At 43.6% G+C, this 47981-nt stretch carries 42 protein-coding genes and 1 pseudogene; 19 read left to right on the top strand and 24 right to left on the bottom strand.

Translation table 11 applies throughout. From position 1 onward, the window contains the following. The first annotated feature begins 131 nt into the window (after positions 1 to 131). From I2I11_RS20905 to I2I11_RS20895, 3 genes are all read left to right on the top strand, one after another. Complete coding sequence (locus I2I11_RS20905; RefSeq protein ID WP_196269707.1) at positions 132 to 755, top strand: hypothetical protein; 624 nt, start codon at positions 132 to 134, stop codon at positions 753 to 755. A 108-nt stretch (positions 756 to 863) separates the two neighbouring features. After that, positions 864 to 1418: a dihydrofolate reductase family protein gene (locus I2I11_RS20900; protein ID WP_196269706.1), complete on the top strand. Its 555-nt coding sequence runs from the start codon at positions 864 to 866 to the stop codon at positions 1416 to 1418. Between the two features lie 119 nt (positions 1419 to 1537). Continuing rightward, on the top strand, positions 1538 to 1876 hold the full coding sequence (locus I2I11_RS20895; RefSeq protein ID WP_196269705.1) for a hypothetical protein: 339 nt from the start codon (positions 1538 to 1540) through the stop codon (positions 1874 to 1876). Positions 1877 to 2044: 168 nt separating this feature from the next. On the opposite strand, the gene I2I11_RS20890 is transcribed toward I2I11_RS20895, so the two are convergent. From I2I11_RS20890 to I2I11_RS20880, 3 genes are all read right to left on the bottom strand, one after another. After that, positions 2045 to 2260, bottom strand: coding sequence for an integrase core domain-containing protein (locus tag I2I11_RS20890; protein ID WP_370583033.1), 216 nt, complete (start codon positions 2258 to 2260; stop codon positions 2045 to 2047). 24 nt (positions 2261 to 2284) lie between these two features. Further along, complete coding sequence (locus tag I2I11_RS20885; protein WP_370583032.1) at positions 2285 to 2506, bottom strand: DDE-type integrase/transposase/recombinase; 222 nt, start codon at positions 2504 to 2506, stop codon at positions 2285 to 2287. A gap of 197 nt (positions 2507 to 2703) precedes the next feature. Further along, positions 2704 to 3669: an NHL repeat-containing protein gene (locus I2I11_RS20880; protein ID WP_196269702.1), complete on the bottom strand. Its 966-nt coding sequence runs from the start codon at positions 3667 to 3669 to the stop codon at positions 2704 to 2706. A 617-nt stretch (positions 3670 to 4286) separates the two neighbouring features. Here I2I11_RS20880 and I2I11_RS20875 point away from each other — a divergent pair. Together I2I11_RS20875 and I2I11_RS20870 are read left to right on the top strand one after the other, a co-directional pair. Beyond that, a complete protein-coding gene (locus tag I2I11_RS20875; RefSeq protein ID WP_196269701.1) occupies positions 4287 to 5642 on the top strand; it encodes an IS110 family RNA-guided transposase in 1356 nt (451 codons plus the stop codon). A gap of 36 nt (positions 5643 to 5678) precedes the next feature. Next, positions 5679 to 5951 (top strand): hypothetical protein, encoded by a 273-nt coding sequence (locus I2I11_RS20870; protein ID WP_196269700.1) that lies wholly within the window; start codon positions 5679 to 5681, stop codon positions 5949 to 5951. A 286-nt stretch (positions 5952 to 6237) separates the two neighbouring features. Here the strand turns inward: I2I11_RS20870 and I2I11_RS20865 are convergent, their stop codons facing one another. Together I2I11_RS20865 and I2I11_RS20860 are read right to left on the bottom strand one after the other, a co-directional pair. Next, positions 6238 to 6648 (bottom strand): hypothetical protein, encoded by a 411-nt coding sequence (locus I2I11_RS20865; protein WP_196269699.1) that lies wholly within the window; start codon positions 6646 to 6648, stop codon positions 6238 to 6240. A gap of 618 nt (positions 6649 to 7266) precedes the next feature. Further along, a complete protein-coding gene (locus I2I11_RS20860; protein WP_196269698.1) occupies positions 7267 to 8379 on the bottom strand; it encodes an acyltransferase family protein in 1113 nt (370 codons plus the stop codon). A 397-nt stretch (positions 8380 to 8776) separates the two neighbouring features. On the opposite strand from I2I11_RS20860, the pseudogene I2I11_RS21640 reads away from it, so the two are divergent. Then, a pseudogene (locus tag I2I11_RS21640) lies at positions 8777 to 8941 on the top strand (serine hydrolase); the annotation flags it as partial. Between the two features lie 379 nt (positions 8942 to 9320). On the opposite strand, the gene I2I11_RS20850 reads toward I2I11_RS21640, so the two are convergent. Then, the gene (locus I2I11_RS20850) at positions 9321 to 10325 is read right to left on the bottom strand and encodes a ScyD/ScyE family protein (RefSeq protein WP_196269696.1); all 1005 of its coding nucleotides are present in this window, start codon (positions 10323 to 10325) and stop codon (positions 9321 to 9323) included. A gap of 561 nt (positions 10326 to 10886) precedes the next feature. Between I2I11_RS20850 and I2I11_RS21635 the strand changes: the two genes are divergently transcribed. Continuing rightward, on the top strand, positions 10887 to 11213 hold the full coding sequence (locus I2I11_RS21635; RefSeq protein WP_196269695.1) for a hypothetical protein: 327 nt from the start codon (positions 10887 to 10889) through the stop codon (positions 11211 to 11213). 279 nt (positions 11214 to 11492) lie between these two features. Then, positions 11493 to 11897, top strand: a complete 405-nt coding sequence (locus I2I11_RS20840; RefSeq protein ID WP_196269694.1) for a hypothetical protein — start codon at positions 11493 to 11495, stop codon at positions 11895 to 11897. A gap of 1017 nt (positions 11898 to 12914) precedes the next feature. Here I2I11_RS20840 and I2I11_RS20835 read toward each other — a convergent pair. The 5 genes from I2I11_RS20835 to I2I11_RS20815 all read right to left on the bottom strand — a co-directional run bounded on the left by I2I11_RS20835 (position 12915) and on the right by I2I11_RS20815 (position 19280). Continuing rightward, positions 12915 to 14126: an alpha/beta hydrolase family protein gene (locus I2I11_RS20835; protein ID WP_196269693.1), complete on the bottom strand. Its 1212-nt coding sequence runs from the start codon at positions 14124 to 14126 to the stop codon at positions 12915 to 12917. A gap of 580 nt (positions 14127 to 14706) precedes the next feature. Further along, on the bottom strand, positions 14707 to 15921 hold the full coding sequence (locus I2I11_RS20830; protein WP_196269692.1) for a hypothetical protein: 1215 nt from the start codon (positions 15919 to 15921) through the stop codon (positions 14707 to 14709). 240 nt (positions 15922 to 16161) lie between these two features. Further along, positions 16162 to 17265, bottom strand: a complete 1104-nt coding sequence (locus I2I11_RS20825; protein ID WP_370583031.1) for a serine hydrolase domain-containing protein — start codon at positions 17263 to 17265, stop codon at positions 16162 to 16164. Positions 17266 to 17483: 218 nt separating this feature from the next. Further along, entirely contained in the window at positions 17484 to 18740 is a 1257-nt protein-coding gene (locus I2I11_RS20820) for a serine hydrolase domain-containing protein (protein ID WP_196269690.1), read from the bottom strand. 159 nt (positions 18741 to 18899) lie between these two features. Then, positions 18900 to 19280: a hypothetical protein gene (locus I2I11_RS20815; protein ID WP_196269689.1), complete on the bottom strand. Its 381-nt coding sequence runs from the start codon at positions 19278 to 19280 to the stop codon at positions 18900 to 18902. A gap of 344 nt (positions 19281 to 19624) precedes the next feature. Between I2I11_RS20815 and I2I11_RS20810 the strand changes: the two genes are divergently transcribed. After that, entirely contained in the window at positions 19625 to 21379 is a 1755-nt protein-coding gene (locus I2I11_RS20810) for a tetratricopeptide repeat protein (protein WP_196269688.1), read from the top strand. A gap of 262 nt (positions 21380 to 21641) precedes the next feature. Here the strand turns inward: I2I11_RS20810 and I2I11_RS20805 are convergent, their stop codons facing one another. The 4 genes from I2I11_RS20805 to I2I11_RS20790 form a co-directional block, all read right to left on the bottom strand. Next, positions 21642 to 21827 (bottom strand): hypothetical protein, encoded by a 186-nt coding sequence (locus I2I11_RS20805; protein WP_196269687.1) that lies wholly within the window; start codon positions 21825 to 21827, stop codon positions 21642 to 21644. Positions 21828 to 21870: 43 nt separating this feature from the next. Further along, positions 21871 to 22032, bottom strand: coding sequence for a transposase (locus tag I2I11_RS21630; protein WP_196269686.1), 162 nt, complete (start codon positions 22030 to 22032; stop codon positions 21871 to 21873). Between the two features lie 92 nt (positions 22033 to 22124). Next, entirely contained in the window at positions 22125 to 23621 is a 1497-nt protein-coding gene (locus I2I11_RS20795; protein WP_196269685.1) for an IPT/TIG domain-containing protein, read from the bottom strand. Positions 23622 to 23623: 2 nt separating this feature from the next. Beyond that, positions 23624 to 24736 carry an outer membrane beta-barrel protein gene (locus I2I11_RS20790; protein ID WP_196269684.1) on the bottom strand — a complete coding sequence of 371 codons (1113 nt, stop codon included), beginning with the start codon at positions 24734 to 24736 and terminating at the stop codon, positions 23624 to 23626. A 1225-nt stretch (positions 24737 to 25961) separates the two neighbouring features. Between I2I11_RS20790 and I2I11_RS20785 the strand changes: the two genes are divergently transcribed. Continuing rightward, positions 25962 to 26267, top strand: coding sequence for a hypothetical protein (locus I2I11_RS20785; protein WP_196269683.1), 306 nt, complete (start codon positions 25962 to 25964; stop codon positions 26265 to 26267). A gap of 90 nt (positions 26268 to 26357) precedes the next feature. Here I2I11_RS20785 and I2I11_RS20780 read toward each other — a convergent pair whose 3' ends face one another. The 3 genes from I2I11_RS20780 to I2I11_RS20770 form a co-directional block, all read right to left on the bottom strand. Beyond that, the gene (locus tag I2I11_RS20780; protein WP_196269682.1) at positions 26358 to 26852 is read right to left on the bottom strand and encodes a DinB family protein; all 495 of its coding nucleotides are present in this window, start codon (positions 26850 to 26852) and stop codon (positions 26358 to 26360) included. 607 nt (positions 26853 to 27459) lie between these two features. Then, positions 27460 to 28323 (bottom strand): ImmA/IrrE family metallo-endopeptidase, encoded by an 864-nt coding sequence (locus tag I2I11_RS20775; protein WP_196269681.1) that lies wholly within the window; start codon positions 28321 to 28323, stop codon positions 27460 to 27462. After that, positions 28323 to 28661, bottom strand: a complete 339-nt coding sequence (locus tag I2I11_RS20770; RefSeq protein ID WP_196269680.1) for a helix-turn-helix domain-containing protein — start codon at positions 28659 to 28661, stop codon at positions 28323 to 28325. Before I2I11_RS20770 ends, I2I11_RS20775 begins: the two co-directional genes overlap by 1 nt. A gap of 149 nt (positions 28662 to 28810) precedes the next feature. Here I2I11_RS20770 and mblB point away from each other — a divergent pair, with 149 nt between their 5' ends. From mblB to I2I11_RS20755, 3 genes are all read left to right on the top strand, one after another. Further along, positions 28811 to 29980, top strand: coding sequence for an anti-phage 6A-MBL system MBL-fold protein (mblB, locus tag I2I11_RS20765; protein WP_196269679.1), 1170 nt, complete (start codon positions 28811 to 28813; stop codon positions 29978 to 29980). A gap of 8 nt (positions 29981 to 29988) precedes the next feature. After that, positions 29989 to 32250: an anti-phage 6A-MBL system cap2_3 protein gene (gene cap2-3 / locus I2I11_RS20760; protein ID WP_196269678.1), complete on the top strand. Its 2262-nt coding sequence runs from the start codon at positions 29989 to 29991 to the stop codon at positions 32248 to 32250. A gap of 70 nt (positions 32251 to 32320) precedes the next feature. Further along, positions 32321 to 32899 carry a hypothetical protein gene (locus I2I11_RS20755; protein ID WP_196269677.1) on the top strand — a complete coding sequence of 193 codons (579 nt, stop codon included), beginning with the start codon at positions 32321 to 32323 and terminating at the stop codon, positions 32897 to 32899. 294 nt (positions 32900 to 33193) lie between these two features. Here the strand turns inward: I2I11_RS20755 and I2I11_RS20750 are convergent, their stop codons facing one another. The 6 genes from I2I11_RS20750 to I2I11_RS20725 all read right to left on the bottom strand — a co-directional run bounded on the left by I2I11_RS20750 (position 33194) and on the right by I2I11_RS20725 (position 41854). Then, the gene (locus tag I2I11_RS20750; RefSeq protein WP_196269676.1) at positions 33194 to 34405 is read right to left on the bottom strand and encodes a GIY-YIG nuclease family protein; all 1212 of its coding nucleotides are present in this window, start codon (positions 34403 to 34405) and stop codon (positions 33194 to 33196) included. Continuing rightward, a complete protein-coding gene (locus I2I11_RS20745; protein ID WP_196269675.1) occupies positions 34398 to 36449 on the bottom strand; it encodes a DEAD/DEAH box helicase in 2052 nt (683 codons plus the stop codon). Before I2I11_RS20745 ends, I2I11_RS20750 begins: the two co-directional genes overlap by 8 nt. Continuing rightward, positions 36446 to 39202 carry a class I SAM-dependent DNA methyltransferase gene (locus tag I2I11_RS20740; RefSeq protein ID WP_196269674.1) on the bottom strand — a complete coding sequence of 919 codons (2757 nt, stop codon included), beginning with the start codon at positions 39200 to 39202 and terminating at the stop codon, positions 36446 to 36448. The genes I2I11_RS20745 and I2I11_RS20740 overlap by 4 nt, the downstream gene beginning before the upstream one ends. 335 nt (positions 39203 to 39537) lie before the next feature. Beyond that, positions 39538 to 40512 (bottom strand): nucleotidyl transferase AbiEii/AbiGii toxin family protein, encoded by a 975-nt coding sequence (locus I2I11_RS20735; protein ID WP_196269673.1) that lies wholly within the window; start codon positions 40510 to 40512, stop codon positions 39538 to 39540. Then, entirely contained in the window at positions 40509 to 41234 is a 726-nt protein-coding gene (locus tag I2I11_RS20730) for a type IV toxin-antitoxin system AbiEi family antitoxin domain-containing protein (protein WP_196269672.1), read from the bottom strand. Before I2I11_RS20730 ends, I2I11_RS20735 begins: the two co-directional genes overlap by 4 nt. 302 nt (positions 41235 to 41536) lie before the next feature. Then, positions 41537 to 41854 carry a transposase gene (locus I2I11_RS20725; RefSeq protein ID WP_196269671.1) on the bottom strand — a complete coding sequence of 106 codons (318 nt, stop codon included), beginning with the start codon at positions 41852 to 41854 and terminating at the stop codon, positions 41537 to 41539. A 124-nt stretch (positions 41855 to 41978) separates the two neighbouring features. Here I2I11_RS20725 and I2I11_RS20720 point away from each other — a divergent pair, with 124 nt between their 5' ends. The 6 genes from I2I11_RS20720 to I2I11_RS20695 form a co-directional block, all read left to right on the top strand. Beyond that, positions 41979 to 42281: a HigA family addiction module antitoxin gene (locus I2I11_RS20720; RefSeq protein ID WP_196269670.1), complete on the top strand. Its 303-nt coding sequence runs from the start codon at positions 41979 to 41981 to the stop codon at positions 42279 to 42281. A 91-nt stretch (positions 42282 to 42372) separates the two neighbouring features. Continuing rightward, entirely contained in the window at positions 42373 to 43083 is a 711-nt protein-coding gene (locus tag I2I11_RS20715; protein WP_196269669.1) for a hypothetical protein, read from the top strand. Then, positions 43083 to 44762, top strand: coding sequence for a hypothetical protein (locus tag I2I11_RS20710; protein ID WP_196269668.1), 1680 nt, complete (start codon positions 43083 to 43085; stop codon positions 44760 to 44762). The genes I2I11_RS20715 and I2I11_RS20710 overlap by 1 nt, the downstream gene beginning before the upstream one ends. Then, entirely contained in the window at positions 44759 to 45127 is a 369-nt protein-coding gene (locus tag I2I11_RS20705) for a response regulator (RefSeq protein ID WP_196269667.1), read from the top strand. The genes I2I11_RS20710 and I2I11_RS20705 overlap by 4 nt, the downstream gene beginning before the upstream one ends. A 98-nt stretch (positions 45128 to 45225) precedes the next feature. Then, positions 45226 to 46410 (top strand): hypothetical protein, encoded by a 1185-nt coding sequence (locus I2I11_RS20700; RefSeq protein WP_196269666.1) that lies wholly within the window; start codon positions 45226 to 45228, stop codon positions 46408 to 46410. Continuing rightward, a partial coding sequence (locus I2I11_RS20695) for a hypothetical protein (RefSeq protein ID WP_196269665.1) occupies positions 46407 to 47981 on the top strand: 1575 nt, incomplete at its 3' end. The genes I2I11_RS20700 and I2I11_RS20695, both read left to right, overlap by 4 nt.

The following is a 47981-nucleotide window of genomic DNA, read 5'->3' as shown; positions in this document are numbered from 1 at the left end:
TGGCAGCGCTTTAGCCAAAGAATAAAAATTATCCCCACTAGTGTAGTATATTTTCAAATTGCTATCTTTAGCTAAGAGACGAGCAGAGGTTTTTAGACAAACTGCCGTTAGGTGTAAAATGAACTATAAATATGATGACAACTTTTCAACTCATTCTTATTGCTGTTGCATTGAGCTCATGCTATGCTGACGTAAAAACAGAAATTTTTAGTAATGGCATTGGTCAAACAAGAGTTGATAAGTCAGACGCTCAATCTGCCCAATTCTCTCAGACAATGGCAGAAAGCGAGTCTACACAACAAAAGAGTAGCAGCTTGATAGGTAAAACTACTACTGAAATAGAAAACATGGGGTGGTTTAGTTGCGCTGGCACTTTAATAGCTTCTGAACAAAGCGAGAGTAAGTACGCTGTCTCCCAACTTGCTAAATCACAAAATAAATGCAACAACGGAGAAGGGAAGATTCTGCTTGAAAGGTTTGTTAGGAGAAATGGTGATAAAGCTGTGTTTGAAGTCATAGATGAAATCAACATACTGTCAAATTATCCTGAAAAAGAATATAACTGGACGACCTGTGAAGTAAAAGGGGCTGAAGGTGAGCAATTTTACGTGATACATTTTAAAGACCGACGACAGGCTGAGCTTACAGAAATCCATGACTTGTGGACAGTAGACCTTATAGCTGGTAAGTTTGTAAAGGTGAAGAATGCGGAGGGTGTCACCTGCGTTAATCCTGACTACTCTGATGGATTATAAATTCTTATGCTAGCCACACCTTTACCATAGCTGCGTCATGGCAAAGCCCAGCATTACCGGTCATTATAATAAACCATATACTTTAATGGATAACATTTACTTTAAAATATGAGAAAAGTAATTGCAGCATTAAACATGACGCTTGACGGAATTTGCGACCATACAGCAGGTATCCCCGATGAGGATTTACATCAACATTATGCCGGAATTTTGGACAATGCGGGAGTTCTACTATATGGACGGACAACCTACCAACTTATGCAATTTTGGCAAACATTGTTAAAAAAACCTTCAGGTCAAAAATCAATGGACGACTTCGCTTTAGCAATAGACAAAATACCAAAAATCGTTTTTTCACATACCTTGAAAAATACCGAATGGAATAGTGCAAGACTTGCAACAAAAGAAATTGAAAAGGAAGTTTTAGAACTCAAACAACAATCTGAATCAAGCAAAGATATTTTGGTAGGCAGTCGGAGTTTAATTATTCAGCTTATAAACCTTGATTTGATTGATGAGTTTCAAATTTGTATTTACCCAATGATAGAAGGAAAAGGTCTGCCGTTGTTTGACAAAATTAAAGGCAGGACAACTTTTAGACTTTTAAAGACAAAAACCTTTGATTCAGGTGCGATCGTCCTTTATTACAAGCCGACACGATAGTAAACAACGAACCGCTAATATATGTCAACATCATGCCCCGGCCGACGGCCTCGCACGCTGTTAGCAGGGGCCGCTGGGCAACATAGATAAATTAAATAGTTTTTCATCAAATGACTTCAATGGATAAAAACAAAAGTATAATCTTGGTCTTGGCTCTAGCTGTTACAGCCTTGTTCAGCTTTAAACAGTATGAGCAGGCTGCTCCAAAAGAAACCATGACACTCATAGTCTCAAACAGGAACAATAATATGCTTGTAAACATTTCGACCACAGGAAGTAGCAGCCGCTTTGAACAGAGACGAGTAAAGGCTGAAAGTGATCATGATTACTCTGGTGCATTACAAATAATAAAAGAGCAACAAGCGAAGGGGTGGCAAATCAAGAGCAGCAACTACGCTACAAGCCTTGCGGCTGACTCTGACCAGGATTACTATTTGTATTTCCTTTTAGAGAAATAGCTATAGCAGCAGTTTAGCTATGCCACCATTTAGCCTAGCCTGTTGCCTCTCTAGTTAGCTTATCATGACTTAGCTTATGGGCTTTCTCATAAGACAACTTATGTTGAGAAAAAACGATAGTACCCATTGTAAGCTTCCCCAGATTTTGGGCCAAAGTAAAGTTGTTTTTCAAGTTACAATTTCTTCCAATAATTCTGCGGGTGCTCTGAAATTTAACGCCTGATGTGGGCGGTGGTGATTGTAATCCTGCATCCACTCCTGAGCCTTCTGGCGCACCTCGTCAAGGGTTCTGAACACGTAAGCGTTTAGCAGTTCCCTTCTGACGCTGCCATTGCAGCGTTCAATATAAGCGTTCTGCATCGGCTTACCGGGTTGAATAAACACAAGCCTCACCTTATTTTCCTTGCATCAGTCCTCCAACTTGTGGGAGATGAACTCCGGCCCGTTGTCAACACGTATCATTTCTGGCAACCCCCTGAACTCCCGCAGGTATTTCAGCACTCTTATCAGCCGCAGGGCCGGAATTGAGAGATCCGCTTCCATGGTTAGCATTTCCCGGTTGTGGTCATCCACAATATTGAGGAGCCTGAACTTTCTGCCGTCCCAGAGGCTGTCACTCATGAAGTCCACTGACCATAGTTAAGCGTGTCTTTTTCATTCCATTTAAAGTTAAACATTCTTTCAACTTTTAAATGGCCGACTTTCTGGGAAGTCTACACCATAAGGTTGTAATCTGGGTTTAGTGGAGCATTGTCTTTAAACATTATGGAGTTCTTTTAAAGTCTCCTGGTAGTTAGAGACACGAATTAGCCCTTAATATTTGCTACCTATTTCACCCACTTCAAAACACGATAGTTGTTGCTATCTGTTATGTAGATGTTTCCAACAGCGTCCAGCTGAAGGCCGGTTGGCTGATATAACTGATCACTGCCGTATGCATTGTTCCCCGCCACTGTGCCGCCGCTTGTTGCACCCGGTGCCCACTTCCGAACGCGTGATCTGTTAAGTTCTGTCACATAAATGTTGCCCTTTGCGTCTACCTGAACATCTGTAGGGCTGTCTAACTGATGAGCAGCTATGCCCTGACCGTTACCCCCTGCCACTGTGACGCCGCTTGTTGCCCCTGGTGCCCACTTCTGGATGCGGTGGTTATATTCATCTGCCACATAGATGTTCCCAGTAGCGTCTACATATAAACCCGCTGAACTGTTCAACTGATTAGCAGCTTGACCGATTCCGTTTCCTCCAGCTACTGTGATGCCGCTTGTTGCTCCCGGTGCCCACTTCTGAATGCGGTGATTACCACGGTCAGCCACATAAACGTTACCCGTTGCGTCTACATATAGGCCATTTGGGGAAAAGAGTTGGTTAGCAGCTTCGCCAAACGAATGCCCTTCCGCCACTGTGACGCCGCTGGCTGCTCCTGGTGCCCATTTCTGAACACGGTGATTATCGAAGTCAGCCACATATACATTGCCAGCTGCATCCACATGTATACCAGCTGGGTAGTGAAGCTGGTTATCAGCTTGCCCATATCCATTGCCACCTGCCACGGTGATACCGCTGCTTGCCACCGGTACCCATTTCTGAATACGGTGATTATTTTGATCGGCCACATAAATGTTTCCAGCAGCGTCTATCTGAACATCCGCCAGACCGTCTAATTGATTAGCGGCTCCGCCCTGACCGTTACCCCCTGCCACTGTGAAAGTTTCGATAACTGGCTCTGGATCTGACTTGTCACATGCTACTATAAAAATCAAGAGGAGGCTAAGGAGATAAATTATCTCCATTGATTTCAGTTCTAGGGTTCTGTTCTAAATATAAGTTTATAATCAATCATTACAAGATAGCGATATAATATATATCAACTGCTATGAACTCAGTTTAAGCCCTAAAGCTTGCCATGCTAATGTACCCGAAGCGGCTGCTCCTCCAGGATGCTGTAGGGGCTGTTTCTGACTTCTGTTATGTTTTGGACAGCGAAGGGGGTGCCCTCAGGGACTAATTACCGGGATAGACGAGGAGCTCCTGTCAACTGGCTGGAAGTTAGAAAAGAATTCTATAAATTGGCCAAGGAAGGAGAGTAAACAGCTTCAAAACTTCCACTCAAAGGGGTAATAACCGGAATGAACTCCGTTTAGCCAGTAATTGTGGTGCATTCCCCCTATATTAACTATTGATTTCTCTCGCTAACGCTTTTGCGTATTTACTCTGTATCCCTTGCAAGACCGGATTTTAATTGACGCTTCTAAGCTCGCGGTGCATTCTGGTTGGAATGTAGAAAGCCTTCTTTGCAAGAGGCTTTGAGGTGATTTCAGTGGTGGCTCTACGGAGACCCCGATCAGGATACTTTCAATACCGATAAGTACATTCCCCTGGGATATTTTTTCACTTCATTAAGCATGTTATGAAAAAGAAAAGTACGCTCATGGAGATTGTCAACCCGCATGCCGCCGGCATTGACGTGGGCAGCCGCTCCCACTATGTGGCCGTTGGCCAGGGAGCAGACCAGGTGCGGGAGTTCGGCGTCTACGAGGTAGACCTGCGGGAACTTACCAGGTGGCTGCTAGATCAACGCATCACCACGGTGGCCATGGAAAGCACGGGCGCTTATTGGCAGAACCTGTTTGCCACCCTACAAGGCGCTGGCCTGCAGGTGCTGCTTTGCAACGGCAAGTTCACCAAGAACATCAAGGGTCGCAAAACAGACGTGCAGGACTGCCAGTGGATACAGCGCCTGCATTCTTTGGGACTTTTGACGGGCAGCTTTCTACCTGACAAGTCCACAGAGGAGCTGCGCACCTACTGTCGCCACCGCACCTCATTGCTGGAGACAGCTGCCGTTACGACTCAGAAGATGCACAAGTACCTGCGCCTGCTGAACCTGCGCCTGGACGTGGTGGTGCGGAAGGTGACTGGCCAGACGGGTATGGCCATTATCGAAGCTATCTGCCGGGGGGAGACGGACCCCGAGAAGCTGGCCTGTTTCCGCCACGGTAACTGCCGCAAATCAAAAGAAGAGATAGCCCGCGCCTTGCATGGCAACGGCCGTAGGGACCTGCTCTTCGCGCTATCCCAGGAGTTGGAGATCTACAAGGTGCTGCAGGAAAAGATAGCTGCCTGCGATGAGGCCATCGAGAAGTTGCTGCTCGAGCAAATAGAGGCACATGAAGAAAAGCGGGAGTTGAAGGCAGAGGCTAAGCCTTATAAGCGGGTGAACAAAAACGCCCCGCAGCAGATGGACCTCAACCAGCTGGCCTTCCAGTACTTCAACGGGGTGGACCTGCTTAAAATCGAGGGGGTGAGCCACTCGACGGTGATCGCGCTAATGAGCGAAGTGGGGCCAGAAGGCATCCGAAAGTTTGGATCGGCCAAGCAGTTCTCCAACTGGCTGCGCCTCTGCCCCAACACTAAAGTGAGCGGAGGCAGGGTGCTGAGCAGCCATATTCCCAAAGGTAGCAACCGACTCAAAATTGCTTTGAGAAACGCTGCCAATGCAATAGGAAATCTGCGCGACACGCACCTTTCGGATTTCTTCAGGCGGGTGGCCTTCCGCAAGGGAAGGCAGGCTGCGGTGAGTGCTACGGCCCGCAAGCTGGCAGTGATCATCTGGAACATGCTCAGCAAAGGAGTGCAGTATCAGCCGCCTACGCAGTACCTGTTCCTGGATGAGAAAAGAAAGCTCAAGCTGGTACAGCGGATAAAGAAAAACATCGCTAAATTAGACCTCAAACCTGAAGATGTGGGCTTCGAAACAGCCTGAGAAATAAACGTTAGTCAGGATTTAAAGAACAATAGTATGCCGATAAATATCTACCTCCAAGGAACATTTGAAAAGGTGGAATGGCTATGTGATGAAATTTGGGACCTGCCGACTCAAATTGATGCGCTTGAAACTTGGTTGGAAAAAAAGGGGAAGAATTTAGAGCCGAATAAATATGTTGCTGACATTGGTTTTAACATAAGAAAAGATGCATCAGGCGGGGGAGGTATTCTAAACTCCAAATCAATGGCTATGATGGGAGCAATAGAAATGGACGTATACTTCTCAGAATATCCATCAGCGAAATAATCTTTTACAGAAATACCTAAAATGAAAATAAGTATCGAGCTGACAAAGGAAGAAGCAATCGTATTTTATGAACCTGTAAGCATCCCAAAAATCGAGACAGTTTAAAAGTAGACAAAAGGTCATACATTTAAACTGATAAGATGAAGAAGACACGAATCACAGAAGCCAAATCACACAGCAGCCCCGCCCTTAGCTGCGGAGGCTTTGCGGCGGCCGGTAGCGCTCCTTGGCCGGGGAAGATGGCATCAGGATGCATTGACCTCAACACCAGGCGAGTCCCTGTGCTTTATACCGTTATGCCATGCAGAAGGGAAACCAGGTAAGGAGAAGGCTTCAGCGGAATGCCACACATCATAGCACCAACTGCAAAGTCATACACGCTGGTCTTCCCTGCGCGCGTGGCAGCGCTCTCCTGATGCTGCATCTCAAAGCCGCCATCGACAAAGTATAGGCTGTAGGACCTTTGCCTGAGCCCTTCCACGTAGATCTTGCAGGGGACTCTGGTGCCGCAGCGACTCACAGTCAGGTTACTGAACAGCGCCTTTGCATTCTCCCTCTCGGCTTTTTCCAGTGCATCCATAATGCTCCTGTTTTTCTGAATCTTAACCGGTTTCAAGCCGACGTGCTCATCAAAGGGAAGCGATTGCAGCAGCTCTCTGTGCTGGTGAATACTGGCAAGGGTAAAGTTTTCTGTCATATGCTTGATTTTAGTCAGTTACATTTGATTTATCCTTAAGCCGGCGCCCTGGCTAAAAGTTAAGAGGCAGACACAGGCGCGACCACATTAATTCCCGCTTTAGCAGAATAATGCAGCTATTTTTTAATAATCCACCAGTTTTATTAGTATAGTACAATCCTTGACCTTGACAGAGGCTTTGCCTATGCCCTTTAAATTATGGAATGGAGCAGCTTGACAATATCTTAATGGCAGCTAAGCTTACGGATGCCTTGATCGTCTTAGGCTCTCTGAATGAATACCCCGCATTGGAAAGGATGAATAGAGGAGCCTAGGCTTCTGATTTTAAGTAGACGAGGAATCTGTGGAAGCCATTAAGGCTAACCTGAGGACTGCCTGCTGAAAAGTGTAAGGCACATGAAGCCCCTCTTTTATTTACAGCTGACAAGTCAACATATGTTAAGCAAGAGCGAGCGATGCGCTTAGCAAATCACTTCAATCCCAATATTTTATACCGCGTGTTAGGCGCAGTCCTTCTTGAACGCAACGTCTCTGAATCATTTAACTCACAACTATGCTAACACCGCGAAGAATAAAGGGGATGTTGAGGAAAAAGTAAATAATATACTTTCCTTTTAGCTACTTCAGCTTTTTTCGCAACCAGGCTCTTACCGGTTCATCATACAACTTTAAACTTGCATAAGCCAACACGATAGCTCCTGAAAATGTGAGCAGGGCATATGGCCAGGCCTGCCATAAGGTAATGCCGCTGTGATTGCTTACCCATGCCACGTAAAAATAGACAAGCACATAATGAGTCATGTACAAGGGATAAGAAAGATTGCCGAGGAACTGACAAATTTTACTTTCTTTCTGATTATGCACCACACCACTGGCACCCATATATACAATGAGTGGAAAGACAATGATGATACAAAAAGCTTCGTACAAACCATTCATCCAAAGATGTTCTGCACCGCCTATTCTTGGCATAAGTAAAACAACCGCAAGTAGCAGGCTACACCATAAGAAAGCATTTTTGATGTAGGTAGGCTGTGCTGCCCGTGATAAAAGCAGACCGGCAAAAAAGGGGAACATGGTACGCGTCATCCCGATGCGCATGTGTTCAGCATTCAGTGTCCAGCCACCGGCAACGTCGCCGTTAGGGTTTGTAACAGCAAAATGCAAAAGCACTGCGCCTGCCAGTCCTACAAAACAAGCCAATGCTTTATTAGATAATTTTCTTAAACCCAAGGCGTAGAGCATATTGGCTATGTACTCGAAAAACAATGACCAGCCAACACTATTGAGCGGATGCATTTCTTGCCAGCCGCGTATATCCATGGAAAGCGGGACGGGAATAAGAGTACATCCTATCAGCCAGACAACAAGTAGCTTCCATACCGGAACAGTGTGAATGAGCGGCCATATGGTTGAGTCGGTAAAGTAAAAGCCTATGGCGCCGAGCGTCATGCCCAGCACAACGAGCGGTTGCAGCCGCTCGAACCGGCGGCGAAGAAAGCCAGCGATGGTTAGTTTGTCCCATCTGTCGTCGTATGCATAGCCAATGACAAAGCCGGATAGTAGAAAGAAAAAATCAACTGCCAGATAACCATGGTTTACAATATTGTCAAAGCGGCTGCTGGCAAGTGGCTCGGCAAGGTGAAAGAATACCACGATAATAGCTGCTATACCCCGAAGCCCATCTAATATTTGATAATGCGGCTTTGTGCCAAGCTTGTTATTGTTCATGCAGATGATATATATTCATGCAGTGTCTCCATATACTTCTGACTAACTTTTCTTTGCAAAGAAACTGAAAACAAACTATATACGTCAATCATTTTTATTTACCTTTCTCATACTTATACTTGCTTAAGACATTAGCCTCAGCAGTCAATGTCTCTGGTATAGGAAGGGTTAAGCCTAACGTCTTAGCTAAACGGCGGCGCAGCTAATTTATATTTTTGGTAAGCAGTGTTCTACCTTTAATTTTTATTAGATTATGAGAGGGGCAGTAACATTAGTGTTTATCATTAGCTTATTTCTATCTAGTAGCCCCATCATAGCACAGCAAAGGCTAGATAGTCTGTTTTCTTCCCTACATCGGAATAATCTGTTAAATGGGAATGTTTAAGTTGCAGACAACGGAAAAGTAGTGTACAGGAGATCCTTCGGGTACTCAGACTTTGAGAAGAAGGCAAATCTCAGACACAACACAGTCTTCAACATTGCATCTTTAACAAAATCTACTTTCTACTGCAGTTCTACAGCTCAAGGTTCAGAAACAGGAGCAACAGCGATGTGGCCGTAAGATAGGGCGGTAGGGATAAATAATAGTAAAAGTATCGGTTTCCCCTAGGGCTCTAATTTTTGTGACTAAAATTTACTTTGTGTTCTTTTAAATACAATGTTAAAGTATCTGAGCTGGGGATCTCTAAATGAGTTACAACAGTAAAGATAAAATCGAGCTCTATATTGCGAACCCCTGTTTACCATAATTCCATTTTCCCTAATAAATAGATGCTTCCCCGCCCTTGCTGGTTGCGGCCGATGTGAATGCAGTAGCATCTTCTTGTATTCAGAGCAGCGATTCCCATTGCTTAGAGCACCTTAAGCTAAGGGAATCGCTGCTGAAGAAATTTGTTGCTTTCTTTACTTGAACGGTATTAGCAGCAGGGAGAGGCCTACAACTAATAGGTTAGCTTCTGAACCGTTCCGAGCCCATAGCTGAGCACATAGTACGTTTTGGAGCCGCTTCGTTCAATATCCGTAGGCAGACTCAAACCCTCTATCAGATAAGCGCCATCTTCGTTGGCTACCCTGCCCGACATCGGGTTGAAGCCCGGAGGGGTTGTGGTGAGCGAGAACTCGGCAAACTCCGTAACAAAAGGTTTGTTGTTAGGCATTAAAACAATATCCGTAAGCGTCGTGAAGCCGCTCTTGTACTCACTTACATTCCCCTCTTGGCTAACCTGGAATATCTTGGCCGCTCCACTGGCAAAGGGAAAGCCGGTTAAAGTGGAAACCAGGAACTTCTTGCCGTCATAAACGATGCCCGTGGGCACCGCCTCCGTTGCAGGGCCAACGTTCGGAAAACTGGCAAATAAGCTTAGTGTTTTGCTGTTCTTGTCGCGTTTAATGACAGCATTTGCGCCGGCATCTACCATGTATAAATGTCCGCCGGGTCCAAAAGTAAGATTGTAGATATCTGAGTTGACCGGATCAGTCAGGTTCAGGCTCCTGACGTAAGTGCCTATATCCTCGCTATACAGGCTGCTGGCTTCCTTCACCGGGTCGCCGGGTTTGTATGAGGCAACATCAGCAATGTAGAGCATGCCGGCAACGCCGTGCAGAATATAAAGTTTGCCATCTTTGTAAAGCAGGTGACTTATGCCTTCCGCGCCAGGGCTTTCGGCAGAGGTGGAAGAGCCGAAGCCAGTAATAACCTGGTGCACCGTGCCGTCTTTTGTGATCATAGATACGCTACCATCGTTGTTGCCGGTCCCGGCTTCGGTAACCCACAGTTGCCCCTTATCATCTACGCTCATCCCTATAGGCGACTTGAGCCCGGCGGCAAAGTTAGTGGCGTGCAATTTAACAGGGTCAAATATCGGCCCCGCATCATCGTCATGTTTGCAACCCGCTGTTAGCAGCAGGGTAAACAGGCAAAGGAGAGTAATTGGTCTTAGATTCATAGTTTATAGTTATAGGATTGATAATGGTTTATTCACAGAGAAATTTTATAGCGAAGATGCATCTTAGATGATGCATCTTAATAAAGAGCAAATAAAACACCAGCTTTGCCCGTTTGGAGCACAGTAATGCGGTAATTTGAATATTTTATCTTGAATATTTCAAATGATGTAATAGAATATAGTAAACCGTCTCAATTTAAGGGTGAACTCTTGTAAGCGCCTGTCTATCTGGATATAATAAGGGCAGGAGGCGTTGGGTTTAGCCTTCCATAATAAGGAGTTGCATGCAAGGAAGCTTGGTGTAATAGCGACAGGCCGCTTGTTGGCTTATAAGCATGGCAGGGGAGCATAAGACAGGCTTTTCATTTTGCTATTGTATTCGATTGTTATAGCTTACAATAGTTTATGCGGGCGCATGAATGCTTTGTTCACAAAAAATGCAGTAGAGAAGTAATGGCTTTTGTATCTGTTACCCGGCTTGGCTTGCGTTCTATCCGTTACTGGATTCCCTTTGCCTGACACACATTTCGCTCACTGCAGCAACTGCGTCAGGCCCCTGGTTTGCTGCAGGGTAGCCTTATTCGGGATGCCCATCGGGTTTACTGGACCCTTACTGTCTGGCAGGATGAGGAAAGTATGCGGCGGTACCGCAATAATGGGGCTCACCTCAAGGTCATGCAATGGTGCAACCAGGCTTCCGTGGTTCATTGGACGCAAGTATCCGAAGCGTTACCCACTGTTGAACAAGCCCATGAGCGAATGGTAACGGAGGGCAGGCTATCAAAAGTAAAGTATCCAAACAAAGAGCATCTGGCTAAACAGTTTTCTGTGCCCCAACCAAAGAAGGGGAACCTTGTAGTGAGGCCTACAAGTAAAAAAGATGGCTAGTTTATAGTTGTTTTTGTTCGGGCACGCTTAGAGGAACCCCTTTTGGCTACTGCTGGACTTCTCGTCGGGGTGCTTAACTTTAATTATGTTTTGTTAGCTTCATTTCCCTGCAGCAGTGGCAGTCTATCAATAATATTTGATTCGAGTATTTAAGCTGTTTATTGAAGGAGGGCTTGAGCCTTTTCTTGTTTATAGCTAATAAGTATGCTTATGTTAAAATGAGATGTTTAAAAGTGCTATCTGGAACCTGACTTTGCTAGTTGTCTGTTACTTAAGTACATGAAGCTAATTATAGAAAAGCCTAAAACAAAAAGGGGAATGAGCTATGCCCTGCAAACCTCCTTGTTGAAAGAGGTATTGGAAGACCTACAGGTTGATAATGAAGTTCTTTTAAAATATTGGACTCCTAATCATTTTCATGATGGGTATCCTATCTTTAGCTGTGAGCTTTGGCTACCAAACCAACGGGTAAATTATGAACGGTACTACATCCAGGTATGTCCGGTAAAATCAGAGGATAAAAAGATAGTAGAGGATTTACTTAAACAAAAGGTATTACCCGAATTCATTACCTGGCTTAGAAAAATTGTAGCACTTCCGGATAATTCAACTCATTTCAACCAAGGAATTTATTTTAAAGCTTTTTTCAATAATAATCAGGTGGCTTTAACCTCCTCAGGCTAAAGCTAAACTTAACCTTAGTCCCGGCTTAACTTTTTGATATGGTTTACTTTACATTAGTTAAACGGACGTTTAAGAAATGTAAGACCTTCAGACAAAACATTAGCAAAACCATTTTCACTAATCCTGATAGTAAATAATAAGAGTTGACAATAGTATTGGCAAGGAAGGATACGTGCGCTGTCTGATGGGGGAGAGGAGTACCAGGAATTCAAAACCCTTCGCACCTGATGTTACTTTCCTTTCCCTTTTGTAAAATTGCCTGCTGCTGGAGTAATCCTGTATTATCGTGTTTACTGAAATTCTTTACTGCCGGTGGGTGGCGCCTGCTTTGCTGCGGGCGGGAAATGTTACGGTATGACAAGGGGAGGAATGAAGCAGTTTGAATGTAGCGTAGATCATGCAAGCGCGCAAAGACGAGCCTTGGCGTACTGTAACGCGGGTACGGGAAGTTCCCTGGATAATGAGCATCATTAGGCTGGGTGCTGGACGATAGGGGCAAAGCATGCCGGGGAGGTATGTCTTTACTACGGGCTTTAATTTAAAAATTGATTCATCGCATCTAGGTTCTTATTTTAAGAAAATGTTCTGTTTATCGAATTTTGCCAATCCTAAATACCGATAGTTTCAGCGAAGTTAAAGAGAGAAAGACGCTAACGTGATGGGGCCATCATCGGCCGCTATAAATTCTAAGAAAAACTTTATGTCTTCCATGAGCCTCATTAATCACATACGAGGCATTATAATCATAATACTAATTAATTTAATGATGATATCAACACCATTCGAAACTTAACAAACTCATTCTTAATGGTATATTTGTTAGATAAATGACAAAAGGGAGAAAAATGAGAAGCTACATCGCTTTCTACCGCGGCTCGACCGAAGGGCAGGAGCAGGGTGGGCTAGGACTAGATAGACATTCCGGCAGCGCTGGGCTGTCCGGCAGTTTACTAAGAGTCAGATTACAACCCAAAAGCAGGTGTGATGTGCCTATAAGTTAATGTGTGATGGCAGCCGTTAGACCAAAACTTCATCTAGCCAGTCTAATACATATCGGTTCAGCAACGTTCGGTTCTTCATTTCGCAGTGATCACCAGCACCCCGATCGGCCGAAAACGTCAGCAAGGTTTTGGGACAGGTAAGCGAATCATAGAAAATGTTGGCTGCGAATGAAAGTGAATCGTTTTGGGCCATCGTCAGTAACGTCGGGCAGCGAATCAACGATTCACGACCCTTCATGGTGTACAGTTCTAATGAGGTCAGATACGCCCGAAGATCCTTGGTGCCATTAACCCAGAAGCCCCGCTGGATGATGCTCCAGCTCAGTTTTCGGTTACTGGTGATGGCATCCCACAGCCGATCCAGTACTTGCTGATCTAATGACCCCTCATTGGTATCCGCTTCCGGCGAAGCGCCCATCAAGTCGTGGGCAAACTGTCGAAAGCTATCCGACAGGCTAGGTAGGCCCGGATCGGCAATACAGGCTGCAATCCGATCATCGCCCGACGCAGCCCGTGTTGAAAGATAGCCACCCAAACTCCAGCCGCTAATCACGATGCGTGCTACGTCCACGAGCGGTAGCGTTACAGCTACGTCAATAACAGCGCTGACCACGGTTTCCCAGTCTGGCCGGAGCGGAATCCCCTGTTCGATTAGCACCTCGCCCTGACCAGGACCGTCAAACAACAGACAGTGATAGCCCCTGTTGATGGCTGCAACGGCTGAGGCAAAATACATATCTGTGATAGTCCCATCGTAGCCATTGGTCAGAATCAGCAGCGGGCGCACCGAATCCGGGTAATCCACGGCAGGAATGAAATAGGCGGGTAAGCTTCCCTTCTCGAACGGAATACGTATCGGTATTACTGGCTTTTTCAATAAGGCCATCGCCTGGTCGAACGCGGCCATTTGTTTCCGAGAAGCCGCGACTAGTCTTGGATCCACCGGGAACCCAAAAACTGGATGTTTGGCCGTCGCGTAGCATTCGCTGGCTTTCAGAAACAACTCGCGGGCAACGGCCTGTCTACCCTTGGCGAGCGCATCTGTTGCTTCGGTCGCAAACCGATCAGCAACAGCCACCCAGGCTGCATAAAAGTCCCAGTCATCACCGTCCCCGACTGCCTGCGCAATGCCCAATATTTCACCAAAATCAATTCCGCCATACGGAATGTAGGCCAGTGCCCAAGAACCAAACTCGTCGTGAAAATCACTTTTAAATAATAATCCCATTATAATAAGCAGTTAAAACACACTACACAGATAGACAGTGCTCTTAAGAGTGGAATTGGCAAGTAAAGAGAAATTAGTTAAAAACTGCCTTGCCCGATAGACTAAGTCAGCTTGGGCTCCACAGGCTGTTCCAGAAATCAACTAAAAATATGGTGTAAATGAGTTTATGCCCTCTGCATTTTGTCAATCAGATGTAGACAGCCCACCACCGATTAACTGGCACTATATGAGATACTAATTCTGCTAAATGGCGTCTTAGTTGCTCAGATATTTACCCTTTGGGGTAAGCAGTAGACCACTTGAGAAAGGTCTAATGCTCAACTGCCTAGGGGGTACTTTGAGGGGCCTGGTCGGCCGGCCGTACTGACCTGAGCAGATACATACCCGTCCAGGCCCAGCCCTAGCTGCTCCTGATAAGTTGCCCAACTGCGAAAAGCCCGACTTACCTGATAGAAATAAATCTAATTAGTTATCCTAATTAAAGTCAAACCAAGCTGCCTTTTCAATTGCCCTTAAATCGCACCAAGACAGGCAATAGCGCCGTTACGTTCATTACACCCGTAACGGCGCTTCGGCACCTTTATCCGAGATTAGTTAATTCTGAGAAGTCCCCCCCAGTGAACACATAGTTGTTTGCTGACTCATCGAAATCTAAGTATCGGTTGCCGACACTGCCGTGTCCAAATTCATCCTTTGACACATCGTTATATCCAAAAAAGTCAGGTTTTTCTTTGTGGAATTGTTTGTAAACGTAGTCGCGAGGCCACAAACCCGTAGTTGGATTACCATTTTTGTCCGGGTGTATGATGTGACCTGGAGTAGTATCTATAAATAATTCTTTGGCAGCATCAGCCGAAAGTTTTTTACCATCGAATTCAAAATAAAACTCTTCAAAAGTGTAAGCGTCAAAGGGGCCATTATAAGTGCCTCGTATGTAACTCCCTACATAAGCCTCCTGGTTATAATAGTTATCTCGTACATATCCATTAGCACCGCCCTCATTGAAACCAGCTTCATGTGACCCAAGATGATGGTAAGTCATGTTGCCAGCTTGAATAATCATCGCATTCCAAATATATTTTTTGAATCTAACGAATGCAGCATTCCTTAGTGCTTCGAATTGAGCAAGATCTGCTGTGACGTCGTCTGCAGGGAAACGGTTTTGCGCCAAATCCTTGAGGGAGTACTTTTTGCCATTAAATTCAATATCTCCATTTTTAAACGCTTCCTGCAAATATGGGAAATTGTTATCAGTGCCGCTGCTTGCCAGTAAAAGTAGGTTGTCCGAAACTTCCTTCATCATATCATCGTAACCGGCTTTAAAACCTCCAAATGCAGCATCTACACCTCTTTCTGCTTTTTCCCCGAGTTCCCATTTCTCAACTTGCTTAGCCGTAGTTGCAATTGCCGGCCCGAGACCAGGAAATTCTTCTAACCCTGCTTCTAATATCCCGAGGCCTATTTCAGTAAAGATCTTTACGAAAATTTCTGTCCAGTTCGTGGGCTCTTCGCCTCCTTTTAAATACGACCACACCCTATCTTCATAATTACCAGTAAATGTGAAGAGATTATCATTCCACTTTCTCATTCGAATTAAATTTTCTGCTGCCTGGCTATACAGATCAAATTCTGCTGGTGTTAGTGGTGGTGTACTCCCAAAGACCGGAGGAATATCATCGTTTTCGATACAGCCGGTAAGAAACGAGGGCAGCAAAACGGCACTGGTAGCCGTAATGGCGACACCACGTAACCAGTTCCTTCGACTTATTTTGTTGGAGGCATTTTTTGAGATCATAGCTATGTTTGTTTTAAAAGTGTAGAATATTATTGATAACGTTGACCAACTTGGCCTGGGCTGTTGCCTGTTTGAGGCTTAACAACAATAGAAGAGATAAGCTTAAGCGGACCTTCCCGGGTAGCTTGGGCGACAGAGGCAGTAAACGTTGTTTTCATAAATTTTTGGGTTGAATGTATTGAGAAAATTATAATACATATTGTTTTTGTAGTAATATACAAAAAAGAGTAGGCCGCCCTACTACGGTTTGCCCGGATAGCCTAAGGCCGCCCGGGCCGCATACGCAGCATCAAAGGTGGCCCCGATGCATTTATCAAACGAGGTGTCTCCATCCAGGCCCTGGGTATAATCCCATAGAGGCAAATAAGCCACCACCGATACGCCCGTCAGCGGATCGTACGCCATCACGGCGATATTACCGATTCGGGCACTATTCTTACCATACCCCAGATTAGTACTGAAGGTGCCCCCCAGGCTATCCCTCTGCATAACCGTCACGGTTTGGGGCATTAACACGTTTTGGCCTTTCATCAAAGAACGTATATATTTATTAAGGGCTGCCATGGTCCCATACCCATTCCCTTCCCCTACCTGGGCGCTCATGTTGTAATCACCAAACGTAACCGTCTGGGTGGGATGCCGCACGGTGCCTTCTACCCGCGGAGCAGGCAATACGGTATCGTCGGCCCGGAAGGGGAAATGAACCGCTACGGGTACTGCTGCCTTTGTCCCTACGACATAATCCTGCAAATAATCGCTGTATGTTTTAGCCCCTCCACTTTTAACCGAATACACCCGTTCGATAATTTTGCCCAAAATAGCATAGCCCGTGTTGCTGTAATGATAATTCGTGCCTGGTGCCCAGTAGTAAAGCTGGTGAATGATTAGTTGATTGATCATCTCCTCGGTCGTAAATTGGTGGGCCGGATCCGCATTCTGGGTAGATTCGGTATAAGATAGCCCATTGAATCCCGGAACCGAATCATTATCCACATCAAAGACACCCGCCCGATGTTGGAGGAGCTGCTCCAAGGTAATCTGATCTTTGTAGGGGAAATTCCAGTCTGGTGTGTTGGGCACATAAGGGGTTTGTGTACCCGGAATGAAGTCAGTAATACGGGCTTTATAATTAACCCAACCTTCTTCGTGCATATTCAGCAGAGCGGTGGCGGTAAAGTGTTTAGTAATACTGGCAAAGCGAAAATTAGCCGTTTCTAAAACAGGATTGCTACCTGCCGGCACCGAGGAGGCAAAGATTTTTTCGGTGGGTGTCTGAATAAACACGTTTAGTGAGGGCACCGAATTTTGCAGGTCATTTTCCAGGGCAAGCCGAACGCTGTCCACCGCACGCTGGACCTTGATTTGGCTTAGGAATGGAGTATTTGGCAGGGGATCATCTGTACAGGCAACCAGCCAGCAGGCTAGCCCTCCAACCAGGCTTAAGACAACCGCCCGCAGCAGCCGGGCGGTTGTCAATGCGAATAAATCAGGTAACCAGAAGCGTTGCATGTTAAGTACAGCTTTAAGGCTTGGTCAGAAAAGAAAAAGAGAGCATCAGTTTGTTAGTGATTGACTATCTGTGCTCCTTCTATCCCCATATCCCGCAACCCATAGGCTAGCTCCAAAAATTCAGGACCGGGTTGTGGTTGACCATCGAGAAAATAGATAAATGTAGCGACAACCAGCACGGTGGTTTTGGTGGCGGGATCATAGCGCAGTCTTGACAAATAACTTGCATGAAAGCCGTCATGGCCGTATCCCAGCCCCTGATCGAACGTCAGCCCCAGGCCGTAACGCTCGTTCCCGGCATCGCCTGGTAGCATCTCCTTCATCAGAGCAACGTTGGCCGCCGAAACGCCGGCCTGCCCGGTTATGAGCAATTCCATCCATCGGGAAATATCAGCCGGCGTGGACACAATGTGGCCATCTGCTATAGTACTAGACATATTGTCCTCTACCGTTTCGAACGTATGCAGACTACCTTTATCATCGAGTATGGTAGCAAATGATTCAAGAAAGGAATCTCTCATCCGCTGGTCCGTTCCTGACACCACCCCATACGTATTGTTCAGGTGTAAAGGCTCAAAAAAGGTTTCGGTGATATAGTCGTTGAAGGACATGCCCGTTACCTGTTCCACAATCTTGGCCAGCAGATGATAGCCCGAGTTCGAGTAGTGGAACTGGGCGTTGGGGGTATGGTTGAACAGGCCGTTCTGGGCTATAACGCCAAACAACTCATCAAAGGTGAAGTTATGGTCATCCTGCTTGAGTTCGCCTCGGATGTAATCGCTGTACCGTTTACCGGCATATTCCTGATCCACGGTATCAGGAATATCTTGGTTGGTCACGTCAAACACACCCGCCCGGTGCTGGAGTAATAGCTTGATGGTAATCTGATCTTTATAGGGGATATCGTAGTCCGGCGTATTGGGTAGATATTTTGTAATGATGTCATTAATTGACAAAAGACCTTGCTGGTGCAGGCGCATGATGGCGGCCGCCGTAAAGGTTTTGCTGATGCTGGCGATTCGGAAATGGGAATTATCCTGCACCGGAGGCGTAATGTTGCTTGATACCAGATACGTACCGGACGGGCTGCTTATTCGCATAAAAATGCCTCCCTGCTTGATTCCCCATTTGGAACTGAAATGATTAAAAAGGCTATCGTTCAGTTGCTGAAGTCTGGCTTCTGTGCCTTTGAGTGGTGGTAGTTCTTCATCCTCCCAGGAACAGGACTGCATCATAAAGCTGACTAGCAGAAGCGTAAAGATTAGCGTAGGAAAAGAGCGAAGTTTCATGACTTGATTGTGAAGTTTCATAGCTTGAAAGATTAAGTGAAAATATTTTTTGATGTTGAATAGGTTAGAGGGGGAATGTTAGCTTGGCCAGTCGTAAACCTGACCTTCTGCGGAAACTCATCACTTTTAGGCTAAAAGAGCTGGAAAGCTTATTTATATTACCCGTTCTATTTTAGTTGATTATACACGAAAACAGTGAGGCAAGTGTACCGATAACTGCTCCAAACGAGGTGGAGAATTGTTCAGCCCTTGGCCGAATGGCGAAAACTTCTGGTAGAAACGCCGAATTATTTTGAAAAAACCCGGATGATATAATTTAAGATAATCCGGGTATTCTTTAAACCCAACCTGAACCTGTTGGCCTTGGGTCCAGCCAGCGCCTGGTGCCAGCGCTGCTTGCCCGGCGGAAAAGTTATCTTTATCCAGTGTTATAGCAGGAGCGTACTCATGCGTTTTGGCATGGGTACTAAAGGAAGGAAATAAGCTAACCAGTAAAAGGAGAAAGAACCCGTAGTGTTGAAATCCTTTACCACGAACTTGAAATTGTAAAGGTCTTAGCATAAACTATAAGTTTAGGAGGTTAAATTTTGGGGGGTGATATTTAAACAAGAAAAGCTAAAACATTCGGTAGGATATAATTTTATGTAAATGAAAACTTCAGAGCAGTACCTGGACCTTTTCGGCAAAGCAAAATACAACTAAAAGCTAGTAGCACCCTATTTTGCCCCTAGGACAAAAGCATGGACAAATGCAAAACATGGTCTTAAACTATAACCTAATGCATTTTTTAACCTGTTAAACCCGGACTGCTTGTAAATATTAGGTAGTATTTTTACTAGGAAGAAAGAAAAACTCAGAAAAAATTTTTCTATTTTGGGCGATACACTCTTATGTACCAGCTTTTTATGAAGTGTTCAGGCAGTATCCTGGTAATAGTTTTTGCCCTGCTGGTGCAGCTAAGCGCGGCCGCTCAGACCCGTTTTCTAGCCCAGGCGCCAGCCGACAGGCGTTTACCTCTTCTTTGGCAGTACTGCTCGGATAACCTGATTTCGGATTGGAATTCTACCGCCAGCCACCAATTTTTAGAAGCGGTGGCCTACACTGCCGACAGCCTTGGCGACGAAAAATTAAAAAGCTACGCCCAGTACTTTCAAAAATGCTCCCGTATTCTTTTTTCGGAGCGCTACGAACAGCATTTCCCTGTCGGCAATTATCGGTCGGTAGTAGCGGTACTGGCGCACACCAAAGCCTGGGCCAAGGAAAATAATTACCTTGACATAGCGGCTGCTTGCGAACATGTTACTGGTGGCGTGTATTTTCGGGCAGCACGTTATGGGGAAGCCTTCGAGCATTTACTAAAAGCCCAAAAGGCTTTCCAGGAGATTGGCTACGGGCAAGTACCAAATGCTTCAGGCTATCTCTTCGAACTGGGATTATGCTATTACCAGTTCGAAGAATTAGACAAAGCCCTGGCCTCTTTTCTGGCGGCTATCCGCTTTCCGTTTTATATTCCGCGTATGGAAATAAATACCCTCAATACCATTGGACTTATCTACAGCCAGCAAAAAGACTGGGGTAAAGCCAAAGTATATTACCGGAAAACCATAGCAAAAGCGGCCGCCTGTCAGGATAAAGTTTGGGTTGGGATAGGCATGGGCAACCTCGGGCAAGCTTTGCTGGCGCAGGATAAGAACGACTCCGCTCTGGTGTATCTTCGCCGCAGTTATAAGATAACCAGCGATGTTGCCAACCGTGCGCCGGAAGATGCCGCTTATTCATCGCTGGCCATGGCAAAAGCCTTTTGGAGACAGCAGCAACCCGATAGTGCCTGGCATTACATCCGTTCGGGCCGGCAACTTGCGCGGAACTATATCCGGGATTCGACAGAAAGCTTAGAATACCGCTGGCGTTTACTCTCAGTTTTAGTAGAGTTAAACCAGGCAGCCGGCAATTATCAAACGGCGTTACAACTATCCGATTCTTTGAATATTATCAAAGATAGCCTGCAGCAATCTTATGATGCCAGAATCCTGAGCCGGGCAACCAATAAAGTTGAAGTAGAACGTTACCAGGCGGAACTAAAGTTATTAGAAAGTCAGAAAAACCTGAACCAACTACGTTTTTACCTGCTGATTGGTACTGTGCTCGCGATAACAGTGATAATGGGTTTACTTTTCCACCGTTTCCGCATGCGTAAGAAAAGGCAAATGGAACTAGCCGAAAAAGAACTGCGCCACGCGGAAGAATTATTAGAGGCTTACCTGAATGCCCTGAAAGAAAAAACTACTCTGGTTGAAAGTTTAACGGCCGAACTGCACCAGTTGCCAGTTTCCAACAACCCCATCAGGTCAAATGTGGGCATCAAAATCGAGAGCCTGATTTCCAGTACCATCCTGACCGAGGAGGCATGGCAGCACTTTCGTCGTTTATTCGAGCAGGTTTACCCGGGTTTTTTATATAGCCTCAAGGGGAAATTTCCTGATTTATCACCGGCGGAAACACGATTGCTGATTCTGACTAAGTTAAACCTATCTACCCGGGATATGGCCCATACCTTGGGTATTTCCGTAGATTCTATTCGCAAAGCCCGTTACCGCCTCCGCAAAAAATTTAACTTGGAAGAAGAAGCCGCCCTGGATGTTATGATTCAAAATATTTAAGAAGCGAGAATGGCTAGTTTATAGTTGTTTTTTACTCGGGCACGCTTAGAGGAACGCCTGTTGGCTTCTGCTGGACTTCTCGTCGGGGTGCTTGGCTTTGATCATGTTTAGTTAGCTTCATTTCCCTGCAGCAGTGGCAGTCTATCAATAATATTCGATTCGAGTATTTAAGCTGTTTATGGAAGGAGGTCTTGAGCCTTTGCTTGTTATAGCTGATAAGTAAGCTTATGTTAAACAAGCCGTGTATCTAAGGTGAGTCTTTTTACTTCACGTACTGCTCCTGTTCGGTCTTTCTAACTAAGCCATAAAGCGTTTGCAGCAGGCTGTATATTTGCCGCAGGCGCTGGGGTTGTTGTGGTTTTGCTACAGGCATGAACTGACGTATAAGGTCTTCGGCAGTGGCTGGGCGCTCGTGCAGGTTGAATGGTCTTCTGTAGGGCCTCGACATCGGTCGGCAGCTTGTCTGCAGGCAGTTCTCGCAGCAGCCCGGCTCAGCTAATTTTATGTGGTTTTCTCATGCGCCTTCGGTATTCCTTAACCCAACGGTGCAGGCTACGGTAATCAACACCACATCTATCGGCCACTTCTCGATAGCTCTGCCCGGACGTGAGATACTCATCTACAATACGTTCTCTTAATGCTTCGTCCTTCATTTTCGTTGACTTTTTGTCAACCTCTTTCAGGACGATATAGTCTCTATGTAGATAGTAAGTGCATTCATTTTTATCTATTGTTACACACTTTTTTAGTTCTCGACAGGATTAAATTCCCAAATTTCTCTCAATATTCCAGAATATCTAGTGGAGCCGGACAACACATATCCTTTGTCTTTTATTCCAAAACTTGCATTAACACTCATGCTTGTAGGACAATTTTGAAAATGTCTCCAACTGTCATTGAGTTGATCATATTTCCAGATTTCATCAGAAACATAACCATCTCCCCATTCGAAATTACTTCCAAGCCCTACATAAGCAACTCCATCTATCACCATACATGCATATGAACCATATGCATCAGATGGTAGAGGTGTTTTACTTTCCCATGAATCGGTAGCAACATCATATTTCCAGAAAGTATTAATTGCAAATGCCGATTGACTGACTCCAAGATAGCCTGAATTTTCAATTGTAAACGAAAAGCTCCCCCAAACTGGATAAGTTGTTTTGGTAAAATCCTCCGGGAAATCCGCTTTTCGGATCCATGTATCATTATTCGGATTGTATGACCATAATTTTTGATTTTTATAGCAGAACCCTATAAATCCAACTTGATCGAAACTCATGGTAAAGGTATAGTCATCACGAATAATATTATCTGGAAAATTCGACTTCTGAGCCCAAACATTGCTACTTGGATCGTATTCATAAAAACCGTTTTCAAGTAAGGCATAGCCCTTGTTTAAAATGGTGAATGCTTTGGGATACCGACCAGCGTTCTGTGGTAAATTAAATGATTGCCAAGTTTTATTTGAAGAATCAAACTTCCATCCTGTCGATGAATTTGGATTGATAATATAGGCACTATTAGCTATGGTGAATGATGTTGAAGCAGAGTTTATGTTATGAGTTGAACTTTGTTTCAACCAAGGAAAATATATATCAAATTTATCATTGGAATTTACAGGCATACCAGCTGTTATAACCGTGATGTCTACTTTTCCTGGTTCCGTTACTTGAGGTACTTTAACATATATTTTTGTATCTGTAGCGGAGTCAACTGTCGCAATATATTGACCAAACAGTACAGTGTTGCTTTTCGCTGAGAAGCCGAAATTTATTCCAGTAATTTCAATGCTTGTTCCTACCGAACCGAATTTGGGTTGAAAATCAAAAATTTCAGGTGGCTTACTACCCTCACTAGTAAAAGGCAGTTCTGAACCGTACACAAGAAAACTTTCAGTTCGTATGAAAGGCCGAACATAGTAAGTTTGACCTTTCATTAAGCCGGAATTAATCTCCAAAACAATGTTTCCAGTTGTAAGCTTAGACGAAATGCTTTTAAAATTATCTATTTCAATATTTAGGTTTGGCTGATCTCCCCACACAAACCCATAAGATGAAACGGTTTCGTTCCCTAGACTTGTAACATTAGCGGTGAACTTTGCACCAGAATCAGAAGTGCTTACCTCTTCCATTATAGCAATTGGATAGTCCTTTGGTGCTATCTCTGCATCTTGGCAACTTACTAAAAGAATAAGTCCTAAAAGTAAAATATTCAGTCTGTTTATGGGGATTTTCATTGTCAAAAGGAAAAGCTAACCAAAATTTCTAATTGCGTTTTTTGAAAAGTAATGTCATTTCCAGGAAACTGATTAAATCTAAGCTCTCCCGCAGCAATTCTTCTAAAGTCCAGATTGCGTTGCAATCCTATTCCAAGAGAATAGCCTACCATACTTCTAGAAATGAGTGTCTCCTGCTGGACCTCGTCGATGGTTACTGTAGTTTGATCAATAGAGGATTCGTAGATTTTGCCTTTGTTTGTTAAATGATATAAGTAAGAGCCACCGGCATCAATAAATGGTCTCCAACCTAAAGTTGGCAGAGTATAACGCAACAATACTGGTACATTTACTGAAGTTGTATTAACAACAACATCTATAGTCGATTGAGGAGTTGATGAGTTAACCGAAAAGCCGCTTTTAGTAACATTAACTCCAGTATTCAAAGAAAAGTAACTTTTTTCAATTGGGAGATCGGCAAAAACTCCAAATAAGGCCGAAGAACTAGGTGTGAAAGAAATGCCGTTAAGATGTTCACTCGACACACTTGTAGACACGCCCAACGATGTTCTACTATAACCCGCAATTATACCAAATCGAGGATAAGGGAATGGTCGATTATTGCCGTTGTTGTACATGGAAATAATCTTTGAAAGCGATTTCCTATTGTATTTGACTAGCTGTACTTGCTCCGCCTCCCATTCAAAGTCACTTGTATTTTCTAATATATGCTTTCGAAAATCATCTTTAGAAATTTCAACAAAGATAGTACTGTCCTTTTCCAAAAAATACGTTTTAATGCCTTTTGCAGTAAAGTAGTAGAGAGAAATTTTTCCATGTTCAAGCCGTTCTAAAAAGACCTTTTTAATCTGTCCCGAAACTGAAATACTCTTAGATAAATATACAGTACCATTTTTGAACCCATATTCTGTCAATTGTTCAGCAGAATACCTTATCTCACCATTCTTACTTTTCAATCGAACAAATTGTGCGTTATCTTTGGCCGTTCCTTCCATCAATTTAATTCCATAAGTTAATAAACTATCTGTTGCGATGTAATCACTTTTTTGGGAGTATGCACATTGTATTGATAAAATAAGGATTGCAGCAATAATCCAGCTCTTTATTTTGTTCATCTAATTTCTTCGTTGTGAAAGTAATTGTGTGTAGCTACAATATATATGAAGTTATTCTGTTTAGCCTACTAACTGTGGTGGCTAAACGGAATTGAATTGCGAATATAATATATAATAAACTTATAATTTATAAAATTCCCGTCAGTTTCCTAATTTCAAAACACAGCGATATAAGAAGACATCCAGCAGCTTGAGGATAAATGTATCTGGTGTATTATTTCCCTCTCTTTTTGCCGTCTCGCTAAACTAATTCCTTTAAACCGGGAGACACTGAGTTTATGGTACATCAAACAAGCGACCTTCGCCCGTAGTTCGGCCTGGCGGCCTGTACCTTAGTACTCATACTTCGCTGCTTTTCCAGGTTTAAGGCCAAGTCTGTTTTTTAAAGTCGGAAGCTGATTTTACCTTTGTTACAAGCCCTCCACGGTGGTAGTAGGTATGTAAAAGGCTGTGTAAAAACTTTACACAGCCTTTTACATACTCGGCAGACGGTATACTGCACTCTCAAATGCCTGTCTGGCGCTTTCACGCTTTATAACTTTGCTTCCCATGGCCAAAGAAAAGACTAAGCAGGTGCCAGCTGGCGACATCACCCCATTGAAGGGTACCGTAAGGGTAGGCAACTTAGGTTTAGCGTTATTCTCAGGGTTAATGGTTATGGGACGTGCAGCACCATCCTGAGCTTTAACAGGTATATGAATGAAAAGAGCGATAGCGGCATGAGAGAATACGTGCGCGAGCTGATGGAAAATGCCGAGTACCAGGAATTCAAAGCCCTTCGCTCCTGAAGTTGCTTTTCTTTCCCTTTTGTACTCATTCCTGCTGATTGAGTAATCTTATATTATTGTGTTTACTGGTATTGTTAGCTGCTGGGGGTGGCGCCAGCTTTGCTCAGGGTGGGCAAGGCTACGGTGCGATAAGTGGAGGAATGAAGCAGTTTGGATGTAGCGCAGCTCATCAAAGCGCGCAAAGACGAGCCTTGGCGTAGGGTAACGCGGGCACGGGAAGCTCCCGGACAAAGGAGCATCATTTGGCTGGGTGCTAGACGGAGGGGCGAAGCATGCCGGGGAGGGCAGCCTTCACGACAGGGCTTCAATTTAAAGATTCTTTCACCGCATCCAGGTTCTTATAACATGTGAACGTCTGCATGACGATTATTGCCAATCCTGAACACCGGTATTTTCGGTAAACTTAGAGAGGGTAAGACGCTAAGGTGATAGGACCTTTGTCGTATGTGGAAGGCGACTTTCTGTTCTTCGCCTTCTACAGGCATGTGGCGTGGCATTTCGAGGGGGAGGGAGAAACCAGAGACAACGTGACGGAAAAGCGGTTCTATATCATCGGCGGCAAGCCCCTGCAGTGCCTTGAGAAAAATTTTTCCTTCACATCGCCCGCATCCGCAGACATGCGATCACGGACAGCGGCAAACAGAGAGACGGACTGCTCCATGCTTAGGGCTGTTCTGGACAGCTTCAAGTCGCTCGCCAAATACAGAAGCCAGGAGAAATATCCTGATTGTCTTGGAGAGTAGGCTAAAATGCCTTGGTATTTACCGACTGGACCGATTTGAAACAGAGCTCAGGAGCTGCCAGTTTCAAGGAGGCTCCTGAGCTGTTGACTACTAGCCCTGCTCGTCGGCACTTGGTCCGTAGCTACCCGGGATAGGGATGTCGAGCAGCCGCAGGTACAGGCCGAGCTGTGCCCTGTGATGGATTGTCTGTGCCAGTGCATGGCGAACAGTCTCATACTTCGACAGGGTCATGTACACGGCATCACTTTTACGCAGCGTCCAGGGCTCTTCCAGCTGCTCCTCTGTTGCCTGATCCATATCTGCTTTCGCCTTTGCCAGGTTCTTCTCGAACAGCATTAATAGCTCTTCCGTGCTATTGGCATTGCCAGGATTGTAAGGGCTGGCAGCAAAGTCGAGTTCGTCGGTTGTAACAGCTAGGGTTATCCAGGTGGGCAAATCGGCAATGTGCAGTGCAAGGTCTTTGACAGGCATGCTTTTGGGGTGAGGCCGCCAATCGTATTTGTCGTCTGGCACGATTGTTAGCATTTTGCGGGTTCTCAGCCCTTCTTCATCAATTTCCTTCAGAAGCTTTTCGATAATTTTCATAGGTTTATGTTACTGTTTAGTATGAAGTAATTATACTAATTGAATTAGTATTTACCAACAAATTTAGTTTAATTATTATCATACATAGAAGTTTCTTTTTAGAGAAGGCCTAACTAAGGTCGATGCTGGCAATCAGTGTTGTGCCATAGACGATGGTTCTGCTGCTTTTCTGCCTTGTGCTTCTTGAAAGTTTTATAAGTATCATTATGTAAAGCAGGGACGTCAGTATAAGCTATAAGTGGCAGTTATCCGACATTTCAGATACGATCTAACTGCAGGGCTGCGGCAGCAAAATTAGTAACATTAACACTGATAGGTGACATCTAATGAGGCCGAGTTGCGGCTTGAACGGGATAACATTTTTGAGCGTGCGTTTGTAAAATGTTATATGTACACAAATGTGTGAAACTGCACCTGGCGTTGTCTGATGATTTACTAACTGCTGTACCTTATCGTGCGAGGTGATGAGCAGGAGGGAGGCTTATGTGAAAATTACTAGCTAGGATCGACAGCTATTTATAAGTAATCAGCCACTAACAATTTAAGCGCTCGCTTATTTTTCTGTTTGCACAAATCTTGATAAATCTACCAAATGATATATTGGGATTTAACTTCTAGATCGATTCTCCCCTCGTGGAAAAAACAAGACAAATGCATTGAAGGAGTTATTAAAAAAATGATAAGCGCAGTCAATAGCTTCCCCCTCTAATGAAATAATTTCAATGCTGCCCCGCTCGTGGTATTTCTTCTGAAAATAATAATCTTTAACAAAAGCCCATTTATATCCCAGTTCCAGCGGTACGTGTATTTCCCCAAATTCAGACACAAATGTTGAGGAAAGGAAGATATCTCGAAGGGAGCAGCTTACAAAAGAGCCTTGGGGTGAAACATTCTCTAAGACTATTAACCCACAACGTTTCTTGTTTGATTCAACATACCGTCTAAGGGAGGCATGTACAGAGGCACCAAACTTCTTTGCTAATGCCATGGGTGCCTTCATGCCAAACCCGAGCTTACTCATCTCGGCTTGAAAGCGGTCGAGCTGGAACAATGTCGCAGAGGCGAAGTAATTGGCCTCCGCCTCGAATTCCTCATTTGTCTGTTCACTAAGGCTTACGTCATCATCCATGAACTCATGTAAGCTTCTCTGCCATGGTAGTACTTCATGGCCGACTTCATGCAGTTTCACAAAGTTGCGTTTGGAATCGGATAAGTTCAGATCCAGATAAATAACTTTCTCTTCTCTGTCAAGTATGCCCCTTATCTTGGCTAAAGCACTAAACAGCTTATTATCCGCTTGCTCTATATAATTAGTGTGTATCCTTGAAAGGCTTAAATCATTGTTGACTGACAACTCAGAGAAGGAAATGATCTTATCAACTGGGGTAGGGAATACACCAAGGCACTTGCTACTGGTCAGTATCTCATTTGCGACCTTTTCAATATTCCTCCTGGTATGCTCTTCCAGCATTATTTATTCTTGCTAAACCGAAGGAATTTAAGATACTCTATCAATGCCTCTTCTTCCTCTTTGGAAAGACTATCAGCGGAGAAGGCTACAGAATTCAGCACACTAGCCTTATCGTCTTCTTTTTTCTTAATTGCCCCAGATGCAGCCATTAAGTTGTTCAGCTCTAGGTTATAGAGGGAGGAAAGTTTATATAAAATATTGGCAGATGGGTTTTTAATCTTGTCATTTTCAAGTTGACTCAGATATGCATTCGAGATGCCAGTAGCGTCTTCTACCTGACGCAACTTAAGAGAGTTCTGCTCCCTTGCCTCTTTTAAGGTTTTGCCCAATGTTTTCATTACAAACCTTATGTGTTAAGACTGCAAAGATACAGATTATATCTAAATATATCAAGCATTGCTTGCTACAAGATAGATATACTTAATTTTGCTTGATATATTTAGATTTTTCTTCATACCTTTGAAGAAACCGATATATAGATATTATCATGGCAGACTCAAAGATCAAGTATTATCCAGTAGACAACGGTGATATGTCGTTGATCCTTCTTCAAGACGGCACTTCAATTCTGGTCGACTGTAACATTAGGCAGAGTTCAATCGGCAGCACGGACTCAAAGATTTATGACGTAAAAAAGGACTTACTTTCCTGCATAAAGAAAAGAGATACTAATCCTTATGTTGATGTATTTATCTTAACTCATGGTGACTGTGACCACTGCCGGGGCTTTAAAAGTAACTTTTACCAAGGTGATCCAACTAAATATAGTGCTGATGATAGGAAAGAGAATCGGATTCTGATTGACGAGATGTGGTTTTCACCTATGATCGCGGAAGAGCACACCAATGATGATGAGGATGCATACCAACAGGAAGCTGAGAGAAGGATTGAACTTCACCGTAGCAAAGACGCAGACAAAGATAAGCCAGGTAACAGGATAAAGATAATAGGTTACGACGGTAATAAAGAGTATAAGGACATTGACCATCTACGTACTACCCCTGGCAAGGTGGTGGACGTTTTCAACAGCAAGAAGCAGACAACGTTCTCTGTGTTCATACATGCCCCATTCAAAGAGCACTTAGCCTCTGCTGAGAAAGACAAGAATTCGACTAGCATTGTCTTTCAAGCAAGATTCAAAAATGCCTCATACGACACCAAGTATGCCTGTCTTGCGATCTTCGGCGGGGATTCCGACCACTATTCATGGGAAATCATCTTAGAGAAAACTAAGAGACATAAGAATGATGAGAAAGAACAGGCGCTGGATTGGGATATTTTCCTTGCTCCCCATCATTGCTCATGGTCATTTTTCAATGACAGGCCTCAATCAGAAAACCCCGATCCTAAAGAAACCTCATTAGAGGTGCTTGATTATAAGAGAACAGGTGGTAAAATTATTGCCTCCTGTAAGAAGATACTGGATGAGAAGCCAAATCCTCCCCATTATGAGGCAAAGGAGGAGTATGTGAAAAAATTAGACAAAGCTTCGGATCTTCTTAATACGGCCGTATACCCAAAGGAGTCTGAACCTAAACCGATTGAGTTTATCATAACCAGTGGAGGCCCAACTCTTTCCCCAACAAAAAAGGTGGGTAGTGCTATTGGATCTGCTGGCGGAGCAGGGGCGGCATCATCGGTTGTGAAACAGGGTTAAAAATAGGTATGCTGCATAGTGATTCATTGCAACTATATAGTGGCGAACTTTCCGACGATATTAAAATCGGCTTAGGGGAGATCCGCGACTTCTTTGACTTGGAGAATGTAGTGGTTTTGACATATGATGAAGATCATATAGCCATACCTGTTACTTATAAGGTATCTCTTCCCCCTTTGGGAACAGTAGGCGGCATTGACATACGCAGCGAGGAACCTGTTCTTATAAAAATATCCCTCAGGAGATACCCTGATCAGATACCTTTGATCCTAAGCGACCGCAAGGATTTTCCAAAGAAACACCTCGCGCATCTTTATGTGTCAAGAATATCGGAGGATCCAGGTAAATTTTGCATTGTAAGAAACAACCCAAATGAGTGGTTTGCAGGGGCCAGAATGTGGGATTTATTGGCCGTTGGGGAGCAGTGGTTGTTTAAGGCAGCAACCGGCCGTCTCTCAGATGACGGGGAGGAATTTGATCCTATTCGTCTGGAAGGCTATAACGGGTACCATGTTTATAAATATGATCTACTACATGACGTAGTGAGCAATGATCAGAGGTTCCTCCCTGAGTTAGGGATGGCTCTGCTTTTCTCAAATATTTTAAGTGATGAGGAAGAAAAATATGGGGCATTAACTTATAAAACTTTGTCATTTGTTCCTTTTATCCAACTAGCCAATTTTATCAAAGTCATTGATGAACTGCATAAAAGGACAGATGGGAAAACGGTGTCACCACTTCTTTCTATTTTGGTGTGGAGAGAGGATGATGAGGTTGAAGAAGAATACTGCACTAGCCTTCCTAAAAATTACGGTGAGCTAAGGCTGTACTTTAACATCCGAGGAATAGATATTGATGGTGTGTTGGCAATTTATCAAAACTTTGGCCTACAAAAGAGGAGAGGAATTCCTATTATACATGCCATAAAAAGACCAAAGAAGATGGTTGGGTACGGCGGGCATTACGAGTTCATCAACTTCTCTGTTTTGACCCCAGAAGGAAAAGGCCAAACCATACCAGAAGATGCAAAAGTACTGAACCTATCTCACCTGGAGCCTTTCAGCTCCATCCTGGCTGCCAAACTCTCAGGTGAAACAAGATCTGCAAAAACGCTTTACATTGGCGCAGGCTCCTTGGGGTCAAAGATTATTATACATGATGCAAGAAGCGGAAAGATGCATATTGGTGTGGTGGATGAAGACAAATTCTTGCAACACAATCTGGCTCGTCACGCATTGTACCATGATAAGGTAGGCTTGAATAAAGCAGATGCTATTATCAAGCAGATTTCAGATATGTTTGAAACTGATAGTACTAAAGGCCTCCGTGCTTATGCTATGTCAGTTGAAGATGTTAAGGATAATGTGTTCGAAGACTATGAGTGGCTGGTAGATAGTTCAGCAAGTCTGCTTGTACAGAATTGGCTTTCAAAAAAGGTATTACCAGCTACGCTTAAAGTTAGTCGTTGCGAGATTGCTGATGACGGAAGACTTGGGCTGCTATACATCGAAGGTGAGAAAAGAAATCCGCGTATCGATGACTTAATAAATATGGCGTATTATTCTGCTATAGTCAATGATGCGCTTAAGTCATGGAGAAGGCGCGATTCGCAGAGAGTGTATAGCACAATCGACGTCGGTTTAGGTTGCAGCTCTACGACTACAGTAATGCCAGACGATATAATATCCTTGCATTCGTCTGTATTCTCCAGGTTACTTCACCAAGAACAAAGCAATCCTTCGATTGGTAGCAAGGGGCTTATCTATTTAAGCCAAATGGAGATAGAGGGTATACCGAAGTTACGAAGCGATAGCATTACAGTATCCGCCTTTGAAAGTTACTTCTGCATAGAAGGAAGTGGTTGGGAAGTTAGAATGGCGGCAAGTATTTCCGCAAGGCTGCTAAATCTATGTAAGCAGAACGGTAAGATAGAGACTGGAGGTGTTCTGGTGGGAATGGCAAATTATAAAACAAAAACAATCCATGTCTTTGATATAATTGAGGAGCCGCAAGATAGTATAGGAACCTGCACTGGGTTCTTAAGAGGAGTGAAGGGATTACCAGAGTGCATTAACGTGATCAAAGAATCCACAGGAGGTGTTGTTGGCTATATTGGTGAGTGGCACACTCATCCTATGAATTTGGAAGGCTTAAGTAATAGAGATAAGGCTACAATAGGAGAACTGGTTATTTTAAACAGGAAAGAGCCTATACCTACCTGCGCCATAATTGTCACCGGTAGTAAAATTTTGCCATTTGTTTTCTTATAACCATTATCAAGAATTTCCTGCGGAGTATAGATGCTAACTATAATATAATCGACCCTTAAACTTTAAGTCAATGAGCTTCAAAGCATATGATATATTGTCCTCGCTTATCCCTGGATTTCTAATGTTACTATTATTATTAAAGCTTGGTGAAATACCATTCGACAAGGATATGGTTGTGCCTTATACCGCTATCGCATTCTTATTGGGTAATGTGATGAATACATTGTCTAGTTGGCTGGAAGACTTCTATTTTTTTACGTGGGGAGGAAAGCCTTCTCTGAGGTTGTTAGAAGGTGAAGGGATTTGGAAAGTTAGGTTTTATCACTGTGAAAAGGCTAAAGCATTACTTCTCGCTGAAGCGAGACCAAATGCCTGTCATGATGAACTTTTCTCAATCGCGATGAGATACGCAAACGCTCAGAAAGATCCACGGGTGGAAGATTTCAATACAGCTTATGCCTTTGCTCGAGTGCTTTTAACAACGGTTTTGATCGGGACTGTTGTTTTGATTGGTAGGAATTATTTTGATTGGAGATACTATGCAATACTAACCCCAATTTTATTTATAGTTTGGCTACGCTGTAAGCAAAGAAATTATTATTACACAAGAGAAGTATTAAATGTATATCTGAAAGTAAAAAACTGTTGATTAATCTGCAATAGTCAGGATGTAAGCGAACATTCTCTGGCATTGAACAATAATTCACCTGACATTTCCCATACAACATTTTTCTTTCGTAATCCCCTCTCACTAAACCATGGAGAGGTTGCGAAAGAAAAATGAAACTGTAAGCCTTCTGCTACTAAGTTTAGCAGTAGTGTCAGCTCAAGTAGCGGCAATTACATGTAACAGCACCTTACTATTTTGACTTTCGAACTACCATTCTCAGCACCGTTTGACAGTGATTACAATGAAAGTCTTTACTTCAAAGGGCTACCTATCCTAATGCTTCTTTAACTCTGCAGAAGCGGGATCATAATAATAAGCGCTGACAGTGCCATCTTTGATTTTTTCTACCATTTCATCAATAATGAAGATCGGAACCAAAAACCATTCTCGGGCTTTTACCAGTTTTCCAAAGCGATCTTTGATTTCAATATCCAACTTTGCTGCACCGAAAAACCTGTGAATAATATTCTCAAGTTTCGCCCTGTTAATATTTGCTAGTTTGTAAGTGGCCACGATTTCTACATCGGCCATAAGAAAGGTTGGATCGTTTTTAGCGTTCGTAAGCCGTTTCTCAACAGCTCCACCCGTCACTCCTATTTTATGGACAATATTTCGGCTCTCTTTGATAGTGGGATGATCGAACAGGCTACGCAGCACATAAATTGTCCCGCTCTCCTGATCATCTTCACTGTTCTCGCCAGAGAACAGTGGTCCTGAGTCGGCGTCAGTGATAAACCTACTGGTTTCGTCCTTGTACATGGCCCGAATCAGAGATCTGAGCAAAATATTGCTTTCCGTACCGTTGGCATAAATAACCCGCAGGCGGGCATCTTCTTCCCCATTGGGAGCTTTAATCGCTTCTCCAATCTCGGCTATATACGCCATTTGCCCCCCTACAATAATAAACTGAGCTTTCTTCAGGCTTGTCTTGGTGAAGCCGGCGTCTTTTCTGAAACGAATAGTTTTCCTAAAACCAGTATCGATATCTCTTTTAACCGCCGCAAATAATGGTTTGAAGTTGTCGAAATCTTCGCAGCGGGTACGGTTAGCAATTTCTTCTGCAGCCTTTTTTTCTACGCGAGGCTTTACATGTTTTAAATTTGTGATTGAATCCTCGTTATTATCCTCCACACCAAGCTGCGCCAGCAATTCCTCGTCATCCAAGTCCTCTGATATGTCTGCACCAGGATTATTTTCGCTATCCAGAAGATTTTGATAATCCAGCTCTTTAAGCAGGTTTCTACAATCTTCCTGCTTGCGGATTTGTTCAAGCCTTACGGCGTATAGCCTTTCAAAAATATCTCTGTCCTCGCCGTGTTTCGGCAATCGGCCATGCTCTTCCACGAACTTTTGTATCTCCTCAAAACCAGCGATAATTCGCTCTTCTCTGGGCGAGTACTTAACGGCTTTTTTGGCTTCTACCTCTATACCGAGTTCTGCTAAAAGCGCGTCATCTTCTTCAGTCAGTTTCTGTTGTTTAGCCATTTCTCTCCTCTGCTTTTAAACGAGTCAAATACGCAATACCTTGTGCCATACGTTGCTCCCAAGGGTCGGCGGATTTTATATCTGGTAACCTGCCTCGCTCATTTTTGAATTTCAAAGCCCGTTTGGCAAGGTCTCGTGCTTCATCTATTGATATATTGGGCTTTTTGGCTGAAATAACTTCTGCCATAGCCTTCAAGCTTTTCTCCGTCATAGCCTTAGCTAAAATGGAGTAGGCTTCACTAAAGGGGTTAATGCTATCAATCCAATCTACATCCAGTTCGCGCACATCCATAGCAAATTTACGCACTCCGTCAATCAAGGCTGTATTGGCGCGGCTAGATAATTCACTGTCATTGTTGATGGCTTCTTTTGCCTTCTGCGTCAGGTTCAGCGCGGCAACAGCATGCTGGCGCACGGATTCTACATCCTCTTCGTCCAGCTCTGGGTATCTTTCTTTGATTATTTTCCCCATACGGATTTGGGTAAGCTCCTGGGGCACTAACTCTTCGTCGAACAGGCCGCGCTCGATGGTCTGCTTATCCTGAACAAATGCGGCGATAACCTCATTTAAATCCTCCTTACAAATACGCTGGGCATCTACGCTTTTGGGTGCAGAAAGGCCTTTTATCTCAATGTGATACTGGCCAGTCTCCTCATTAACCCCAATGTTTTCTTTACCTGGATCATAGCCACCTTCCCCATAGTACATTCCTTCAACCGGCCCTGAGTCTTTTTGCTTAGGCACAAAGTTAAACTTAGGGGCCAACACCTGCTCCATCAACAGGCTGGCTGAAATGGCCTTGAGTGTATCGTTAACAGCATCGGTAACGGCCTCTTCTGCTGCATCGGGCTCGGCGATGAGGTTGGTAAAGCGGGCCTGGGTTTTATTGGGTGCATCCCGTGTGGCGCGCCCGATAATTTGCACAATCTCGGTTAGGCTAGAGCGGTAGCCTACCGTGAGTGCGTGTTCACACCATATCCAGTCGAAACCTTCTTTGGCCATTCCTAACGCGATAATGATGTCAACGTGTTCGCGATCCTTTTTGGCTTCCGGCATTCTCAGCGCGGCTAGTACTCTTGAGCGCTTTGCGGAATCATCTTCAACCAGATCAGCAATTTTTAAAACTTTACCCTCTGGCGTTTTAACTAAATGAAAGCCGGTGCTTGTGTCAGTACCCTGCCATTCGCCAAGCTCAAACAAAATATGCTCAACTTCCTTGATCTTATCCCCCATACTCTCTCGCGAATTGACGTTCGGTATATGGATGATCGTTTTTTCATTAGGGTTAAGAACATTTAAAATCTCGTCAGCATAAGCCTCACTATAGAAGTAATAACCAACATGCAAAGTTTTAAGGTATTCGTATCCGTTAAGTTGCTCATAGTAGGTATAAGTAACAGTATCGAATTTAGCCTCATCTTCAGGCATTAAAACAGGATTGGCATCCCCACGAAAGTAGGAGCCTGTCATGGCCACAATATGCGCTTTATCGCGTTCTACCAGTTGCCTTATTTGTGAACCGAGCACATTACCTTCATCGGCACTCACATGGTGGAATTCATCAATGGCAATGAGCCGATTGTCAAAAGCCTCCACTCCAAACCGTTCTACAGCAAAGCGAAACGTGGCATGGGTGCAAACCAGTATCTTGTCTTCGCTGCTTAGGAAAGACCCAACGGCATTAACCTTGCTGCCATCTTCCCCTGGGGCATTACAGAGGTTCCATTTTGGTTCTACATGCCAGTCAAAATGATAACCAAATTTGGTAAGCGGTTCATTGGCAAAGCTGGAGCCTATAGATTTTTCCGGCACCGCAATAATGGCCTGCTTGATGCCTTGGTTATTAATCTTATCCAGCGCGATAAACATTAAGGCCCGGCTTTTTCCAGATGCCGGAGGCGATTTAATCAGTAAATATTGCTCACCGCGCTTCTCGTAGGCACGCTCCTGCATGGGGCGCATGCCAAGTTCATTTGAGTTTGTAGAACTTCCGGTGCTTTTATAGTTAACGGTAACGGAGGGTACAGCTTTATTATTTGTCATGAAGCCTTAGCTTTAGTGGTCATTTGAGTATAAAGATCGAAAAGTTTTTCCAGGCGCTCGGTGTCGTTTTTAAACCGACGGCCAATGTAAATACGCTCCAGCACTTCATCGTTACGATCATGGGCATGGCGGAGGTCTTCGGGCATTCTCTCTAAATCATAGAGATCAGCGATGGAGGCGGGGTAATGCCGTTCCCGCGCAATCAATATTTCTTCGGCGCAACGGGTTAAATCTTCTTTATTTTTTGCAGTTAGGGAAGGAGTGGGAAAGGTGTTCCAGCCAAGGGTGTTGGAGTAGGAAAAATCAGTTCGCATGCGAACACATACTGTACCGATCCAAACCCAGTGCAATCGAGAAGCAACTAACGCCATACTCCAAAGCGGAGCGTCATATAGAGCAAAGTTCTTATTACTAACAATGTTGCCTGCTTGAAGGACTCCACAAGGAAGATAAGGTCTATTCTCAGAACTGATAGAAGGAATTACGATCAGTTGCTCATCACCTTTTTGGCGTACTTCCCCAAAACGATGTGATTGCTTAGCTAAAGATTGCGTAGTTGGACGGTCGCTCTCTAAACGTGATTGTTTAGTTTTTTCAAACCTATTTAAAAGCCAAGCGTTTTGAGAAGCCTCTTCTACATCATTGTCATTGATCCAAACACAGTATCTTGGGGTTCCCTTTATAAACTCCTGAGAGCCGTAGAACGGTCTAATATATTTCGAAGAAACATTGTAATCTTGAATGGCCTTCCTGGCTTCTGAGTCTGTTAAAAGTAGGTGCCCATTATCATTAGGCATATTTCCAAAACTCATTTCCGGTAATTCAGAAAGAGGCTTTGAAGAAGGTTTGATTATAACATTAGCAGCGGATATGAGGTATGCATTTATGTTATCTGCCTCTTTAAGAATGGTGTTACCGTCTTTGTCAATGCTGTAAAGTTGCTTCTTTTTCCCCTGATCTTGAGAAATTCCTACAATACACACTGTAACGCCCGCATTATAACTCGCAAGATTTGCCCACTTAAAATTTAAGAAGGCAAAGTTGATAGTATGCCTCGTACTAAAAATTAGAGGCCATAAGGTAGCAACCTGCCTACCTTGACAAATAGAGTTTGTAGATACAAAGGCAGCTGAAGCTTTAGTATATTTACCATACTCTGCCGCTTTCATAAACCATCCAGCTACGTAGTCAAGTGACTTCCAGGTTTTCGTAAGATTGTCGAATATGGACTTAAGATCAGACTTTTGTTCTTTGGATTGCCATTGGCTACCTAAATATGGAGGATTACCACAGATATAGGTTTCGCCTCCTTCATTCTCAAAGTCAATTTCTGATTGAACTAAAGGAGTAGAAAAGAGGTCATTGCTATGGAGCCTCACACCAGTTCCAGTGGGCGGGCAAACAGATAGCCACTCTAGCCGCAGGGCATTGCCGCAAGTGATCCAGTTTTCTTTGCTCAACGGCAAAAAATCAGCGATCGCTAGTTTCTGTCCTCGGTAAAGGACATCGCACTGGTATTCAGCAATAATAAGAGCCAGGCGTGCAATTTCACAGGAAAAGTCGCGCAGTTCTATACCACGGAAATTGGTTAACGGTATTTCCATAGGTCTGTCCCCTTCATCACGGCGTTTATTGATCTCCGCCTCAATTTCCCGCATTTGCTTATAGGCAATTACCAAGAAATTGCCAGAGCCACAGGCTGGATCAAACACTCGGATGCGGGCCAGGCGTTTGCGCAGGTTAAGCAGCTTGCGTCCATTATCGCCTGCTTCCTCCAGCTGCGCGCGTAGATCATCCAGGAAGAGCGGGTTGAGCACTTTCAGGATATTGGGTACAGAAGTATAGTGCATCCCCAGTGCGCTGCGTTCTTCTTCATCGGCCACTGCCTGAATCATGGAACCGAAAATATCCGGGTTAATTTTCTTCCAGTCCAGGTTGCCAATGTGGATGAGGTAAGAACGGGCGATTTTGGTAAACTTTGGGCATTCGGTAGAACCGGAAAATAGCTCTCCGTTTACATAGGGAAAGCCAATAGCCCAGCTTCGTATGTTCTTAGCTTTTCGGTCTTCATGTTTCGTATCCATTGCCCGAAAGATCTCTCTCATCACCTCATGCGTGTCCGAAGCATCTGGGGAACTCATTTGCTGAATTGTACCAACAAATGGATTGTTACCACTAAAGATACCAGTATCCTCAGCAAAAAAACAGAAGATGAGCCGGGCAAGGAAATGGTTCATGTCGTGCCGCCGCTCTTCGGTAGCCCAGTCTGGATTATGTTGCAAGAGCTCTACATAGAGTTTATTAAGGCGCGCTGTAGCCCTAATATCAAAGGCATTTTCTCGTATTTGCTTTACGGTGCTAATGCCTGCCAGAGGCAGAAAGAAGCCGAAATGCTCGTTGAATTGTGGGTAGTCGCAAGCAACAGTCTCACCGCTACTCATATCTTCGGCCTGAAATTCCTTACCATCCGTAGCCAGGATAAATTTGGCCTTAGCTTTAGCAGTTGCTGGGCTATTGCGGAGCCGGTTCAGCGTTTCTAAAACCGTGCCCTCCTCACATACGGCTATGTGAATATTGTTTCGCTGGAGAACTCCGCCCTCGATGTCCGATTTATTATTATTGCCGGTTTGTAGGCGCTTGATGGTTGTAGCTTTATTGCCAAAAGCTTCCAGAAAAGCATAGGGAAACTCAACAGGATTAAAAGGCTGTTCTGCCAGTAATGATATAGCTTCCTCAATCTCAACTGCGTTCATTTCTTACTTCTTATATGATCAAACTACAGAATAAGGCACAGCTTTAGAATATTTATGGAATACTTCTTTGTTATTCTAAAACTACCGTGATCTGAGTTAGAGTGACTGGTTTATTTGTTAACAGGGTTAGCAATTTACCTAAAATATGATAAAGTATATAGCAATATGGATGAGTGCTAAGAGAAGTTTTAAGGCTATCCCATAAGATACTGGCCTTAAAACTTCTCATTTTGACTACCGTGATTCTATCCACCGGGGTATGGATTAGCACATTCTAGGAATAGATTATATACCGTACTTCTTATGCAGGATTTAACAGCTACATTAGGTCCATATCAACTCTTTCTGTCTCCGAATGCCTTAAGGCGGGCAGCGACTATTCCCAAGACGGTAACAATCTCCTCCGCGTCAGGCAGCGTACCATACACGAGGGAACGGAATTCCTGCTGGTAGGCCGTCTCTAAAGAATTCCAGGCTCCTCTCACGTCGGCGAACAGCAGGCAGGCATCCAGCGGCTGCAGAGCCCAGTGCCCCTGAAACTCGCTGTTGCGGGCATCATCGGCCTGCACGGCCTTGATCATTTGAGAGAAGTCCTCGCTGTGCAGAAAAGCGGCAACTGCAGGTACTTTTAGCATGGCGTGCAGGTCATATACATGGCGGATTTTACTGCCCAGTTCATCTATGGGGTTATCTGCATAGGAGGCACGCACCAGGGCCAGCACTTTTTCTGTGAAGGTGCGCTCCAAGCTCACCACATTCACCTCAAAAGGCTCTAGCCCGTACTGGCGGATCAGGTCCAGCAAGTTACGCTGGGCCATAAACTGGCTGATGTAGGTCTTGATTGGCATCAGCTGGTGTGGATTAGGGCTGGCAAAAGAGTTGATCTCGACCAGAATCCTGTCAGTTGCCTGGCCATAGTCTCCCTGCACAGTGGCTCCGTAATCATGCAGCGTTTTGCGGAAGCGGGAGCCTTTGCTGGTCCTGTGCGGATCATCTACCTCCACCATGTCCTTTGTGATCTCTTTTGAGATTTTGCGGATCAGCTGCATGACCTGGTTGTTAGTCATGCCTTCGGGCGCGTTAATAGCCAGATCGATGTCCTCTGAAAAGCGCTCAATCAGGTTGTAGGCTTTGGATAGGGAGGTGCCGCCCTTGAAGATGGCCTGCCCCACGTAAGGGGAGTGCGCCAGCCGGTAAAGCAGCAGTGTTACCCAGTAATCCTTCTCCACATACACATCCCTGATCTGCAGGGCCTCTGCTGTGGCCGTAATAGCGTCCCGAAACACCTCCGGGTTTTGGTGCAGGTTCATATGATATTCCAGTCTTTCCTGTTGGGCAGTATAATCTCGCTAATGCCCAGTTTGTATTTTGTCAGCGGGTTGAGCGACTGTCTTAGCCTGTCCGCCTCCTGTGCATAGCCCAGCTGCTCCAGCAGGGCTCCCAGTAGGGCACGGGTAGCGGGGTTATAGTCCAGCGCCAGCTCCATTAGCCGATCCATGTCGCCTTCGGCTAACTCTTTGATATACTCCAGCAGAATGAGGATCGTCTTCTCACTGTTGCGGTCCGGGATCTTCTTAAAGCCGCGCAGTGCGTCCAGGACTTGCAGCTTATCAATGTCAGACTCCTTGAAGTTGGTGGGGCTTTGAACGTAACGAACCTTGGTTTTCCCGACGTTCGCCACCCGGCGCTGCTTGCGGGTCATCAGTGTCACCTCCTGGGGAACCTGCGTTGTCAGGCCTAGCTGGTTGTAAAGCCCCAAACCGCTCTCGTACCCTTTGACTTTGCCCTTGGAAGTGCTCAGGCTCTTGATGATCTCTTTTTCAGATGGTCTCACTTTCCCGAAAACAGTTTCCTTTGGCTTATAGTAGCGGCCTTTTGCCAACCGGTTGATGACACCCTGCCTAGCCAGGCGGCTGAGCGCCGCCGCCAGGGCCTCTAGCTGGCTGTCGTTTACCTGGAAATCAGCGTAAGTCAACAGCTGCCCGGGCTGGGCTTGCTCAATTCTTTCCCGGACTTGCTGCATAATGCTCATATTCTTCTTTTACGCCGTGACTACTATGGTTTAATTCTTCCCAAAGGTAAGTATGCGCTTGCCTTTATGTCAAGTTTTTTAGTTATAAAACTTGACATAAAGTAAAATTGATTAACATAAGACTCATTGGTGCAATAAGTAAGATTAATACTCCCTAAGAATCAAAGCGGGAGCATGTTTGGATAGTAATGATGGGTATCATCAAGTAAATATCTTTTCAAAGATCGAGGATAGCTCGCACCTCTCCTCACCAAGAATTTCCCTTCTAGGAAGAGAGGAGTCAAGGCTCTCACTGGAACGTGCTAATTCAAGAGCATGAAGAGCTTTTGAAGGCTTATCGGCTGCTGGATAATATTTTTCAATAGCCCCTTTACTTCTTTTCGCAGGCTGCCGTCATTTGCCCACTTACTGAAGTGATGGTACACTTCTTGCCAGCTAATGCGCCTGCCCACAAAGCACTCCTTGGTAGGCAACTCCCGCCATTGGCAGCCCGTCTTGAGCTTGTAGAGAATGGTCGACACAATCTCTGAGGCATTTACCTGTAGCTTTGGGCCTCTTTTGCTCACGCTCAAATGCGGCACTATCCAACGGTTTATGCTATCTTCGCTTATGACTTCCATTGAATTAGGTGTAGGTGTAAAATGTTTTTGCAAACACTTGTACCAGCCTAGTTCTTTGGAGGTTCTTTAAATGCTAAACAGCTTCAATATTAGCTGAGGTGTTCTTGAAGTAAATAATATTTATATGATCATGTACATCCCACCGCATCCTGGCGAAATTTTGAGAGACTATACAGATACCACGAGGCTAATGGTGACACAGATCGCTGAGAATCTGCACATCAGCCGCAAGGTGCTTTATGAGATCCTCAACGGTCATGTCAACATTAGCGTTGAGATGGCATGGAAGCTATCTGCAGCTTTCAGCACGTCTCCAGAGCTTTGGGTAAATCTGCAACTGCAGCATGACCTCTGCCAGGCTAGACAGCGCGTCGATGTTACAGGCATTGAGTACCTCCTTCAGCGGCAGCCTAATGAATTAATGTAAGAGATGCTGCTTTCATAGTTTCCTTTTCACCCTATTTCCCACAAGACTATATCAACAAAGAATGGATGTGCAAAGACAAAATCTTCTCGTTTTGATTGACGGAGAGAGAAACAACATCTTAAATGCACAATACTTTTATCAGAAGTTAGAAGCTCAGAATGCAATTCTGCAGATTAAGATCCATAGTAGGGATCCAGTATTGTTAAGAGACACATATGTAGACATCAAGTACCTCATATCTTATTATATTAAGGCTTGTGAAGAGAGACAGTTCGGGTATGATGATATAGATATGGGTAAAATATTTTCCTATACTGGTCTATTAAGTATTGAAGAGAGATTAAAGGCCCTGCATTACCTAAATAGGCTCCTGGCCGTGAATGGGTTTGAGCCTGAGAAGGATGCTTGCAATAAGGCTCTTGCTGATGCTAATATCAGCCTATGCACTCAAAATATAACTTGGGTAAATGCTTTCAAGTTACTGTATCTAAAAATGACTATGAATATTTGGACAGTTGCTTTTACACTTTTATTAAGTTACTCAGTATATTCCATTGTTCTTTTGCCATCTAGTGAGCCCAAGTTTCCTGTATTTGAGATTGAGTACCTAAATGTTTCTAAAAACTTCTATTCAAATCACTTTGCGAATACCCTTTTAGGAGTTTTTCAGTTTTCAGATGGCTTTAAAGTCAAGCCCTTGAACATCTGGGGGGTTATTTTACTCGTTTTGGGCAAAATAGCATTTCTGGTGATTGTGATAAACATTCTGATTAAGGAAATATCATCTAAGTTAAAGCTATAATGTCCATCATAGAAGAACTGGATCTCAAGATCAGGAAGTTTATCTCATCGTTATTCAGAATCCTAATCCTAGGCTACTCCTTTACTATTATTGTTTTCAATGACAACTTATTTTCTTGGTATGCCTACCTCGTGGGTGGCATAGTTTATTATGCTCTTTACCTTTTACTGAAGCCTAAGAGAAAGTATTTCGCACATCTGAGGCTCCTTAATGACTATGCTTTCTTTTTATTCGTGCTCTATGGTAAAGATCTAGGTATTCTACTTAATATGGGTTTACTCCTTCTACCAATTGTAAATTCATTAAACCATAGCAGTCATCAGAGACCTCCTGCGTTTTCCCTGCCGCTGTATCTCATAGTATTGCTGTCCCTTTTCATACTTAATAATTTTGAGTTTGACTATACTGCAATATTTGCTCTTTTAGGATTGGCCGCTATAAATATTTTTTCATTTCTTAGGGCGAGCCTTATCCGATTTCACACTGTCATTTATGGCGCAATAGATAAGTTTTACGAAGAGAACCTGAACCTAGGTAGAGCCTACGTGCTCCTTAATAACATTGTCGAGTCTCTGTCTAGCGGTGGCTCTATATACAAATCACTGGCTCCTTTGGACATCATGTGCTTCAAGGTGAAAGGAACTGCTCTTAGCCTCGTGGCGAGTTCAAAGTTCATATCGACGTTCAGTTTCCCTAATGAGCCTGCTATTATTGCTCAATTAAGGAAGAAGTCTTACCTAAGGGTGCAGGATGTAAGCATCAACGGTGCAGTTACTTATAACTGTATTCTTATATTGGTACAAGGGAACAAGGCACAATATGTATATTGTATACACTTCTCTCAGAATAGCTTTTCCTTTTTACATCCTTTGATCATTAAAACAGTGAACCCGCTGTTGCACAAGGTTGTAAAGGTGTTGGAGATTGAGAATGATCTCAGGGTTCAGCAGAGAAAGACGCTTAAAAAGCTTAAGAGTAAGTTGCATTATGTGGACAACACGGTCAAAGTAATTCATTACCTCAACAACAAGCTTACGCCTGTCACCACATACTTTGACTTGGTCACTAAATATGAACAGATAAAGGACCCTGAAATACTAAAGCAACTAGATCCACTGATCACTCATGAGAAGAAGCGTGCTGCAAGAGGCATAAAGGATGTTATTGGAAAGGCACATAATATTTTGGACAAATCCTTAAGCCCATATTTTGTTGAAGAAATGGCCCCTGAGTCTTTTAGAAGAATCTTTGAAATAGTGCGTCTTGCCTGGGACCACAATGACCTGGATGTAAAAAGTATTGAGGTTGGTTGGGATGATCGCATTTATGAGTCCACCATGAATCTTAACCTGAATGACTTTCAACTGATTCTTGATGAAATTATTGATAACATTAAAAAACATTCCCGTTCCACAGCTGAAGTAAAATTTGTAATAGTAGAAGATTGTCCTGTAATTCGATTCTCAAATGATTTTAAAGCTCCAGCAAATAGGCAGGACGGAGCCTTAAAAAAGTTGGTTAAAGATTTTAACGGAAATGAAATCAACGAGATTATGAAGAGAAACAGTCATGGGACTACTTTCATAAAGCAGTTTGCTAATCAAATGGGCATCAAAACGGCCTTCCGTATAGATAGACAATTAGAATTATCCATGATCTTTCCAGTTAACAACGCATGAGAATTGCCATATTTGAAAATGAGTATGATGCAGCCGTGAGAACTCCCTTCCAGGCAGTAAACATCATTTATTTTAACAATTCTCTCTCTGTGGAGAATTTTCCATCGTCTCAAGCATTTGGAAAGTTTTATAAGATAAATCAGTATGACAAGGTGTTTATTGATATAGATCTTTCAAAAAACAGTGAGATGGATGGCTTCGATGTGGCAAGAGAGATCTTGAAGTTGGGATACCCCGAGACAAGAATAATAATTCTAACAGGACATTTAGGTATCCAGGCAAAAATCGTTGAGAAGGGGCTTCCGAAATTAAAAGTAGTGACAAAACCTATATTCCTTGATGACTTGAGGGCTGCACTTCAATAGTTTAAACCAACTAGTAACTACTGGTAGAGTAAGAGGTTAAAAATATGGGATAATCCGTTTCCTAACTTACTCGACTCCGACGAATAAATACTTTATTAATGGCCACACTTACAATTCCTTCTCAATTAGATAGCGAGGTTCTAGAAAGACTTTTAAAAGACTTAGCTCACTCACCTGAAGGCATAAACTTGAAGGTCCCTCTTAAACTAAGCTATAGGGGTTTTGGTATATTGCCTAACCTACTTCAAGTTATATTCACCTGGATAAGGAGAAACAAGGGAGGAAAGCTAGTTATACCTTTGGAATCTAATAATACCTTACAAGCTAAGGATTTTACTTATAGCTATTTCGGGTATGTGCTATTATCATCTGCTTGGAAAGAATGCGAGATAGTAAATGAAAATGGTGAGCAATTAAAGGCGTCTCTTAAGAAGTATACTCAGGAGATGCATCGAAAAATTGACTTTCTTGAAGGGTTACCCAATGAGGCGATACTAATTCCTTGTTTTGATCACTATTCAAACGAGAAAGGTTTACCACATTGGTTCTACACATCCACCTTCAACTTTGCTGAAGTCCCGTCCGCTTTAGACAATACAGTTTACCGAATATTAGAGAGTTTAGGGAAAATTTACACAAACAGATTTACAAGAAATAATTCGCCCATTCTTGAAGATTTGCAGTCGATCCTATGGGAGCTAATGAAGAATACTGATGAGCATGCAACCATGGATTATTTAAATAAAGTTGATCTTACCCCTAATGTTAGAGGGGCTTTTCTAAAAATACAGAGAAGTTCTAAAGGCAAGTTCATAGAAGGGGCTAAATCTCATGTAGGTTTAGTTAACTTCTATGAAAGCTCTTTAGAAGATGATAATAATTTTATACTTGAGATCTCTGTTTTTGACAGTGGCCCTGGGTTAGCCAAAAGGTTTTTGGGCAAAGATTGGACTAATAGTCTTTCCATTCAAAATGAGGTGGCCGCAATAAAGAAGTGTTTAATAAAGGGGGCATCATCTGTGACTACACTAAAAGGGATCAATAAGGGGTTCGGGCTAGACAATGTACTACAGCTACTTTCAAAGAAAAGAGGGTTCCTAAAAATAAGAACTGGGAGAACTTGCCTCTATAGAGATCTTATTAGTACCCCTTACACGGAAGCAAGTAGTTTTGAATCAGTTGAGCTAAAGGATTGGGAGTCTTCTTCCGCTAATGCTTTTACTGAAATGTGGCATTCGGAAGGCACTGTGATTACCATGGCTTACCCTTTAAATACTGTATGATGAAGAAAAGTTTTATTTTTAGCTTCATTAGGGAAATCAGTGTTCCACTTCAAGGAACAAAAAAGGCTAATCACTTAGTTTTATTTTTTCCATATAAGGCTGTTCTGAAAGACCAAGCTGACATACAGGTTCAATTAAGAGAGTATTTTTATCGGAACACAATACCAGACAAAATTATTATTATAGGACTGGAATTTAACAGAAATGAACTCTTAGAGCTTTTTGAAAGTGAATCAGAGATATACCGTTATATTCCTCATTATGATGTAGAGCAAAATAAAGATGACATATCAGGTATCTACATCAGCTCACAAGGAACTCTTGAATCCTTTCTGGGGAAAAAGTTAAAAGACGATTTAGTTAGGGAGATTTTCAATCGTGGGATGACGAAAATCTTTAACGATAATGGAGGCTTAATTATCTCAAAATCTGCACATCATTTTGTTTTTCCGTCTGGAAAGCATAGCGATAAATTCCTTAGGGCAGGAAATGTTCTCATACATGGAACCCAAATTATGTATTTAGCTTCTGCACTAATTATTTATTTAGCAGGAAAGAGGTACAATCATATCTATTGTGACACTTCTTCAATCAACTCGCTTGCTTATTCTTATATCTATTTGTTAAAAGACTTAGATCCCACCTACGGCGATTCGATTCATGTGGAGAGTTTTGGGTCTTACAAGATGTTTGAAGAATCGACCTTTGAAGCTAAGCGGGACAGTTTGTTTCTAATATCTTCTTCAACTTCTGGAGGCATCGTAAAACGTATGGTTGAAGACAGAAAAAAGAATATTGAAGTAGAAAACATCGCTATAGTATACGGGCTTGATGTAGAAGCTTATTATAAAAGACAAGTAATCTGCGATCTGACAAACCATAAAGATCTGAATCCGCAAGGCTTAGTGCCTTTTAAGTCCTATAATGTTAATAGAGGTCAAAAATGTGAGTTATGTATAGGCGGATCAACGGCAGTTGAAGTAAAAGGGGATGTTTTCCTGTTAGAAAAACCCGTTGTAAACGGCCAGCTTATTCATATAACTGATGTCCCTCCTTTTCTAAACAAGCTAGGAGCCTTTTATTCAAAGGGCAGCCAAGAAGATTCCTCTATCATTAGGTGCTATTATAAAGAAGGTCAAGACCATCAGAAAAAATATGATATATACATTGATATAGATACAGTCTTGAATGAGTGGGAGACCAATGTAGGTTCCACTCATCGCTTCCAGGAAATTTTCGATAAAATTGAAAAGTACGTTGTACAGAACATTCCGGCGTCTCTAAAATTCATGATTGCTTTACCGGATCAAGCATCTTTTAAACTAGCCAAGCTGATTTCAACTATTTTAAGAAAGCATGGGCTAAATTTCAATGATGATAATATATTAGGCATCAATGATTTGGAATCAATTGACAAGTCTATTGAAGGCACTATAGCGGTTATTAGTTCATCGACTGTTTCAGGCAGAAATTTTCTATACTTGAGCCGCGCCCTTAGAGTATGTTTTGAATTGGAAAAAAGCGGGAATCGGCCTAAACTAGAGGTGACCAAACCAATAAGTTTATGGAAG

The organism is Pontibacter rufus, from assembly GCF_015694705.1.
Taxonomy (GTDB): Bacteria; Bacteroidota; Bacteroidia; order Cytophagales; family Hymenobacteraceae; genus Pontibacter; species Pontibacter rufus.
This window is presented reverse-complemented; position numbering and strand designations above follow the sequence as displayed.

What these genes read in the sequence shown, in the direction of transcription:
- I2I11_RS20720 (WP_196269670.1), top strand. Translation starts at nt 41,979, where the DNA reads ATGATCATGTACATCCCACCGCATCCTGGCGAAATTTTGAGAGACTAT.
- I2I11_RS20755 (WP_196269677.1), top strand. Translation starts at nt 32,321, where the DNA reads ATGAGCTTCAAAGCATATGATATATTGTCCTCGCTTATCCCTGGATTT.
- I2I11_RS20835 (WP_196269693.1), bottom strand. Translation starts at nt 14,126, where the DNA reads ATGGGATTATTATTTAAAAGTGATTTTCACGACGAGTTTGGTTCTTGG.
- I2I11_RS20860 (WP_196269698.1), bottom strand. Translation starts at nt 8,379, where the DNA reads ATGAACAATAACAAGCTTGGCACAAAGCCGCATTATCAAATATTAGAT.
- I2I11_RS20775 (WP_196269681.1), bottom strand. Translation starts at nt 28,323, where the DNA reads ATGCTGGAAGAGCATACCAGGAGGAATATTGAAAAGGTCGCAAATGAG.
- I2I11_RS20770 (WP_196269680.1), bottom strand. Translation starts at nt 28,661, where the DNA reads ATGAAAACATTGGGCAAAACCTTAAAAGAGGCAAGGGAGCAGAACTCT.
- I2I11_RS20790 (WP_196269684.1), bottom strand. Translation starts at nt 24,736, where the DNA reads ATGAACAAAATAAAGAGCTGGATTATTGCTGCAATCCTTATTTTATCA.
- I2I11_RS20750 (WP_196269676.1), bottom strand. Translation starts at nt 34,405, where the DNA reads ATGGCTAAACAACAGAAACTGACTGAAGAAGATGACGCGCTTTTAGCA.
- I2I11_RS20820 (WP_196269690.1), bottom strand. Translation starts at nt 18,740, where the DNA reads ATGAAACTTCACAATCAAGTCATGAAACTTCGCTCTTTTCCTACGCTA.
- I2I11_RS20880 (WP_196269702.1), bottom strand. Translation starts at nt 3,669, where the DNA reads ATGGAGATAATTTATCTCCTTAGCCTCCTCTTGATTTTTATAGTAGCA.
- I2I11_RS20895 (WP_196269705.1), top strand. Translation starts at nt 1,538, where the DNA reads ATGGATAAAAACAAAAGTATAATCTTGGTCTTGGCTCTAGCTGTTACA.
- I2I11_RS20740 (WP_196269674.1), bottom strand. Translation starts at nt 39,202, where the DNA reads ATGAACGCAGTTGAGATTGAGGAAGCTATATCATTACTGGCAGAACAG.
- I2I11_RS20700 (WP_196269666.1), top strand. Translation starts at nt 45,226, where the DNA reads ATGGCCACACTTACAATTCCTTCTCAATTAGATAGCGAGGTTCTAGAA.
- I2I11_RS20735 (WP_196269673.1), bottom strand. Translation starts at nt 40,512, where the DNA reads ATGAACCTGCACCAAAACCCGGAGGTGTTTCGGGACGCTATTACGGCC.
- I2I11_RS20805 (WP_196269687.1), bottom strand. Translation starts at nt 21,827, where the DNA reads ATGTCGAGGCCCTACAGAAGACCATTCAACCTGCACGAGCGCCCAGCC.
- I2I11_RS20870 (WP_196269700.1), top strand. Translation starts at nt 5,679, where the DNA reads ATGCCGATAAATATCTACCTCCAAGGAACATTTGAAAAGGTGGAATGG.
- I2I11_RS21630 (WP_196269686.1), bottom strand. Translation starts at nt 22,032, where the DNA reads ATGAAGGACGAAGCATTAAGAGAACGTATTGTAGATGAGTATCTCACG.
- I2I11_RS20900 (WP_196269706.1), top strand. Translation starts at nt 864, where the DNA reads ATGAGAAAAGTAATTGCAGCATTAAACATGACGCTTGACGGAATTTGC.
- I2I11_RS20840 (WP_196269694.1), top strand. Translation starts at nt 11,493, where the DNA reads ATGAAGCTAATTATAGAAAAGCCTAAAACAAAAAGGGGAATGAGCTAT.
- I2I11_RS20795 (WP_196269685.1), bottom strand. Translation starts at nt 23,621, where the DNA reads ATGAAAATCCCCATAAACAGACTGAATATTTTACTTTTAGGACTTATT.
- I2I11_RS20730 (WP_196269672.1), bottom strand. Translation starts at nt 41,234, where the DNA reads ATGAGCATTATGCAGCAAGTCCGGGAAAGAATTGAGCAAGCCCAGCCC.
- I2I11_RS20815 (WP_196269689.1), bottom strand. Translation starts at nt 19,280, where the DNA reads ATGCTAAGACCTTTACAATTTCAAGTTCGTGGTAAAGGATTTCAACAC.
- I2I11_RS20830 (WP_196269692.1), bottom strand. Translation starts at nt 15,921, where the DNA reads ATGATCTCAAAAAATGCCTCCAACAAAATAAGTCGAAGGAACTGGTTA.
- I2I11_RS20780 (WP_196269682.1), bottom strand. Translation starts at nt 26,852, where the DNA reads ATGAAAATTATCGAAAAGCTTCTGAAGGAAATTGATGAAGAAGGGCTG.
- I2I11_RS20905 (WP_196269707.1), top strand. Translation starts at nt 132, where the DNA reads ATGATGACAACTTTTCAACTCATTCTTATTGCTGTTGCATTGAGCTCA.
- I2I11_RS20725 (WP_196269671.1), bottom strand. Translation starts at nt 41,854, where the DNA reads ATGGAAGTCATAAGCGAAGATAGCATAAACCGTTGGATAGTGCCGCAT.
- I2I11_RS20745 (WP_196269675.1), bottom strand. Translation starts at nt 36,449, where the DNA reads ATGACAAATAATAAAGCTGTACCCTCCGTTACCGTTAACTATAAAAGC.
- I2I11_RS20705 (WP_196269667.1), top strand. Translation starts at nt 44,759, where the DNA reads ATGAGAATTGCCATATTTGAAAATGAGTATGATGCAGCCGTGAGAACT.
- I2I11_RS20850 (WP_196269696.1), bottom strand. Translation starts at nt 10,325, where the DNA reads ATGAATCTAAGACCAATTACTCTCCTTTGCCTGTTTACCCTGCTGCTA.
- cap2-3 (WP_196269678.1), top strand. Translation starts at nt 29,989, where the DNA reads ATGCTGCATAGTGATTCATTGCAACTATATAGTGGCGAACTTTCCGAC.
- I2I11_RS20865 (WP_196269699.1), bottom strand. Translation starts at nt 6,648, where the DNA reads ATGACAGAAAACTTTACCCTTGCCAGTATTCACCAGCACAGAGAGCTG.
- mblB (WP_196269679.1), top strand. Translation starts at nt 28,811, where the DNA reads ATGGCAGACTCAAAGATCAAGTATTATCCAGTAGACAACGGTGATATG.
- I2I11_RS20710 (WP_196269668.1), top strand. Translation starts at nt 43,083, where the DNA reads ATGTCCATCATAGAAGAACTGGATCTCAAGATCAGGAAGTTTATCTCA.
- I2I11_RS20875 (WP_196269701.1), top strand. Translation starts at nt 4,287, where the DNA reads ATGAAAAAGAAAAGTACGCTCATGGAGATTGTCAACCCGCATGCCGCC.
- I2I11_RS20810 (WP_196269688.1), top strand. Translation starts at nt 19,625, where the DNA reads ATGAAGTGTTCAGGCAGTATCCTGGTAATAGTTTTTGCCCTGCTGGTG.